At 73.1% G+C, this 57,422-nt stretch carries 46 protein-coding genes (2 of these 46 cut by a window edge); 16 read left to right on the forward strand and 30 right to left on the reverse strand.

The genetic code is table 11. The annotated features are described in order from the left end of the window. Positions 1-929, forward strand: the 3' portion of a protein-coding gene (locus tag AB0411_RS06255) for an APC family permease (RefSeq protein WP_366416059.1). The gene continues 430 nt to the left of window position 1, outside the view; the window shows 929 of its 1,359 coding nt (coding positions 431-1,359); the start codon falls outside the window, past its left edge; its stop codon occupies positions 927-929. 61 nt (positions 930-990) lie between these two features. Here the strand turns inward: AB0411_RS06255 and AB0411_RS06260 are convergent, their stop codons facing one another. Beyond that, entirely contained in the window at positions 991-1,383 is a 393-nt protein-coding gene (locus AB0411_RS06260; RefSeq protein ID WP_366416061.1) for a PPOX class F420-dependent oxidoreductase, read from the reverse strand. 200 nt (positions 1,384-1,583) lie between these two features. On the opposite strand from AB0411_RS06260, the gene AB0411_RS06265 reads away from it, so the two are divergent. The 3 genes from AB0411_RS06265 (at position 1,584) to AB0411_RS06275 (ending at position 6,411) form a co-directional block, all read left to right on the forward strand. Continuing rightward, complete coding sequence (locus tag AB0411_RS06265) at positions 1,584-2,135, forward strand: MarR family winged helix-turn-helix transcriptional regulator (protein WP_366416062.1); 552 nt, start codon at positions 1,584-1,586, stop codon at positions 2,133-2,135. After that, the gene (locus tag AB0411_RS06270) at positions 2,132-4,723 is read left to right on the forward strand and encodes an MFS transporter (protein WP_366416063.1); all 2,592 of its coding nucleotides are present in this window, start codon (positions 2,132-2,134) and stop codon (positions 4,721-4,723) included. The genes AB0411_RS06265 and AB0411_RS06270 overlap by 4 nt, the downstream gene beginning before the upstream one ends. Positions 4,724-4,950: 227 nt before the next feature. Further along, entirely contained in the window at positions 4,951-6,411 is a 1,461-nt protein-coding gene (locus tag AB0411_RS06275) for an SDR family NAD(P)-dependent oxidoreductase (protein WP_366416064.1), read from the forward strand. On the opposite strand, the gene AB0411_RS06280 is transcribed toward AB0411_RS06275, so the two are convergent. Together AB0411_RS06280 and AB0411_RS06285 are read right to left on the reverse strand one after the other, a co-directional pair. After that, the gene (locus AB0411_RS06280) at positions 6,390-7,391 is read right to left on the reverse strand and encodes a LysR family transcriptional regulator (RefSeq protein WP_366416065.1); all 1,002 of its coding nucleotides are present in this window, start codon (positions 7,389-7,391) and stop codon (positions 6,390-6,392) included. The two genes, AB0411_RS06275 and AB0411_RS06280, sit on opposite strands and share 22 nt — an antisense overlap. Before the next feature lie 138 nt (positions 7,392-7,529). Next, positions 7,530-9,557: a M3 family metallopeptidase gene (locus AB0411_RS06285; protein WP_366416066.1), complete on the reverse strand. Its 2,028-nt coding sequence runs from the start codon at positions 9,555-9,557 to the stop codon at positions 7,530-7,532. A gap of 264 nt (positions 9,558-9,821) precedes the next feature. Between AB0411_RS06285 and AB0411_RS06290 the strand changes: the two genes are divergently transcribed. Beyond that, positions 9,822-10,259, forward strand: a complete 438-nt coding sequence (locus AB0411_RS06290) for a CBS domain-containing protein (protein ID WP_086715131.1) — start codon at positions 9,822-9,824, stop codon at positions 10,257-10,259. Between the two features lie 174 nt (positions 10,260-10,433). On the opposite strand, the gene AB0411_RS06295 is transcribed toward AB0411_RS06290, so the two are convergent. Then, positions 10,434-11,123, reverse strand: a complete 690-nt coding sequence (locus AB0411_RS06295) for a transglycosylase family protein (RefSeq protein WP_366416067.1) — start codon at positions 11,121-11,123, stop codon at positions 10,434-10,436. Positions 11,124-11,621: 498 nt separating this feature from the next. Between AB0411_RS06295 and AB0411_RS06300 the strand changes: the two genes are divergently transcribed. Further along, the gene (locus tag AB0411_RS06300) at positions 11,622-13,304 is read left to right on the forward strand and encodes an FAD-dependent monooxygenase (protein ID WP_403146586.1); all 1,683 of its coding nucleotides are present in this window, start codon (positions 11,622-11,624) and stop codon (positions 13,302-13,304) included. Between the two features lie 28 nt (positions 13,305-13,332). Here AB0411_RS06300 and AB0411_RS06305 read toward each other — a convergent pair whose 3' ends face one another. Continuing rightward, positions 13,333-13,812 carry an EF-hand domain-containing protein gene (locus AB0411_RS06305; RefSeq protein ID WP_366416068.1) on the reverse strand — a complete coding sequence of 160 codons (480 nt, stop codon included), beginning with the start codon at positions 13,810-13,812 and terminating at the stop codon, positions 13,333-13,335. A 339-nt stretch (positions 13,813-14,151) separates the two neighbouring features. Here AB0411_RS06305 and AB0411_RS06310 point away from each other — a divergent pair, with 339 nt between their 5' ends. Beyond that, the gene (locus AB0411_RS06310; RefSeq protein WP_366416069.1) at positions 14,152-14,574 is read left to right on the forward strand and encodes a hypothetical protein; all 423 of its coding nucleotides are present in this window, start codon (positions 14,152-14,154) and stop codon (positions 14,572-14,574) included. Between the two features lie 143 nt (positions 14,575-14,717). After that, positions 14,718-15,449, forward strand: a complete 732-nt coding sequence (locus AB0411_RS06315; protein WP_366416070.1) for a L,D-transpeptidase family protein — start codon at positions 14,718-14,720, stop codon at positions 15,447-15,449. A gap of 112 nt (positions 15,450-15,561) precedes the next feature. On the opposite strand, the gene AB0411_RS06320 is transcribed toward AB0411_RS06315, so the two are convergent. Beyond that, a complete protein-coding gene (locus tag AB0411_RS06320) occupies positions 15,562-15,975 on the reverse strand; it encodes a thiol-disulfide oxidoreductase DCC family protein (protein ID WP_366416071.1) in 414 nt (137 codons plus the stop codon). Positions 15,976-16,153: 178 nt separating this feature from the next. Beyond that, positions 16,154-16,657 (reverse strand): hypothetical protein, encoded by a 504-nt coding sequence (locus AB0411_RS06325; protein WP_366416072.1) that lies wholly within the window; start codon positions 16,655-16,657, stop codon positions 16,154-16,156. Positions 16,658-16,899: 242 nt separating this feature from the next. Between AB0411_RS06325 and AB0411_RS06330 the strand changes: the two genes are divergently transcribed. Beyond that, positions 16,900-17,697, forward strand: a complete 798-nt coding sequence (locus tag AB0411_RS06330; protein ID WP_366416314.1) for an SDR family oxidoreductase — start codon at positions 16,900-16,902, stop codon at positions 17,695-17,697. Between the two features lie 43 nt (positions 17,698-17,740). Then, on the forward strand, positions 17,741-18,244 hold the full coding sequence (locus tag AB0411_RS06335) for a metallophosphoesterase family protein (protein WP_366416073.1): 504 nt from the start codon (positions 17,741-17,743) through the stop codon (positions 18,242-18,244). 29 nt (positions 18,245-18,273) lie between these two features. Here the strand turns inward: AB0411_RS06335 and AB0411_RS06340 are convergent, their stop codons facing one another. Further along, entirely contained in the window at positions 18,274-18,780 is a 507-nt protein-coding gene (locus tag AB0411_RS06340) for a mycothiol transferase (protein WP_366416074.1), read from the reverse strand. Positions 18,781-19,372: 592 nt separating this feature from the next. On the opposite strand from AB0411_RS06340, the gene AB0411_RS06345 reads away from it, so the two are divergent. Continuing rightward, positions 19,373-19,981 carry a CAP domain-containing protein gene (locus AB0411_RS06345; protein ID WP_366416075.1) on the forward strand — a complete coding sequence of 203 codons (609 nt, stop codon included), beginning with the start codon at positions 19,373-19,375 and terminating at the stop codon, positions 19,979-19,981. Between the two features lie 108 nt (positions 19,982-20,089). Here AB0411_RS06345 and AB0411_RS06350 read toward each other — a convergent pair whose 3' ends face one another. The 7 genes from AB0411_RS06350 to AB0411_RS06380 form a co-directional block, all read right to left on the reverse strand. Then, positions 20,090-22,951 (reverse strand): condensation domain-containing protein, encoded by a 2,862-nt coding sequence (locus AB0411_RS06350; RefSeq protein ID WP_366416076.1) that lies wholly within the window; start codon positions 22,949-22,951, stop codon positions 20,090-20,092. Beyond that, positions 22,941-24,857, reverse strand: a complete 1,917-nt coding sequence (locus AB0411_RS06355; RefSeq protein WP_366416077.1) for a non-ribosomal peptide synthetase — start codon at positions 24,855-24,857, stop codon at positions 22,941-22,943. Before AB0411_RS06355 ends, AB0411_RS06350 begins: the two co-directional genes overlap by 11 nt. Then, complete coding sequence (locus AB0411_RS06360; RefSeq protein ID WP_366416078.1) at positions 24,854-26,779, reverse strand: non-ribosomal peptide synthetase; 1,926 nt, start codon at positions 26,777-26,779, stop codon at positions 24,854-24,856. The genes AB0411_RS06355 and AB0411_RS06360 overlap by 4 nt, the downstream gene beginning before the upstream one ends. Beyond that, the gene (locus AB0411_RS06365; protein ID WP_366416079.1) at positions 26,776-29,964 is read right to left on the reverse strand and encodes a non-ribosomal peptide synthetase; all 3,189 of its coding nucleotides are present in this window, start codon (positions 29,962-29,964) and stop codon (positions 26,776-26,778) included. Before AB0411_RS06365 ends, AB0411_RS06360 begins: the two co-directional genes overlap by 4 nt. Positions 29,965-30,110: 146 nt before the next feature. Then, positions 30,111-31,406, reverse strand: coding sequence for a non-ribosomal peptide synthetase (locus AB0411_RS06370; RefSeq protein WP_366416080.1), 1,296 nt, complete (start codon positions 31,404-31,406; stop codon positions 30,111-30,113). 106 nt (positions 31,407-31,512) lie between these two features. Next, positions 31,513-32,829 carry an MFS transporter gene (locus AB0411_RS06375; RefSeq protein WP_366416081.1) on the reverse strand — a complete coding sequence of 439 codons (1,317 nt, stop codon included), beginning with the start codon at positions 32,827-32,829 and terminating at the stop codon, positions 31,513-31,515. A 354-nt stretch (positions 32,830-33,183) separates the two neighbouring features. Continuing rightward, complete coding sequence (locus AB0411_RS06380) at positions 33,184-33,759, reverse strand: TetR/AcrR family transcriptional regulator (protein ID WP_366416082.1); 576 nt, start codon at positions 33,757-33,759, stop codon at positions 33,184-33,186. 152 nt (positions 33,760-33,911) lie between these two features. Between AB0411_RS06380 and AB0411_RS06385 the strand changes: the two genes are divergently transcribed. Beyond that, the gene (locus tag AB0411_RS06385) at positions 33,912-34,988 is read left to right on the forward strand and encodes an agmatine deiminase family protein (RefSeq protein ID WP_366416083.1); all 1,077 of its coding nucleotides are present in this window, start codon (positions 33,912-33,914) and stop codon (positions 34,986-34,988) included. Between the two features lie 75 nt (positions 34,989-35,063). Here the strand turns inward: AB0411_RS06385 and AB0411_RS06390 are convergent, their stop codons facing one another. Genes AB0411_RS06390 through AB0411_RS06405 form a run of 4 tightly spaced genes read right to left on the reverse strand, consistent with a single transcriptional unit; the run spans position 35,064 to position 40,603 of the window. Beyond that, positions 35,064-35,885, reverse strand: a complete 822-nt coding sequence (locus AB0411_RS06390) for a class I SAM-dependent methyltransferase (protein WP_366416084.1) — start codon at positions 35,883-35,885, stop codon at positions 35,064-35,066. Between the two features lie 22 nt (positions 35,886-35,907). After that, on the reverse strand, positions 35,908-37,230 hold the full coding sequence (locus AB0411_RS06395; protein ID WP_366416085.1) for an MFS transporter: 1,323 nt from the start codon (positions 37,228-37,230) through the stop codon (positions 35,908-35,910). Further along, complete coding sequence (locus AB0411_RS06400) at positions 37,227-39,236, reverse strand: PEP/pyruvate-binding domain-containing protein (RefSeq protein WP_366416086.1); 2,010 nt, start codon at positions 39,234-39,236, stop codon at positions 37,227-37,229. The genes AB0411_RS06395 and AB0411_RS06400 overlap by 4 nt, the downstream gene beginning before the upstream one ends. Continuing rightward, on the reverse strand, positions 39,233-40,603 hold the full coding sequence (locus AB0411_RS06405; protein ID WP_366416087.1) for an ATP-grasp domain-containing protein: 1,371 nt from the start codon (positions 40,601-40,603) through the stop codon (positions 39,233-39,235). The genes AB0411_RS06400 and AB0411_RS06405 overlap by 4 nt, the downstream gene beginning before the upstream one ends. Positions 40,604-40,934: 331 nt before the next feature. Between AB0411_RS06405 and AB0411_RS06410 the strand changes: the two genes are divergently transcribed. Together AB0411_RS06410 and AB0411_RS06415 are read left to right on the forward strand one after the other, a co-directional pair. Next, positions 40,935-42,218: a helix-turn-helix transcriptional regulator gene (locus AB0411_RS06410; RefSeq protein WP_366416088.1), complete on the forward strand. Its 1,284-nt coding sequence runs from the start codon at positions 40,935-40,937 to the stop codon at positions 42,216-42,218. A gap of 219 nt (positions 42,219-42,437) precedes the next feature. Continuing rightward, a complete protein-coding gene (locus AB0411_RS06415) occupies positions 42,438-42,836 on the forward strand; it encodes a hypothetical protein (protein ID WP_366416315.1) in 399 nt (132 codons plus the stop codon). A gap of 142 nt (positions 42,837-42,978) precedes the next feature. Here AB0411_RS06415 and AB0411_RS06420 read toward each other — a convergent pair whose 3' ends face one another. The 4 genes from AB0411_RS06420 to AB0411_RS06435 all read right to left on the reverse strand — a co-directional run bounded on the left by AB0411_RS06420 (position 42,979) and on the right by AB0411_RS06435 (position 46,918). Beyond that, positions 42,979-43,368 (reverse strand): hypothetical protein, encoded by a 390-nt coding sequence (locus AB0411_RS06420; RefSeq protein ID WP_403146603.1) that lies wholly within the window; start codon positions 43,366-43,368, stop codon positions 42,979-42,981. A 129-nt stretch (positions 43,369-43,497) separates the two neighbouring features. Continuing rightward, on the reverse strand, positions 43,498-44,373 hold the full coding sequence (locus AB0411_RS06425) for an HpcH/HpaI aldolase/citrate lyase family protein (protein WP_366416089.1): 876 nt from the start codon (positions 44,371-44,373) through the stop codon (positions 43,498-43,500). A gap of 5 nt (positions 44,374-44,378) precedes the next feature. Then, positions 44,379-45,440 (reverse strand): HpcH/HpaI aldolase/citrate lyase family protein, encoded by a 1,062-nt coding sequence (locus tag AB0411_RS06430; RefSeq protein WP_366416090.1) that lies wholly within the window; start codon positions 45,438-45,440, stop codon positions 44,379-44,381. Between the two features lie 176 nt (positions 45,441-45,616). Next, on the reverse strand, positions 45,617-46,918 hold the full coding sequence (locus tag AB0411_RS06435; RefSeq protein ID WP_366416091.1) for a glycosyl hydrolase family 28-related protein: 1,302 nt from the start codon (positions 46,916-46,918) through the stop codon (positions 45,617-45,619). 40 nt (positions 46,919-46,958) lie between these two features. Here AB0411_RS06435 and AB0411_RS06440 point away from each other — a divergent pair, with 40 nt between their 5' ends. Further along, positions 46,959-47,690: a CDP-alcohol phosphatidyltransferase family protein gene (locus AB0411_RS06440; RefSeq protein WP_366416092.1), complete on the forward strand. Its 732-nt coding sequence runs from the start codon at positions 46,959-46,961 to the stop codon at positions 47,688-47,690. 66 nt (positions 47,691-47,756) lie between these two features. On the opposite strand, the gene AB0411_RS06445 is transcribed toward AB0411_RS06440, so the two are convergent. From AB0411_RS06445 to AB0411_RS06465, 5 genes are all read right to left on the reverse strand, one after another. Then, the gene (locus tag AB0411_RS06445) at positions 47,757-48,185 is read right to left on the reverse strand and encodes an adenylyltransferase/cytidyltransferase family protein (RefSeq protein ID WP_260634361.1); all 429 of its coding nucleotides are present in this window, start codon (positions 48,183-48,185) and stop codon (positions 47,757-47,759) included. A gap of 22 nt (positions 48,186-48,207) precedes the next feature. After that, positions 48,208-49,716, reverse strand: a complete 1,509-nt coding sequence (locus tag AB0411_RS06450) for a fibronectin type III domain-containing protein (RefSeq protein ID WP_366416093.1) — start codon at positions 49,714-49,716, stop codon at positions 48,208-48,210. A gap of 118 nt (positions 49,717-49,834) precedes the next feature. Further along, positions 49,835-51,403, reverse strand: a complete 1,569-nt coding sequence (locus AB0411_RS06455) for an oligosaccharide flippase family protein (protein ID WP_366416094.1) — start codon at positions 51,401-51,403, stop codon at positions 49,835-49,837. Beyond that, complete coding sequence (locus AB0411_RS06460) at positions 51,400-53,079, reverse strand: polysaccharide biosynthesis tyrosine autokinase (protein ID WP_366416095.1); 1,680 nt, start codon at positions 53,077-53,079, stop codon at positions 51,400-51,402. Before AB0411_RS06460 ends, AB0411_RS06455 begins: the two co-directional genes overlap by 4 nt. Next, on the reverse strand, positions 53,076-54,581 hold the full coding sequence (locus tag AB0411_RS06465; RefSeq protein WP_366416096.1) for a hypothetical protein: 1,506 nt from the start codon (positions 54,579-54,581) through the stop codon (positions 53,076-53,078). Before AB0411_RS06465 ends, AB0411_RS06460 begins: the two co-directional genes overlap by 4 nt. Positions 54,582-54,766: 185 nt before the next feature. Between AB0411_RS06465 and AB0411_RS06470 the strand changes: the two genes are divergently transcribed. Next, entirely contained in the window at positions 54,767-55,975 is a 1,209-nt protein-coding gene (locus tag AB0411_RS06470) for a glycosyltransferase (protein WP_366416317.1), read from the forward strand. A gap of 41 nt (positions 55,976-56,016) precedes the next feature. On the opposite strand, the gene AB0411_RS06475 is transcribed toward AB0411_RS06470, so the two are convergent. Further along, a complete protein-coding gene (locus AB0411_RS06475; RefSeq protein ID WP_366416097.1) occupies positions 56,017-57,129 on the reverse strand; it encodes a glycosyltransferase in 1,113 nt (370 codons plus the stop codon). Beyond that, positions 57,126-57,422: the 3' portion of a putative colanic acid biosynthesis acetyltransferase gene (locus tag AB0411_RS06480; protein ID WP_366416098.1), read on the reverse strand. 240 nt of this gene lie beyond the right edge of the window; the window shows 297 of its 537 coding nt (coding positions 241-537); the start codon falls outside the window, past its right edge — the gene reads right to left on this strand; it ends in the stop codon at positions 57,126-57,128. The genes AB0411_RS06475 and AB0411_RS06480 overlap by 4 nt, the downstream gene beginning before the upstream one ends.

Consider the following 57,422-nt stretch of genomic DNA (forward strand, 5'->3'; position numbering starts at 1 on the left):
GGACCGCGGAGCGCGTCAACGACCTGCTGATGCTCTTCCAGTTCCTGGTGATCGCGTTCTTCGTGCTGCTGTCCCTGCGGCACGTGGTCCAGCTCGGCGGCGCGGGCGCGCTCGCCGACACCACGCCCTTCGCCAACCACGCCACCACCCTGGCCGGCATCTCGGCGGGCGCCGCCATCGCCGCCTACTCCTTCCTCGGCTTCGACGCGGTCACCACCCTCACCGAGGAGACCCTGGAGCCGAAGCGGACCATGCCCCGCGCCATCCTCCTCGTCGCCCTCATCGGCGGCGGGATCTTCGTCGCGGTGGCGTACGCGACCCAACTGGTCCACCCCGGCAGCGTCTTCGCCGACGCCGACTCCGCCGCCTTCGAGATCGCCCGGGTCATCGGCGGGGACGTGTTCGCCGCGGTGTTCCTCGCCGGACTGGTCGTCGCCCAGTTCGCCTCCGGCATCTCCGCCCAGGCCAGCACCTCCCGGCTGCTGCTCGCCATGGGCCGCGACGCCGTCCTCCCGCGCAGGGCCTTCGGGTGGATCCACCCCCGGCTGCGCACCCCCGTCTTCAACATCCTGCTCACCGGCGCCGTCGGTCTCATCGCCCTGGGCATGAACGTGGCCACCTCCACGTCCTTCATCAACTTCGGCGCCTTCACCGCCTTCACCTTCGTCAACCTCAGCGTCCTCGCCACCTACGTCCGCGGCCGCCGGGCGGGCGAGCGCCCCCGCGTCCTGCCGTACGTCGTCGCCCCGGCGATCGGCGCGGCCATCGACATCTGGCTGCTGGCCCACCTCGACTCCAAGGCCCAGCTCCTGGGCCTGATCTGGCTGGCGGTGGGCATCGCCTACCTCGCCCACCTCACCAAGGGCTTCCGCAGGCCCCCGCCGAAGATGGACCTCGCCGAGGACTCCCACGCGGCCGCCATCGGCTGAAGCGGGCCGGGGTGCCCCGGACCGCCCCGGACGCCGCCGTCCGGGGCGGTCCGGCCGTCCCCTATCCCGTGCCGCTGATGCTCTCCGGCGCGATGACGAAGAGGACGCGCTCCTCGTCGCGGCCGCCGTACCACGGGTAGGGCTTCCCGAGGTACTTCTGGGCGAGCTGCTCGATGTGCTCGACCGCGCCCTCGGTCGTGACCCCGACCACCCGGCCGCGTACCTGGAAGTAGCGCGCGGGGTGGTCGGGATCGCTGACGGCGACGGCCACGCGGGGGTCGCGCGCGATGTTCCGGGTCTTCACATGGCTCCGCACGCTGTTGATCAGCACATGGGTGCCGTCGGTGTCGACCCAGGTCTGGGTCAGCTGAGGGGAGCCGTCGGGCATCGAGGTGGCCAGAAAGCAGGTGCTCGGCCGGCGCAGCAGCGCGAGAAGTTCAGGGGGAAGGTGCACGACGGTCTCCCGGCCGGATCGGAGGGGGCGGCGGCCGGTCCGGACCGCTGAGGCCGCCGTGGGTACCTTCTCACCCCCCATCGCCGCTCCCGTCACCCGGTGTTGGTGGTGCGGAGCAGTCGGATCCAGCCGCTATGCTTGCTGGATACAAGCAAGGTGTTCAACTTGGACCGACAACATCACCGCGAGGGATCACGACGATGAGTAAGGGCACGGTCCATGCCTGCGACCGGGCTGCTGGGCAGGTCACCGCCGCGTCGGGACTGGACGAGGCGGCCGCCGGGCTGGGGACGGAGATCGTCCGCTTCTCCCGGCTGATCGCGGCGTGGAAGCAGCGCGCCAAGACCGACGGCGGCGCCGCCGACCGGGTGCTGCTGGCCCGGCTGGTGGTCGGCGGGGACCAGCGGGCGACCGATCTGGCCGCCGACGCGTTCCTCGACCTGTCGACCGTCAGCCGTCAGGTGCGCTCGCTGGTCGAGCGGGGACTGGTGACCCGCCGCCCCGACCCGGAGGACCGCCGGGGGTCGTTGCTGGCGGCGACCGACGCGGGGCGTGCCGCCTTCGCGCACTACCGCCGGCAGCGCGATGCCGAACTGGCCGCGCTCCTCGAACCCTGGTCGCCCGGCGACCGGGCCGACCTCATCCGGCTGCTGGGCCGTCTCAACGAGGACATGGCAGAACGACAACACACACGGCTGGGCCCCGGGGGAGACCAGGGCGGGGCCGTGGAGCAGGGAGACATACGTACATGAGCACAGCCACCTCCCCGCCCGCCGCGGGAGCCGAGGCGATACCCGGACCCGGGACCCTGAGTCACCGTCAGATCCTCACCATCCTCAGCGGCTTGATGCTGGGGATGTTCCTCGCCGCGCTCGACCAGACCATCGTCAGCACCTCCATCCGGACCATCGCCGACGATCTGCACGGCCTCAGCGAGCAGGCCTGGGCGACCACCGCGTACCTGATCACCTCGACGATCGCCACCCCGCTGTACGGCAAGCTGTCCGACCTGCACGGCCGCAAGCCGTACTACCTGGCGGCGATCACCATCTTCGTCGTGGGCTCGGTGCTGTGCACGTTCTCCACCTCGATGACCGAACTCGCTGCCTTCCGGGCGGTGCAGGGCCTGGGCGCGGGCGGTCTGATGTCCCTGGCGCTGGCGATCATCGGTGACATCGTCCCGCCCCGGGAACGCGCCCGCTACCAGGGCTACATGCTGGGCACCTTCGCCACCTCCAGCGTCGCCGGACCGCTGATCGGCGGGGCGCTCGCCGGACAGGACCAGCTGCTGGGGATCACCGGCTGGCGCTGGGTCTTCCTGGTCAACGTGCCGATCGGCATCATCGCGCTGTTCGTGGTCGCGAAGGTGCTCAACATCCCGCACACCAGGCGCGATCACCGCATCGACTGGTGGGGCGCGCTCACCATCTCCGTCGGCGTCGTTCCGCTGCTGCTCGTCGCCGAGCAGGGCCGGGAGTGGGGCTGGGACTCGTCGAGGTCGATCGCGTGTTACGTCATCGGCGTCGTCGGCATCATCGCCTGGATCTTCGTGGAGCGGTGGATCGGCGACGACGCGCTGATCCCGATGCGGCTGTTCCGCAACGGCACCTTCAGCAAGACCAGCCTGCTGTCCGTGCTGATCGGCATGGGCATGTTCGGCGGGATGCTGATGATCCCGCAGTACCTCCAGCTCGTGAAGGGCGCCAGCCCCACCAAGTCCGGACTGGAGATGCTGCCGCTGATGGCGGGCATGTTCATCGCCTCCATCGCCTCGGGCCAGATCACCTCCAAGACCGGCCGCTACAAGATCTTCCCGATCATCGGCACCGCGCTGATGATCGCGGCGATGCTGCTCTTCCACTTCCGGGTCCAGTGGGACACCCCGCTGTGGGAGACCATGATCTACATGCTGGTCTTCGGCCTGGGCCTGGGCGGCTGCATGCAGACCCTGGTGCTGGCCGTGCAGAACGCGGTGCCGCCGCGGGACATGGGCGTGGCGACCGCCTCGTCCACCTTCTTCCGTCAGATGGGCGCCACGGCGGGTACCGCGATCTTCCTGTCGGTGCTGTTCAGCACGGTCGGTGACAAGATCTCCTCGGCGTTCAAGGACGCCGCGTCCACCGAGCGCTTCCAGGCCGCACTGCGCGACCCCGCGGTGCTGCACGACCCCGCCAACAAGCCGGTGCTGGACATGCTCAAGCACCCCGGCAACGGCAACTCCTCGGGCGTGCTCAGCGATTCGTCCTTCATCCAGCACCTCGACCCGCGGCTGGCCGAGCCGTTCAAGCGCGGCTTCGCGGACTCGATGCACACCGTGTTCCTCATGGGCGCGGTCGTCGTCGCCCTGGCCTTCGTGCTGATGTGGTTCATCAAGGAGGTGCCGCTGCGGCAGATCTCCGGCCTGCAGGCGCGTGCACAGGCCGAGGCGGAGTCCGCCGCGGGAGCGGGGGAGGCCGCGGAGGGTGCGGCGAACGGTGCCGAGGACGGGGCCGACGCGGCGGGCGCCGAGGCGCCGTCCGTACCGGTCCCCGCCGCGGTCCCCTCGGGCGCCGCGGACCGCGGCGCCGGCACGACCGGCCCGGCGATCCGGGGAACGGTGCGGGACGGCGACGGCCGGCCGGTGGCGCAGGCCGCCGTCACCCTGATCAGCGTCGGCGGCCGGCAGCTCGGCCGGACGTCGACCGCGGCCGACGGCGGCTACGCCCTGCCCACGACGGGCCCCGGCACCTATGTGCTGATCGGCTCGGCGGGTGCCCGCCGGCCGCAGGCCGTGACGGTGGTGGTGGGCGGCGAGCCCGTGTCGTTCGACCTGACCCTCAGCGGCGCGGCCGGGCTCTCGGGCGAGGTCCGCGAGGAGAAGGGCGACGACCCGGTGCCCGGCGCGCTCGTCGTGGCCACCGACGTCCGCGGCGAGGTCGTCGCCTCGGGCGTGGCCGGCCAGGACGGCGGCTTCGCGTTCGGTGAACTGACCCCGGGCAGCTACACCCTGGCCGTCAGCGCCGAGCACCACCGCCCGTCCGCCCTTCAGGTGGAGGTCACCTCCGGCGACCGCAACTGGTACGAGGTGCGGCTGACGCTCGGCGCCCAGGTCCGCGGCACCGTCCGTACGGTGCGCGGCGGTCCGGTGGACGATGCCCGGGTGACCCTGCTGGACCCGGCGGGCAACGTGGTGGCCACCGCCACCAGCGGTCAGGACGGCGAGTACGTGTTCACCGACCTCGACAGCGGTGAGTACACCCTGATCGCCGCCGGCTACCCGCCGGTCGCCACCCCGCTGCACCTGGGGGCCGACGGTCACGGCGCGTTCGACATCGAGCTGAGCCACGACCAGGCGCACTGACGAAGGCCGGCCGATGCGGGTGAGGGGCCCGGTGCGGAAGGCGCGCCGGGCCCCTCACCCGTGACCGGCGCGGCGCGGCGGGGCGTGCGTACGGGGCGCCGGCGCGCCGAGGCGGGCGTGCTCACCGGCGTGGGCGCCCCGCCGGGTTTGGCACCGAAGCCCCCGTCTCATTACAGTTCCGCCGAAGTACGAATAGAACACACGATCCCAGGGAAGCGGCAGCGGCAATGACGGTGACCGAAACAGGCCGGGCCGAGGGCACGGGTATCGACGCGGAGCGGATGGCGGTCTGCCTGAGCGTGCTGGAGGAGCTCGACGCGCTGCCCGTCGACCACCCGGACGCGATCACCATACGACGCGCCACCGCCGGCATCTACCGCACGGTCAAGCAGCGCCGCCGGCAGGAGCGCCGGGCGGCCAAGACCGCCAACGACCGGGCCGTGACCGCGGCCACGGCCACCGGCGCACCCGACCGGATCGACGACGAGACCCAGGGGCTGGCCCTCACCAGCTCGGTGACCACGGAGATCGCCGGCATCCTGGAGCGGCCCCGGTCCTGCTACACCTGCAAGAGCCGCTACGTCGAGGTCGACGCCTTCTACCACCAGCTCTGCCCGGCCTGCGCCAAGGAGAACCGGTCCCGCCGCGACGCCCGCACGGACCTCAGCGGGCGGCGCGCCCTGCTCACCGGCGGCCGGGCCAAGATCGGCATGTACATCGCCCTCCGCCTGCTGCGGGACGGCGCCCACACCACCATCACCACCCGCTTCCCCCACGACGCCATCCGCCGCTTCAAGGCGATGCCGGACAGCGCGGAGTGGCTGCACCGGCTGAAGATCGTCGGAATCGATCTCCGTGACCCGGCCCAGGTCATCGCGCTCGCCGACGAGGTGAGCGCCGAGGGCCCCCTCGACATCCTGATCAACAACGCCGCCCAGACCGTCCGCCGCTCTCCCGAGGCCTACGGACAGCTGATCGACGCCGAGTCCGCCCCGCTGCCCGCCGGCGAACTGCCCGCCTCCGTGGTCCTCGGCCACTTCGGCAGCGGCGCCCCCGCCGCCCTCGCCGCCGCCTCCGCAACACCCGGCGCGCTGACCGCGGAGGACATCACCGCCCTCGCCCTGACCACGGGCTCGACCACGCCCGCCCGTATCGAGGCGGGCACCGCGATCGACGCCGGCGGCCTCGTACCGGATCTGCACCCCACCAACACCTGGATCCAGAAGGTGGACGAGGTCGACCCGGTCGAACTCCTGGAAGTCCAGCTGTGCAACATGACCGCGCCCTTCCTGCTGGTGAGCAGGCTGCGCCCGGCGATGGCAGCGGCCGCGGCGCGCCGGAAGTACGTGGTCAACGTCTCCGCCATGGAGGGCCAGTTCAGTCGCGGCTACAAGGGCCCCGGCCACCCGCACACCAACATGGCCAAGGCGGCGCTGAACATGCTCACCCGGACCAGCGCCCGGGAAATGCTGGAGAACGACGGCATCCTCATGACGGCCGTGGACACCGGCTGGATCACCGACGAGCGCCCGCACCCCGACAAGATGCGCCTGGCCGCGGAGGGCTTCCACGCACCCCTCGACCTCGTCGACGGAGCGGCCCGGGTGTACGACCCGATCGTCCGCGGCGAAGCGGGCGAGGACCTGTTCGGCTGCTTCCTGAAGGACTACGCGCCCGCGGCCTGGTGAGCGTGACCGCCGGCCGCGGCGGGCCGGGTGCTCCCGGTCCGCGGTCCGGACGGTGACGGCCCGCGGGCTCCCGGCTCGGGCAGGCTGGTCCGCAGCCGCCCCAGGAGCGCCCGGGCCGCGGGGCCGGCGGGCCCTGCCGTCCGCCAGGTCAGGGCGACCCGGCCGCGCGGCCGGGGATCGGTGATCTCCAGCGTCCGCAGCCCGGCGGCTGCCGCCTCGTCCGCCGGCAGCGCCGGGACGACGGCCACGCCGAGACCACGGGCCGCGAGCCGCGCCAGCACCTGTGGGGCGGCCGCCTCGAAGGCGATCCGCGGCCGGAAACCGGCTTGGGCGCAGCAGCGTTCGAGCACCCCGCGCAGGCCCGTACCGCGCGGCAGACTGATCAACGGGCGGTCGCGGAGCGCGGCCAGCGGGACGGTCGTACGGTCGGCGTGCGCCGCCAGAAGGGCGTCGTCGGGCGCGACGGCGGCGACGAGCGGCTCGTCGACCACGATCCGGCAGGAGAGGCCCGCCGGCGGTTCCTCGTCCGCGAGGCCGATCACCGCGAGGTCGAGCGTGCCGTCGTGCAGTGCGCCGAGCATCCGCTCCGAGGTGTCCTCGGTGAGGGACATGTCGACCTGCGGGTGCGCATCGTGGAAATCGGCCAGCAGCGACGCCAGGTCGAACCTGCGAGTGCTGGCGCCGGAGACCAGGCCGACCCGGACCCGGCCGCGCAACAGCCCGCCGAACTCGTCCACGGTCTGCCGGATCTCCTCGACGGCGGCGAGCGCGGCCCGCGCAAGCGGGAGGACGCTCTCGCCCACCTCCGTCGTGGTCACCGAACGGCCGGAGCGGTCCAGCAGCGGCTGCCCCAACTCCCGCTCCAGCTGCCGGATCTGGGCGCTCACGCCCGGCTGCGCCAGATGCAGCCGGGCGGCCGCCCGCGTGAAGTTGGCCTCCTCCACCACCGCCACGAAGTACTGCAGCTGCCGAAGTTCCATAACTGCTGATTCTAGAGAGGCGAACGGCACGCTCTCGGACTTATGGCGGGGGCGACAAGATCCTTGTGGCCGGGGGGATTTCGGGGGCGGGGGCGGCCCGATGGCGGACGCCACGGTGGCCGCTCCCGCCGCCCGGAGTCAGCCGTCCAGTCCGTGGCGCGCCAGCAGCGGCGCGAGCTCCGGGTCCCGCCCGACCACCGCGCGGAACGCGTCGAGCGGGTCGACGCTGTTGCCCCGGGCGAGGAGCTCCCGGCGGAAGATCTCACCGCTCTCGCGGATCGTCCTGCCGTTCTCGCGGAACCAGCGCACGGTGTCGGCGTCCAGCACCTCGGCCCAGCGGTAGCCGTAGTACCCGGCCGCGTAGCCGCCGCTGAAGACATGGGAGAAGTAGCCGGTGCGGTAGCGCGGCGGGATCGCGGCCACCGCGAGCCCGTAACGCTCCAGCGCGGCCGCCTCGAACGCCGCTGCCCCGTCGGCGGCCGGCGCGTCGCCGTCGGCGAGGCTGTGCCAGGCCCAGTCCAGTACGGCGGCGGCCTGGTGCTCCACCATCCGGAAGCCCGCGCCGAAGTTCTCCGCCTCGCGCAGCCGGGCCGGCAGTTCGGCCGGCATCGGCTCGCCGGTGACGTGGTGCCGGGCGTAGTGCGCCAGCACCTCGGGCCAGTCCGCCCACACCTCGTTGACCTGGGAGGGGAACTCGACGAAGTCACGCGGCACCTGTGCGCCCGACAGCAGCGGGTAGCGCACGTCGGAGAACAGGCCGTGCAGCGCATGCCCGAACTCGTGGAACAGCGTGTTGACTTCGCCCCAGGTCAGCAGCACCGGCTCGCCGGCCGGGGGCTTGGCGACGTTCAGGTTGTTGACCACCACCGGCTTGTCGCCGAGCAGACGGGACTGCGGCACCAGCGCGTCCATCCAGGCGCCGCCCCGCTTGGACCCACGGGCGTGGAAGTCGCCGATGTACAGGCCGAGCGGGCTGCCGTCGGCGTCGTGCACCTCCCAGACGCGGGCATCCGGGTGGTACGACACCAGGTCCGGGCGCGCGGTGAAGGTGATCCCGTAGACCAGCCCGGCGGCATGGAAGACCCCGTCGTGCAGCACGGCCTCCAGCTCCAGATAGGGCCGCAGCACCGACGCGTCGACCGCGAACCGCTCCTTGCGCACCCGCTCCGAGTAGTACTGCCAGTCCGCCGCGCCGACCTCCGCCACGCCGGCCGCCTCGGCCAGGGCTGCGCCCTCGCGCGCGGCGTTGGCGGTGGCGGGGGCGACCAGCCGGCCGAGCAGGTCCTCGACGGCCCCGGTGGTACCGGCGGTCCGGTCCGCGACCTCCCAGGCGGCATGGCTGGGGTAGCCGAGCAGGGCGGCCCGCTCGGCCCGCAGGGCGGCCAGGGCGACGGCTACCGGGCCGTTGGTGTCGGCGCCGCGCCCGAGGGAGGCGGCGAGCAGGCGCGCACGCAGCGCGGGGTCGTCCAGCGCGGCGAGCTCGGTCTGCTGGGAGAAGTTCTTCAGGCTGAGCACGAACTTGCCCTCGTGCCCCAGCGCTCGGGCGTTCGCCGCGGCGGCCGCGACCTGGTCGGCGGGCAGCCCGGCCAGCTCCTCGGCGCTGTCCACCACGAGCGCGGCGGCCGCGGTGGCCGCCCGGAGGTTCTGCCCGAACTCGGTGCTGCGGGCGGCGATCGCGGCGTTCAGCTCGCGCAGGCGCCGCTGCTGCCCGGGGGCGAGCCGCGCACCGGCCCGGACCCGGCTGGTGTGGTGGCGCTCCAGCAGCCGCAGCTGCTCCGCGTCGCATCCGAGCTGCGCACGGCGGTCGAAGAGCGCGTCCAGCCGGGCGAACAGCGCGGAGTCGAGCAGCAGCGCATCGTCATGGGCGGCCAGCCGCGGAGCGATCTCGACCTCGATCGCCTGGATCTCCTCGTCGGTGTCCGTCGCCACCTTGTTGAAGAACACCCTGCCCACCCGGCCCAGCACCGCGCCGCTGCGCTCCAGCGCCTCCACGGTGTTCTCGAAGGTCACCGGCTCGGCGCAGGCACCGATCGCCGCCACCTCGTCCAGCTGCTCGGCCATGCCGCGGGCGAAGGCGGGGAGAAAGTGCTCGTTCCGGATCCGCGCGAACGGCGGGAGTCCGTAGGGCAGTTCACTCGGCTCGAAGAAAGGATTCGACGTCGTCACAGGGTCCGACCTTACGCCCGGGGGCGACGTCCGGTCCGGCAGTCGCCGCAGGACAGCCCTTGTGGACGCGGGTAGTTGCCCTTCAGAACATACGCCGCGGGCGGGAGGAGGCAGCGCGCCCCCGCCCCGCGTCGGAGGCCGGGCGCGCCCGCTCTCCGCCGGGAGGGCGCCGCAGCGCTGCGCCCCCGGTCCCGGTGAGCGTCGTGGGGTCATCCGTGATGTGATCGAAGCGAGGCAATCACCACTCCTGAGACAGGAGGAATCATGGCCAGCAAGCTGCGAGCCCGCGACATCATGTCCGGCGGAGCGCGCTGTGTAGGTGCCCACGAATCATTGATGGACGCGGCGAAGATGATGCGGGACCTGGACGTCGGCTGCCTGCCCATCTGCGGCGACAACAACCGGCTCATGGGCATGGTCACCGATCGCGACATCGTCGTCACCTGTTGTGCCGAAGGAGTCGATCCGGCGACGGTGCAGTCCGGTTCGATGGGGGGCGAGCTGCACTGGATCGACGCGGACGCGGACGCCTCCGAGGTCCTGCGGACCATGGAGGAGCACCACATCAAGCGCCTGCCGGTGATCGACGTCAAGGGCGGCCACCAACTGGTGGGAATGATCACCGAGGCCAACCTCGCCAAGAACCTCAGCGACGCGGAGATCGCGGAGTTCGCCAACCGGGTGTACGCGACCGCCGGCTGACCCGCCCCACGCCGCACCGCACGCGCCTTCGGCGGGGCACGGGCGACGCCGGGCCACCGGCACGGCCCGCGGTGGCCCGTCCCCTCCGACGAGCCACCGCGGCGTGACAGGGTGGAGCATCACCGGAATTCGCTCGGCGACGGGCCGGGGAATTCCGGGTATTTCCTTATGCGTTCAGTGGCCGCCGGAGTGCGGCACGGCCAGTCGCAGGCCGGGGAAAATCAGATGCGGATTCGCCCCGATCACCCGCCGGTTGAGCCGGTAGAATTCCTGCCAGCCGAGACCGTGTGCATACGCGATGCCGCTCAGCGTGTCACCGGAGTTGACGACGACCGAGCCGCCGGTACTCCGATGGCGCCCCACTTTGTAGCGCTTCTCATGGGACTGCGGATGGCGGGCCCGCGCCCGGGCCGGCGGCGCGGCCTGGCGCTGCGGTGCGGGGCGCGCGGTGGTCCGCGGAGTGCGGTGCGCGGTGGCCGAGTTGAGCCCCAGCGACGCCGAGCAGGCCGGCCAGGCGCCCCAGCCCTGCCGGGCCAGCACCCGCTCGGCCACCTGGATCTGCTGGGACCGGGTCGCCCGCGCCGCCCGTGACGCGTAGACGCCGCCGCCGAAGGAGTGCCAGGTGGAGTGGGCGAACTGCAGCCCCCCGGAGAACCCGTTCCCCGTGTCGATGCGCCAGTTCCCGCCGCTCTCGCAGCCGGCCAGGCGGTCCCAGACCCCGCCGGACCGGGCCTCGGCCGGCTGTCCGGCCGCCAGGTTCAGCGTGCCGGCCGTGAGCAGGACCGCCGCTGCCGTGAAGCCCCGGACGCCATAGCCCCGGAATTCACCCCGGGCAGGCGATTTCGATGCCCGCGCACATTCCATGCCTCTACTCCCGTCGCTCGCCGCACAGTTTCCTGGCGGTTCTGCAGAAAACCTGGCGCGTTTTCGGCGTACGCGTTCGAACGATGCACGAACCGCGATTTCCGTGCGGCGCCAGGAATTTGACGGGGAAGAGACAACCACGGCCCGAGTTCGCCTCGGCAGAGCGCGCGGGAGCGCCGCCGCCGCCCGGCCTGCCCCCTTGCCGTCGGCCCGCGGCCGTGCTTGTGCCGGGCACACCTGTTCAGACGGGCGGGGCGCACCCGTCGGGCCGAAGGCGCCGCACACCCCCGTGCCCTGCGATCACCTGCCCGGCCCCGGGGTGTCCGCCGAGCGCGACCGGCGCACACGATGCATGCGCTGCGCAGGTCCGCATGCACCGCGCACGGGCATCCCGGCGGTGCAACGGCCCGTCCCGCCTTGGTGCAACGGCGCATCGCACGCGGCGGGGCGACGGGCGCGGGGAGGCATCCGGCGCTCCCCGCGAGGGGCTGGTGCGGAATGGACAGGCATCGGGCGCTGTGGTGCATTGGAGAGAAGGGCGTCGTCGCCCGGGAGGCAGCCGTGGCCGATGTGGAGGTCCTGGTCGTAGGGGCGGGCCCCGTGGGACTGACCCTGGCCTGCGAGCTGCGGCGCCGAGGGGTGCGCTGCCGGGTCATCGACCGACTGCCCGCACCCCAGCCGTTCGCCAAGGCGGTGGGCATCCAGCCCAGGACGCTGGAGATCTGGGACCGCATGGGCATCGTCCGGGAGGCGCTGGAGGCCGCGGTCCCGCTCCGGGGGCAGCTGCTCTACGTCAACGGCGTCCAGCAGGCGCGGATAGAGCTGACACTGCCGCCGGATGTGCCGTACCGCTTCGCCGCCCTTCCGCAGAACGACACCGAGCGCCTGCTCGAAGCGGTGCTGGCGCGCTGGGGAGGGCACGTCGAACGCGGCACCGAGCTGCTGGGTTTCGAGCAGGACGCGGACGGCGTCCGGGTCCGCCTCGCCCTGCCCACCGGCGAAGCGGAGGGGACGAGCGCCGGGTTCCTCGTCGGATGCGACGGGGCCCACAGCGTCGTCCGCAAGACCCTGGGCCTCGGCTTCGCGGGAGGTGCCTTCCCCGAGGAGTACATGCTGGGCGATGTCGAGGTCGACTGGGATCTGCCGCCCGGCTACGCGGTCCGGTCCATGCACCAGAGCGACGGACGCACCGACGACCTGCTGGTGTGCATTCCGCTGCCCGGCCACCACCGCTACCGGATGTCCATGCTCGTCCCGCCCGCACTCTCCAGGGAACCTCAACAGCCCGACGACGAGGGTGTGTCGCACGGGCTGGAGGACGGTCCGGTACCCGGTCTCGCCGACATCCAGGCGGTCCTGGACCGGCTCGCGCCCCGGCCCGCCACCGCCACCGCCCTGCGGTGGTCCTCGGTCTTCCGCATCAGCCACCGCCTGGTGGACCGCTATGGGGAGGGCCGGGTGTTCGTCGCGGGAGACGCCGCCCACATCCACCCGCCCACCGGCGCCCAGGGCATGAACACCGGAATTCAGGACGCGTACAACCTGGCCTGGAAGCTGGCCATGGCGGTGCGGTCGACCGCGAGTGAGGGGCTGCTGTCCAGCTATCACGCCGAGCGCCGCCCCGTGGGCGAGGAAGTGGTGCAACGGACGGTCCGGCATGCCGGCGAGGGCGTCCAGGCGGACCCGGACGACCCGTCGACCCTCATCCGGCGCGAGGCCCAGCTCCTCGTCGGATACCGCGGCAGCCCGATCGTCGGCACGGACCACCCGCCCCGGCAGGGCCCGGCGCCGGGCGACCGCGCCCCGGACTGCGGCGGCCTCCGCTACGAACTCGCCGCCTTCCCGTCCCGCCTGTTCGACGTGCTGCGCGGCGACGAGCACACCCTGCTGCTCTACGCGGACGGCGAGGACCAGCTGGCGTCGTGCGCCGACGTGGCGGAAGCGGCGCGCGGCAGGGCGCACGGGCAGCTGACCGTCCGGGTGATCGTCGCCCCGGGACTCAGGACGGACGGCCTGCCGCTGCCCGTCGTCCAGGACGGCCGGGACGCGTTCCGGCAGAGCTACGGCGCACACGGCGGCGAGGGATTCCTCATCCGCCCCGACGGCTACCTGGGCCTGCGCCCCGCCCGGGCGAGCGATCCGGAGCTGCTGGCGCAGCTCGCGCTGACGTTCCGGACCTGAGCGGCCGGCGCCGCCGGCGTCGTTGCGCTCACGGGGCCTGCCAGGCCTCGAGCTTCAGCCGTCCGTCGCCGTCCTGGTCCAGCGCCTGGAACGCCGCCTCCGCCTGGGCGGCCGAATACCCGGCCGCGCGGTGCACGGCCGTGAAGTCCGCCAGGCTGACCACGCCGTCCCCGTCGGCATCGGCCAGGGCGACGGTCGCGGCGATCGACGGTCCCACCACCCTGCCGAGCGTCCCCGTCGAGCCCGCCCGCGCGAACGCCGCGACGAACTGTTCCCGGTCCAGGCGCCCCGCGGTGTCCACGTCGGCCAGGGCGGCGAGCTCCTCGAAGGTGTTGCGCATCCCCGCCTGCAGGGCCCGCGCCTTGTCGGACCCCTCCGGTTCGCCCACCGCCGCCGTCAGTACGCGCGCCCGCTCGGTGAAGTCGTCCGCGGTCAGGTAGCCGTCGCCATCGGTGTCGTACAGGGAGAAGCGCTGCTCGTACTCGGCGCGCAGGGCATCGGGGATCATGCGTCGTCCCTTCTTGAAGGGGGCTCTTGGCGGAGCCCGGGGAGGCAGCCGTGCGCGGGGTGCCGCGCCGCCCGCCATGAGCACATTAAGTGGCGTCCCGGGTGCGGACGGTCATCAAGAGGTGGTGTGTCAGGGGCCCGTCTCCCCGGGAGGCGGGGGGCGAATTCCCGACGGAGTGCCGCGCCGGCCGGCCAGAAAGGCGAAAGTGTGTGCGGATTCATGGGAGAGGTCACGTAAGATCCCGATTCAACGTGAACATCTGTCGCAGTCACCCGTACAAGCGGATATGTCTCCGCTGCTGTCGACCGCGGTGACCGCGCAGGGGGGAAGGAAAACGTCATGAAGTCGTCCCGTCTCCGGCGCCGCCTCGCCGGTACCGCAGCCGTCACCGCCCTGGTCGGCGCGGGCATCCTGGCCGCGGCGCCGTCCGCGGTGGCCAAGGCCAATGACCTGGCCATCGACAAGGTCACCCTGCAGGCGCCGGGCCTGCAGGTGAAGGTCACCTACTCCTGCGACCCCGGCATGCACCACCAGCTGGTCGCCAATGCGACCAACCAGACCGGCCATGACGGGTCGGTCGCCGCGGGCACCGTCAAGACGGACAAGCTCACCTGCGACTACAACAGCCACACCGCGCAGGTCGCCCTGCGTCCGGCCGTCGGCTCCTCCTTCGGCAAGGGCGACAAGGTGAAGATCGCGGTCTTCTACTTCGACGAGGACGGATTCAGCTACGCCCGGCAGGAGACCGCAGCGGTGCTGTAGGCGCGGCCGCCGCCCCCGCCGGACCGGGCCGTCCCGGCCGGCCGGGGCGTGCCCGGGCCGGGCGCTTCCATGCCACGACCTGTCAGATATTTCGGGTCGGTCACGTATGCAACCGACGGGTCGGACAAACAGTCCTACGGGGCATGAAAAGACAACTGAACCTGCGGATACCGGGGTCCGGCGCCGGCCGCCGGGCGGGCGCGGCGCTCGCCCTCACCGCACTGACCCTTCCGCTGACGGTGGCCTTCGGCTCCACGGCCCAGGCCGCCACCGCGTCGTCCTGCACCGCGAGCCGCGGCCCCTATCAGAAGCAGGCCGAGAAGTTCCTCGGGCTCCCGGTGGACGGCCGGCAGTCGGCGTCCGACTGCCGGGCGATACGTGCGTTCCAGACCAGCCACGGCATCACCCCGAACATCGGCTACGCCGGCCCGGTCACCTGGGGCGTGATGAGCCTCGTGGCCCAGCAGAAGGCCGCCGGCAACAACCCGAACAAGGCGCGCAAGTGCCCCACGACCAAGGGCCGGATCGCCTGTGTCGACCTGACCCGCCAGCTCAGCTGGATCCAGGACGGCTCGAAGCTGGTGTTCGGGCCGGTCCCGATCCGCAGCGGACGCGACGGGTACGAGACCCGCACCGGCGCCAAGAAGATCTACTGGCGCCATCTGCACCATGTGTCGACGCTCTACCACGTGGCCATGCCGTACAGCCAGTTCTTCGACGGCGGCCAGGCCTTCCACTCCATCAGTGGCAGCGTCTGGTCGGCTCCCGGCTCGCACGGCTGCGTCAACATGCGCACCAACGACGCCAAGAAGTACTGGTCCCTGCTCAAGAACGGCGACGACGTCTACGTCTACGGCCGCAAGTCCGGCACCTGAGCCACCCGGGGCGGGCCGGGCGGCGCCGCGGCGGAGGGGAGCGCCCGAGGGCGGAACGCCACCGGGCGCCGTGCCGCGCGCGAGGGGACCGGCCCCGTTCGGCCGGACCGCGCTACGACGGCTGCCGGCTGTTCCGGGCGGAGGACGGCAGCGCACAGGCCGCCGTGCCGCCCGGCAGCCGCTGACGGTTGCGCGCGATGACGCGGTACGCGGCGTGGGCGGCCCAGCGCACCGGCGGGAGGGTGAGCAGCGCCCCCACCACCGGCCATCCGCCGCGGGAGCTCATCAGCAGTTTGGCGACGGCCTGGGCGCCGCCGTGCACGGAACCGGCCGGGGTCACCCACAGCACTTCGCGCTCGGCGCGCTGCTGGGCGACGCCGAGGCGGGCGAGGTCGGCGAACTGCCAGGGGGTCGCCTCGCAGCGCGGCCGCAGCCGTCGCTCGGCGAACCGGACCGAGGACGTGCAGAAGGCACAGTCGCCGTCATAGACGAGTACGGGTTGCCGCCGCGTCGTCCGTCGCTGCATCGTGCCGCCCCCTTCGCGCCGGTGCCGACCTTGGCGGTTCTCATGATAGGTGAACCGTTGCGGCGACTGCGGCGGGGCGGGACGGCTCCGTACCCGGTGACAGGCCCGGCGGCCCCGTTTCCGGGAAGCGCCGCCGGGCGAGGGCGTACCCGTGCCCGGGCCGTGCCGGGCGGCCGGGTCAGGAAGCCAGCAGGCGGTACAGGGCCATCGGCGTCACATAGCCGGGCCAGCGGCCGTCGGCGAACAGGTGCACGCCGCCGTCCAGATAGCACTGGTCGACGAGCTGGGAACAGATCATGTGCCGGGTGCTGGCGACATAGCGGCGCAGCCCCGGAACGGGCAGGTGGAACCGGTGCGTGGCGATCGCCAGGTAGTCGAGGAAGCTGTAGGGGACCCCGGCGTAGCCGGTGGCGGCCGCGCAGATGTCGGTGCGCTGCCGCTCGGTGAGGTGTTCCGGGCAGACGTAGAGCACGTCCGCGTCGGCGTAGGCGGCCAGGGGTGTGATGCGGGCGCCGCCGGGCTCCGCCTCCAGCAGTTGGTTGTCGGGGAGGACCAGGAAGGCGTGTTCGTAGTCGGCGAAGCCGTCCTTGTTGATCCACTGTCCGAAGCGGATCAGCGTGCCGGTGACGCCGGAGATGCGGGTGAGTCCGATGTCGCCCGGCAGGGGATGGGTGTGCTTCATGAGCAGCTCCCAGAGCCAGAAAAAGGGGGGTTCCCGTAGGTAATACCCGTTGTCCGGGCATCCGGACCGCACTGCGCGGGGGCGGGTGCCGGCGGAGGGGGCAACGCGCCCGGAGGGCAGATGGCAGAGGGGGCGGGAGAGCGGGCGCCCGGCGGGGTACGGGTCCGCGGAGCGGGGCCGCGGCCGCCGCGGGCCGGAGCGCGAGCAGGAGGAGCGGGACGATGGGCAGCTCGGAGCACCCCATGACGGTGCGTCAGGACGGATCCGGGGCGGCAGGCGGCGCGGGCGCCGGGGCGCTGGCGGGCAGTGTGGCGCTGGTGACCGGCGCCTCCAGCGGTATCGGTGCGGCCGCCGCCCTGGCACTGGCCCGGGAGGGCTGCTCGCTCGCACTGGTCGCGCGCCGGACCGAGCGGCTGGAGCGGCTCGCGCGGACCATCGGCGAACGGGGCGGCTCCGCCGTCGCCCTGACGGCCGATCTGGGGGAGGCGACGCAGGCGCCGCGGGTGGTCGAGGAGGCCGTGGGCCGCTTCGGGCGGCTGGACATCCTGGTGAACAACGCGGGCTTCGGCGCGCGCGGCGCGGCGGAGGACAGTGATCCCGAGGACTGGGACCGGATGGTCGATCTCAACCTCAGGGCGGTGCTGCGGATGTCGCACGCCGTGCTCCCGCATCTGCTGAGTGCGGCGCACGACGGGCCGCGCGGCGTGGCCGACCTGGTGACCGTCAGCTCGGTCGCCGGCCGGGTGCCCCGCAAGGGCAACAGCGTCTACTCGGCCACCAAGCACGCGGTGTGCTCCTTCAGCGAGGCGCTGCGCCAGGAAGTGACCGGACGCCAGGTCCGGGTCGGACTCGTCGAACCGGGCATGACCACGACGGAGATGACCCGCGGCAGCAGCCAGGCCGGAGCCGCCCACGGACTGCCCCCGGAGCTCTGGCTGCAGGCCGAGGACATCGCCCGCGTCCTCACCTTCATGGTCACGCAGCCGCCGCACATGGCGGTCAACGAGATCGCCGTGCGGCCGACAGCCCAGGAACGCTGACCGGCGCGCCCGCGTCCGCGACGCCCACCCGAGGAGGGACCCCGTGCGACTGCTGCTCGTCTCCGACACCCATCTGCCCCGGCGCGCCAAGGCACTGCCGCCCCACCTGCTCGACGAGGTGCCCCGGGCGGACGTCGTCGTCCACGCCGGCGACTGGGTCGACACCGCCACGCTGGATCTTCTGGAGGCCCGCGCCCGGCGGCTGATCGGGGTGTACGGCAACAACGACGGTCCGGAGCTGCGGGCCCGGCTGCCCGAGGTGGCCTACGCGGAACTGGCGGGGGTCCGGCTGGGCGTGGTGCACGAGACGGGTCCCGCGCAGGGGCGGGAGCGCCGGTGCGCCGAACGGTTCCCCGACCTCGATGTGCTGGTCTTCGGGCACAGCCACATCCCCTGGGACTCCACGGCGGACGGCGGGCTGCGCCTGCTGAACCCGGGGTCGCCGACCGACCGCCGCCGGCAGCCGTACTGCACCTATATGACGGCGGAGTGCGCGGCGGGCCGGCTCACCGCGGTGGAGCTGCACCGCCTGCCCCGCGGCGGATGAGGCCGCGGTGAGGGGGCGCGGGCCGGTCCTCAGCGCCCGAGCAGGCCGCGGACGTAGGCGGCCTGTCCGGCGTGCTGCAGATCGTCCGCGACCACGCTGACCAGGCGCACCCCGAGGGTGACGGGCGGCGTCCAGGCACGGTCGACGACCCGCTTCATGTCCTTGTCGTCGACCCCGGCGAGGTACTGCACGGTGTTGTCGTGGACGGCGCCGTGATAGTCGGTCAGCAGCTGTGCGCTCAGGCCGCTGACGGCCTCGACGTCCTTGCCGGAGTGACCGTAGCCGGTGTCGTCGGCGGGGAAGGGGAGCCCGAAGCGGTCGTACCAGCCGTCCGACGTCCAGACCTGCTCGGTGCCGGCGACCCCGGCGAGGTGGTCGTCCTGGATCCTGGTGAGGTGCCAGACCAGCCAGGCGATCGAGTTGGCGTCGTCGGGGCGGGTGCCGAGCTCGTCGGGGTCGAGCCCGGTGACGACGTCCTCGACGACCTCGCGGATGCGCCCGAAGGCATCGACGAGCAGATCCGTGCTGGCGTTCATACAGGGCTCCTTTGCGGCGACGGAGGTCTTCGCGCGGAAGGTCCGCGGATACCGGTACCGGTGGGCCGAGGTGTCGCGCTCCGGTGGCGGTCGGGCACCCGGAGGGCGTCGGCCCCGGCAGCCCGCCCATGGTCGCAAGCCGGCCCCGGGATTCGCTGCTGGGCAGGCCGAGAGGAGGGAATTTCCCGGATTCCTGGGTGGTCGCGCGCTTCCGTACGGAGGGGAGTCTCCGGGAGGCGGCGGGCGTCGCGGCCGGTGCGGAAGAGGAGCCGCCGCCGGGAATGGGGCTGGGGTGTGCGGGAGAAGTCGGTGCCGGAACTGGTCCGGTATGTCGAAGAATCCCGCTGCCGATGCCGAATGCCCGGGCGGGGTGGTATCGACAGCTGATGCCCCCCTGATTTCCCAGCTCACGGCGGAGATTGTTGCTGAACCAAGGCCCGCGAGGGCGCCCGGTTCCGTTCTCTTGTTACGGTAATCCGGCTCCTGGGAGCGCCCCTTCGCACGACCGGATTCCTCTCCGGTGAAGGGATGGCGCGTGGAATGCGACGTGCCCTCTCCCGGGTATCTCCCCCCACGCATGGAGACTATTTAGTTGAATACGAAATACTCGTCCACGCCTGCGCGCGGCTCCCGCGGCGCCCCTCCGCCGCGGGTCCGCAGGGTTCCTCCTGCCATCGTTGTCTCGGCCGGTGCGCTCATCGGCGCGCTCGCCGTGCTCTCCTCCCAGGACGACGCGAAGGCGACCGAGTACACGGGGTCCCCGGATCCGGCGCCCGCCTCGTCCGCCGCCGAAAGCCCCACCGCCCGGCCGGACGCACCGCGGGCCGGCCGCGACGAGGCGGAGGCGCTCCGGCTCGTCAACGAGGCGCGTGCGGAGCACGGTTGCGAGCCGTTGCGACGCGAGGCGCGCCTGGCGGAGAGCGCCCGCCAGCACAGCCGGGACCTGGCCGCCCGCCGCGCCTTTGCCCACCGTGCCCCGGACCGCGCCGAGCCCGGCGCACGGACGGCGGCCCCGGCGGTCCACGACGCCCGGGCGGAGAGCGCCGCGGCGGCGGAGCCCGAGCACGCCGTCGACGCCTGGATGGACAGCCCGGAGCGCCGGGCCGACCTCCTCAACTGCTCCTTCCACACCACCGGCGTGGGCGTCGCCTTCGACGGGAAGCACCGGGCGTACTGGACACAGGACCTCGCCCGCTCATAGACCGCCGCCGCCCGCCGCGGCCCGAGCGGGCCGCGGCGGGCGGCGGAGGGGAGAGCACCCGGTGGCCGGGGGGCCGCCGGGCGTCTCCGCCCCGGCGCGCCGTGCCGTTCAGTGCGCCGACGGGTCGACCATCGACGCCAGCACGGCGCGCCAGTCCTCGCCCGGCAGCGCGCGCAGGGCCGGGGCCAGCCGGTCGGCGCGGTAGTGCCAGCGGTGATCGAGGTCCGGGTGCACCTCGTCCGTCTCGCGTATCTCGCTGTCGCTGCCGAGCAGTTCGGTCAGCCCGGTGGCGAGGTCGTGCCAGGAGAGGTGCCCGCTGACGGCGTTGGCGACGCCGTGCACGGGGGAGTCCAGCGCGGACACCACGGCCCGGGCCAGGGCCGCGGCATGCACCCACGCCGCGCCGTACCACGCATGACCGTCCGTCCCCGGCCGCGGCAGGCCGATCGGCCGCCCCTCCCGCGCCGCCTGGTAGAGGACGCCGGTCGCACCCCAGCGCAACTGGTCCCGCAGCCGCTGGTGCGCCCCCCAGACCAGCGGGGAGCGGACGGCGCTCGCGCCGCCCCGGCCCCCGTCGCCGGCCGCGCGCAGCAGCAGCCCTTCGCAGTCGACCTTCGCCTGTCCGTACCCGCTCAGCGGCCGGCGCGGCGCGGACTCCTCCGCCACCCACGCGCCGGCCGGGTGCCCGTAGGCGTCCACACTGCTGACGAAGACGAACGGGCCGCGCGACCAGGCGTCGACCATCGCGGTCATCGCCGCCACATCGACGTCGGGACGGGTGAAGGTGCAGGCCGCGTGGAGGACCGCGTCGGCGCTGTCGACGGCCTTGCGCAGCCCGTCCAGATCGGTGAGGTCGCCCTCGACGACGTCCACGCCCTCCGCGGCGACCAGGTGTGCCGACTCCGGGCGGGCCAGCGCCAGTACGGGACGTCCCCGGGCGGCCAGTTCGCGCAGCACGAACGCACCGACACCGCCGGTGCCGCCGGTGACCAGGACCGTGCCCTCGCGCGAGCGCCGCGGCCGCGAGCGGGGGGCCGACGGTGCGGCGACGCGCTCCGCCTCCCGTGCCTCCAGCAGGGCGGTGACCGCGCGCGGGGTGCGGGCCTGCATGATGTCCAGGCCGGTCAGCGGCAGTTTCAGGGCCTGGCGCAGCCGCTCGGCGAGCTGGACGGCGACCAGCGAGTGGCCGCCGAGGAGGAAGAAGTCGTCGTCCGGTCCGGGCGTGTGGCCCAGGAGGGCGGTGAACCCTTCGGTCACGGCGTCGGCGTGCGCCCCTTCCGGCGCGGGGGCCGCGGGGAAACCGGGGAGCCGGGCCGGGTCCGCCGCGCCGTCGGCCGTGCGCGGCAGGGTGTCCAACAGGGTCACCGCGGCGGGTACCAGCTCCGGGGCCAACTCCGCGCGCAGAAGGGAGCGGAGCTCGGCGGGTGACGGCCCGCCGATGCCGCGCAGCACGGCATACGCGAGCAGCGGGCCGCCGGCCGGGGCGACCACGGCGGCCTCGGCCACCTCGGGGTGCGCGCGCAGCAACACCTCGGCCGGGTGCCCGCCGGCCTCCTCCCGCGGCGCGGGCGGCGCACCGGGCAGCCGGGACAGCCGGCGGGCGGGCTCGTCCGCCACCGCGGTGAGCAGGGCGGCGTAGTGCGCACCGAGCGCGGCCGCCGCCTCCTCGTCCAGCGCGGTCCGGCTGTACTGGACGAGACCGGCGGGGGCGTCGGTGTCCACCAGGCCGAAGGAGAGGTCGAACTTGGCCTCGCCGGTGCCGACATCGACGTAACTGTCCGTCAGTCCCGGCAGCCGCAGCGTGGCGGGCTCGCCCAGGACGTCCGCGGTCACCCGGATCAGCGCGGTCCCGTCCGCGTCGCGGGCGGCGGCGCCGAGGCGCTCCAGGATGAGGTCGAAGGGCACCTCGCGGTGCTGCTGGGCCGCCAGCAGCGCGTCCCGTACGCGTGCCACCAGCGTGCTGAAGGACGGGTCGTCCGCGGTGTCCACCCGGACCGGGAGGGTGTTGACGCACAGCCCCACCAGGCCGCGCATGTCCGCGCCCTGCCGGTGGGTGCCGGCGACCCCGATCACCAGGTCGTCCTGGCCGGTGAACCGGTGCAGTGCGGCGAAGGACGCGGCGAGCGCCACGGTGAACAGGGTGGCCCGGTGCTGCCGGCCCAGCGCGCGCAGGGCGGCCGGCACCCGCGGGTCGAGCGGAACCGTCCGGGTGCCGGCCGGGCGGGTGCCGGTGTCGGCGGGCGGTTGCGCGGGGCGCGGCAGACGCAGCGGGGACAGGCCCTCGAGGCGGTCGGCCCAATGGGCGAGGCCCTGTTCGAGACGGTCGGCGGCCGCCTGCTCGCGGCGTGCGAAGTCCGCGTACTGCGGCGGCGCGGGCCGCTCCTCGACGGCGGTGCCCCCGGCGGCGGCCGCGTAGTCACGGGCCAGTTCCCCGGCGACGGTGTCCAACGAAGGTCCGTCGATGGCGATGTGATGGAACGTCAGCAAAACGGTGTGGTCCTGCTCCCCGTGCCGCAGGACCAGGGCGCGCGGAAGAGGACCGGCGGCGAGGTCGAAGGGGCGGTGCGCCTCTTCGGCCAACAGCGCATCGGCGCCGTCCGGGTCCGTGTCCACGACGCGCGGCGCGATCGTTTCCGGGGCCGGCAGCACCTCCTGGTACGGCTCGCCGTCCCGCTGCCCGTACCGGGTGCGCAGGATCTCGTGGCGGCTCACCAGCGACGTCAGCGCGGCGGCCAGCGCGTCGAGGTCGAGCGGGCCGCGCAGCCGGGTGGCGAAGGGCACGCTGTACGAGGCGTCGCCGTGACCCAGCCGGTCCATCAGCCACATCCGGCGCTGGGCGTGCGAGAGCGGGGCGGGCCCCTGCGGGAGGGGTGCGGGAGCAGCAGCGGCGGCGGGGCGGCCGGCGCGGGAGCGCGCCCGGCGCAGCAGCTCCTCCTGGAGCGCCGCGGCGGAGGGGGTGTCAGTGGCCATCGGTGTCCTCCGGGGCGCCGGGGTGCAGATCGCTGTGCGCGGCGAGGAGCGCGCGCTCGACCAGCGCGGCGTGCCCCGCCACCGTGGGGGCGGCGAAGAAGTCGGCGAGCGTCAGCTCGACGCCGAGCTCCTCGCGCAGGTCGTCGGTGACCGCGAGCGCGAGCAGCGAATGCCCGCCCAGCGCGAGGAAGTCGGCGTCCGGACGTGTGACCTCACGGCCCAGCGACCGGCCCCAGACCTCGGCCACGGCCTGCTCCAGCGGACCCAGCGGCCCGGCCGGCGCGTCGGGCCCGTCCGCGGTGACCAGGTCGGTCAGCGCGCGGCGGTCGACCTTCCCCGAGGCGGTGAGCGGCAGCGCGTCGACCACCTGCACCTCGTCGGGGACGAGATGGGCGGGCAGGGCCGCGGCGAGCCGGTCCCGCAGGGTCTCGGGGCGGGGCACCGGTCCCGGCGCGGCCACGACGAACGCGGCCAGGCGGGCGTCGTCGGGGGAGGGGCGGTGCACGGTCACCGCCGCGTCCGCCACCTCGGACTGCTCCCGCAGAGCGTGTTCGATCTCCGCCGGCTCGATCCGGAAGCCACGGATCTTCACCTGGTCGTCCGTCCGCCCGTGGAAGTCCAGGGTGCCGTCGGGACGCCGGGAGACGAGGTCGCCGGAGCGGTAGAGACGCCCCAGTTCGGGGTGGTCGCAGAAGCGCTCGGCGGTCAGCTCCGGCTGCCCGGTGTAGCCGTGCGCCAACCGGCTGCCGCCGATCCACAGTTCGCCCAGCTCCCCGTACGGAACCGGTCGGCCGCCGTCGTCCAGCAGGTGCACGGTCGCCCCGGCGATCGGCCGGCCGATGGGCACCTGGCCGTCGCAGTCGGCGAGGGTGACGCGGTGGGCCGTGGTGAAGGTCGTCGCCTCCGTCGGCCCGTAACCGTTGACCAGTTCCAGCCAGGGGAAGGCCTGGAGCACCTCGCGGGCGTGGTGCGCGGACAGCGCCTCACCGCCCACGACCACCGTGCGCAGCTGCGCGAAGATCCGCGAGCGGCGGCCGGCCAGCTGGTGGAAGAGCGCGGTGGTGAAGAAGGCGACGCTCACGCCGTGGCGTTCCACCTGCCGGGCCAGGTCCTCGAACGAGGGTCGCTCGGTGGTGCACACCACCACGGCGGCCCCGTTGGCCAGGGCTCCCCACACCTCGAACGTCGAGGCGTCGAAGGTCATCGGCGAGTGGAAGAGCACCCGGTCGCGGGAGGTGAGGGTGAGGTACGCCGGGTCACAGACCAGTTCGGCGATCGCCCGGTGCCCGATGGCCACGCCCTTGGGCCGGCCGGTCGAGCCCGAGGTGAACATGATGAACGCCGCGGCGTCCGGCGCCGGTTCGGCACCGGGCAGGTCCCCGCCGTCCACCAGCGGCTCACCGGGCAGCGCGAGCGTGGCACCGGAGAGGGCAGCCGACTCCAGGAGCTTGCCGTCGCCGACGGTCAGCGTGGCGCCCGCGTCGGCGGCCAGCGCCTCGGAACGCGCACGCGGATGGGCCGGATCGAGCGGTACGCACACCGCGCCCGCCCACCACAGCGCGAGCTGGGCGACGACCGTACGGGCGGAGCGCGGCATCAGCAGGGCCACCGAGTCGCCCCGGCGCACACCGTGCTCGCGCAGATGGGCGGCGAGCGCCCGGGCCGAGGAGACGAGCTGGGCGTAGGTGAGCGTGGTGTCGCCGTCCGCCACGGCCAGGGCCTGCGGGGCCCGCGCGGCGTGCCAGGCCACCAGGGCCGCAGGACCGGCCGCGGCCGCGGGTCGTGCGGCCGCCGGAGCGGACGCGGTGCGGTCACCGGACGGGGCGCGCCCGTCCTGCGGAGTGCCTTCGGTGGGCACGGGGCCTTCCTTCCGGGTGTCGGGGGAGAGCGGGCTCAGGATGGTCATCTCAGACTCCTGCCGGCTGCCGGGCGGTGCGGGGTGTCGACGAGCAGCGCCACCGCGCGCAGGTTCGGCTGGCGCAGCAGCTCGGGGGCGCGCAGCCGGATCCCGCTCTCCTTCTCGATGACGGTCAGCAGCCGGGCGGCGAGCAGCGAGGTGCCGCCGGCCCCGGTGAAGCTGTCCGTCAGCGCGAGCGCGGGCCGGGCCAGCAGCTCGCGCGCGGCGCTCAGCACCAGCCGCTCGCCGGGGGTGGCATCGGCCGGCAGTTCGCCGCCGTCCGCGGGGACGTCGCCCGGGCCGGTCCCGTCACCGGTCGCCGCCCGCCGGGTCAGCTCGGCCCGGTCCACCTTGCCGTTGGCGTCGAGCGGGAAGGAGTCCACGATCCGTACGTCCGAGGGCACCGCCTGCTCCGGCAGCCAGCCGCGTACGGCGGACAGCAGCGCGTCCGCGGTGAGCACCGCGCCCGGCGCCGACCGGACGTACGCCACCAGGCGGGGGCGTCCTTCGGCGGTGCGCGGCGCGGTGACGACGGCGCCGAGGACCGCCGGGTCCTTCTCGAACGCGGCCTCCACCTCGGCCGGTTCGATCCGGACCCCGCTGATCTTGACCTGGTCGTCGAGCCGGCCGAGGAACTCCAGCTCCCCGTCGTCCGGCATCCGCACCCGGTCCCCGGTGCGGTACAGGCGCTCCACTCCCGGCAGATCCAGGCCCTCCGGCACGGCACGGAAGCGGCGCGCGGTCAGCTCGGGGTCCAGGTAGCCGAGCGCCAGGGCCCCACCGCCGATGAGGAGTTCACCCTCGGTGCCCCGTGCGACGGGCCGGCCGTCCGGGTCGGCGACGACCACGGTGACGCCCGGGAGGGGGCGGCCGATCGGCGGCGCGGCATCGGTGCCCGCCGCGCTGTCCGAGCCCTGCATGGTGTGGACGGTGGAGATCACGGTGGCCTCGGCCGGACCGTAGGCGTTGTGGACGGTGGTGGTCACGTCCTTGCCGGGCCGGCGCCGCATCCGGTCACCGCCCACGAACAAATGACGCAGCGCCAGGTCCTGCGGCCAGGGCCGCTCCAGCAGCGGCTCCACCATCGGGGTGGCCGCGACGCACACCGACACCGCGGACTGCCGCCACCAGTCGGCCAGCACCATCGGGTCCCAGCGGACCTCGTCCGGCGCGGGCACCAGCGCCGCCCCGGACGTCAGTCCGGCCCACAGCTCCAGCAGATGGGGGTCGAACGCGACGCCGATCAGCAGGGACTGGTGGTCGCCGGGGCCCACACCGCTCGTGGTGCGGTACCAGTCCAGCACCGCGGCGAGCGCGGGCTCGCCGACGGCCACCGCCTTGGGGCGGCCGGTGGAGCCGGAGGTCAGCACGGCGTAGAACGTCCCGGCGGGCGCGGAACGGGCCGTGTCGCCGGACGCGGCGAACGCCGCCACCACCGTGGCGGTGGCGTTGGCGCCCTCGCCGGGCAGCGCCAGCGGCAGGTGCTCGGCCGACCGGTGCCGGGGCGGCAGGATCCCCGGGTCGCCGATCAGGCAGACGACGTCGAGGTCCTCGGTGACCGCTTCGGTGCGGCGCTCGCCGGGGCGGGGGCCCATCGGCAGGTAGACGGCGCCGATCCGGGCGAGCGCGACGGCGGTCACCACCAGCGCGGCCGAACGGTCGAGGCAGACACCGACCAGGTCCCCGGGCCCGACCCGGCCGCGCAGGGCCCGCGCGACCTCGTCGGCGGCGGCGTCGATGTCCTGGTACGTCCAGCGGTGGACACCGTCGATCACCGCGGGGGCCTCGGGGGAGTGCCGGGTCCACTCCTCGAAGCGGGCGAGCACTCCGCTCGTCCCCTTCGCGGCGGGGGACGCGGTGCGGGCGATGCTGAGCGTGCCGGCCGCGGGCGTCGTCGGGGCCGCCGTCGTGGCGGTCATCGGCTGGGTCATCGGGACTCCGTCACAGTGGTCGAGGCGGCGGGGGCGGACACGGCGGGGGTGCCGACGGCCGTGAGCGCGGTGGCCTGGTCGGCCAGCACCGGGTTCTGGAACAGCAGCCGCAGCGGCGGACGCTGCCCCAGCCGCGGTTCGAGCCAGGCCGCCAGTTGCGCGGCGAGCAGCGAATGGCCGCCCGACCGGAAGAAGTCCGAGGCCGCGTCGAAGCGGCCGTGGCCCAGCGCCTCCCGCCAGCCCTCGGCGAGCAGCTCCGTCATCGGGTCGGACGGCAGCTCGGCGGGTGCCTCCCGGCTCTCCTCGACGGGGACGGCCGGCTCCAGCGCGGCGGCCCTGCGGGTCAGCGCGGTGCGGTCCGGCTTGCCGCCGGCCAGCCGCGGCATGGTGTCGAGCGACGCCCAGCGCCCGGGGACCAGGGCGCTCGGCAGCCGGCGGCTCAACTCCGTGTGCAGGGCCTGCTCGTCCCACGGCGCACCGTCGTCCGCGCTCTCCAGGAAGCCGACCAGCCGGGGCCCGCCCGCGGCGTCACGGTCCAGGACCACGGCGCACGACCGGCCGCCGAGCGCGGCCGAGGCGGCGGCCTCCACCTCCTCCAGTTCGATGCGGTAGCCGCGCAGTTTGACCTGGTGGTCGCGTCGTCCCAGGAAGTACAGCAGCCCGTCGCGGCCGCGGTAGCCGAGGTCGCCGGTGAGGTAGACCCGTTCGCCGCCGAGGGCCTCGACGTCGATGAAGCGGGCGGCGGTGGTCTCCGGGTTGCCGACGTAGCCCTCGGCCAGCCCGGCCCCGGCGATGGCCAGTTCACCGACCGCGCCGTCCGGCAGCGGCCGGTGGTGCGCGTCCAGGACATGGATCCGTTCGCCGGGCAGCTCGGTGCCCAGGGGGATCTCCGCACCGTCGGTGAGGCCGTCCCGGGTGATCTCGTGGACGGTGGAGCTGATGGCGGCTTCGGTGACGCCGTAGACGTTGAGCACGGTGCTGTCGCTGTCGGCCAGGTACGCCCGCATCACGTCCGCCGGGAGGCGCTCACCGCCGAGCACCAGCAGCCGCGGCGCCCACTGCCCGTCGCGCAGCACCGGCCGCATCTCCTCGCGGGTGGCGAGGAAGTAACTGGTCGGCAGGTTGGCCACGGAGACCCGGGCGGAGACCAGCAGCGCGGCCAGCTCGGCACCGGTCGGCACCTCGCGCTCGGGGACCACCAGGCAGGCCCCGGCGTACAGCGACGGCAGCACCTCCTCGAGGGCCACGTCGAACGACGGCTGGGCGAACAGCAGCACCCGGTCGCCCGGGCCCAGCCCGAACCGGTCGGCGGCGCCCGTCAGATGGTTCTCCAGCGCCGCCCGGCCGACGGCGACCGGCTTGGGAACGCCCGTCGAGCCGGAGGTGTGGATGATGTAGGCGGCACCGGGCACGGCCTCGGCCGACCGCGCCGACGGCAGGACCGGGGCGTCGACGGTGGCCGTCGGCAGCCCGCCGGGAAGCGTGACGGGGGCGTCCGCCGAGGTCAGCACCAGCGCGGGGCCCAGCCGGCCCAGCAGCAGTTCCAGGCGGGCCGGCGGGTCGGACGGCGACAGCGGGCAGTACACCGCCCGGGTCCGCAGGCAGGCCAGCAGCGCCACGACCGAGTCGGCGCCGCGGGGCAGCACGGCCGCCACCGGCTGCCCGGCGCTCACCCCCGCCGCCCGCATCCGCCGCGCCAGCGAGGTGACCCGGGCGTCGAGGTCGCCGTAGGTGATCCGGCGGGCGCCGATGAGCAGCGCGGGCAGGGACGCGTCGTGCGCGGTGGCCGGGTCCAGCGGATCGTGTTCCGGGGCCGGCGGCGCGGCGGCCGGGAGGGCCTGCGGCGCGGCCGGCGGCGCCAGGTCCGCGAGGGCGGCGCCGGGGGCGTCGAGGTAGGCCCGCAGCAGGTCCAGGAACCGCCCGGCGAGCAGCTTCGCCACGTCCTCGCCGAACATGTCGGCGTCGTAGTCCCAGACCAGGGTCATTCCGGCCGCGCCGTGCCGGAGGCTGACCCCGCGCCGGTCGTCCGGCAGCAGCACCACGTCCAGGTCGAAGCGGGTGGTGCCGGTGTTGAAGCCCTCGAACAGGGTGATGTCCAGGCCGGGGACGTCGATCTCGGGCAGCTCGGCGTCGTGGGCGCTGAACATGACGCTGAACAGCGGGTTGTCGGCGCCGGAGGTGTGCAGGCCGAGCGTGCGGGTCAGCTCCTGGATCGGCACCTCCTGGTGCGGCAGCGCACGGATGAGGGTGTCGGTCACCTCGTCCATGGACTCCTCGGCCGGGGCCGCCGGATCCAGCCGGAGCGCGAGCGGGATGGTGTTGACGAACATGCCCACCGCGCCCTCGAAACCGCGCGGGCGGTTGCCGACCGCGGTGCCGATCACCATCTGCGAGCGGCCGCTGTGCCGGCGCAGCAGTTCGGCGAAGAGCCCCAGCAGCGTGGCGAACGGCGTCAGCCCGCGCTCACGGGCATGGGCGCGCAGCGCCTCCGCCAGATCCGCGCCGATCGACTGCCGCAGCTGGCCGCCGTGGTGCCGGCGCCGGGAGCCGGGCCGGGTCAGGCCGGGCAACGGCATGTCGTAGGACATGTCGCGCAGTTCACCGGCCCAGAACTCCAGGCCGTCGCGGCGCTCCCCGCTCTCCTCGTCCCGGGTGCTCGTCCGGACGTGGTCGGCGTACGAGGGCGCGGGCGGCAGCTCCACCGGCTCGCCCAGGACGTGGCCCCGGTAGACGCTGAACACGTCGCGCAGCAGGATCGCGAACGAGTGGCCGTCGTGGATCAGATGGTGCTCGACATGGACGAGCCGGTGCCGGTCCTCCGCGAGCCGGACCAGTGTCCAGCGCAGCAGCGGCGCCTCGAAGGTGTCGAGCGGGGTCTCCGCCTCGGTGCGCAGCAGCTCCTGGAACGCGGCCTCCGGGTCCGCCTCCCCGCTCAGGTCCACCGTGTGCAGCCGCGGCACGCAGGTCTCGGAGACCCGCTGCCCGGGCATCGCCCCGTCGACGGCGACGAGTTCCAGCCGGAGACCGGGGTGCCGGTTGAGCGTGGCGGCGAGGCCGCGGCGCAGCGCCTCGGCGTCGAGCGTGCCCCACAGGTCGAGTGCGGCGGTGAAGTTGTAGGCGCGGCTGCCCGGTTGCACCTGTTCGTGCAGCCAGACGATCTCCTGCGAGGAGGAGAGCGGAAGCATGGGCGGTCCCTGAGGTTGTCGGGGCGGGTTTCTCCGGCCGGGGCATGGTCGGGCCCGGCCTGTGGGGTGGCAGGAACCGGCCGTGGATCGCGCGGCGTGGTCCTGCAGTGGTGGAAAGCGTGTGCGGGGCGGGGCCCCGGGGCGGGTCAGCCGGCTGTCGGCGCCGGGGTCCGCAGCGCGCCGGCGAGCGCGGTGAAGGCGCTCTCGGCGGTGTCGTCGGGGAGGATCGCGCGGTCCCACACCATCCGCAGGTGCAGCTGCGGACCCTGGGTGACGGAGACCGCGAAGGGGCCGCGTACGGCCCTGCCGTCGACATGGATCTCCCGGCCCGTCACACCGCCCAGCCGCAGCGGGGGGTGGCGCCGGGAGTCGTCGACGGTCAGCATGCCGTCGAGCCGGCCGGTCCAGCCGGAGCCGGCCGCGCGGGCGGCGTGCACCACGGCGTCGAAGGGGGTGGCGGCATGGTCCAGGTCGTCCCACCAGGCTTCGGCCGTCGCGGACGCCGCGGGTGCGTCACCGGTGGCGGTCGGGAAGACCACGGTGTTGAGGAAGCAGCCGAGCACCGGTGCGGCGGCCGGCGGCCGGCCGCCCCACGGGTAGCCGAGCGGCACCACGTGGCCCGCTCCGAACAGCACCGCTGCCGCCGCCCGGCAGGCGTCGAGCAGCTCGGGGAAGGGCACCCCGGCCGGCGGCGCGGGCAGGCGCAGCGCGGCCGACCCGCCGGGCGCCGACCCGGGGGAGAGGGACTGCGGCCGCGGCGCGGGCGCCTGCTCGCGCATCGCGCGCAGCCGTTCGCCCCAGTACGCCATCGCCGCCGGTGCGCCCGCGCGCTCCTCCGCGTCGAGCTGGAGCAGTACGGCGTCCCGGTAGACGGCCAGCTCGGCCGCGACCTCATGGGCCGAGGGACGCTCGGCGCCGGCCCCTTCCTCGTAGGCCGCGCCGAGTTCCTCGACGATCCGGGCCAGCGACTGGCCGTCGCAGGCGGTGTGGTCCAGGACCACGGCGAGCACCTCGTCCGCGCCCCCGGGCCCGTCCTGCGCCAGGAACAGCCGCAGCGGCGGGCCCTGCGGGTCCCAGCCGGCCAGGGCGCGACGCAGCACGGCGGCCGCGTCCTCACCGGGCGCGCAGGTCAGCCGGGTCACGGGGACCTGCGGTTCTTCCGGGCGGAGCGCGGGGGTGCCGCGCAGCACGGTGAGCCGGGAGCGCAGCACGGGGTGCAGGGCGGCGAGCCGGGTCGCGGCCGCCGCGAGGCGTACGGGGTCCACCGTGCCGTGCGGGAAGGCGAAGAACATCGGCACGAGGTCCGGCCGGCCGTCGGGGTCCATGGCACGCACCAGCGCAAAGCGCCGCTGGGCGCCCGTGACGGGCAGCAGGGCCGGTGCCCCGTCGCCGGCGTCGAGCCGCCGGTAGCGGGCCAGGTACTGGCTCGTGATGCTGAGCACGTGGTCCTCTCTGACATCGGGCCTGCCTCGCGGAGGGCGACGCAGGAAAACGGGCCCTGGTACAAGGGCCGGTGGAAAGGTCGGGGACGGGCGCGGTGGCCGGTCGTCAGCCCAGGGGCGCGGGCTCGGCCGTCCCGGTGGCACCGGTGGTGGCGTCCTCGGTGTCCGCGGCCGGCTCCGTGCCGGGCAGGTCGCGCATCCGTCGCAGCGGGGAGAGCAGCAGCGGCAGCGGGACGGCCAGGAACCCGGCCGCACACCACACCAGCGCCACCCGGGCCCCGAAGGCATCGGCCAGGGCGCCGCCGGCCAGCGCGCCCAGCGGCAGGGTGCCCCACATCAGGAAGCGCAGCGTGGCGTTCATCCGGCCGAGCAGCCGGGGCGGGCACAGGGACTGACGGAAGCTCACCTGGGCGATGTTGTAGACCACGGCGCCGAAGGACACCACACCGCAGCCGAGGGCGAACAGCGCCGCCCCCGCGCCGCGTCCCGACAGCGGCCACAGCAGCGCGAACGGGCCGGTGACCAGCGCGGACAGCCAGATGATCCGGGCCTGGCCGAGCCGGGCGGCGAGCCGGCCGGCGCACAGTGCACCGGCCAGGCCGCCCAGGGCCGAGGCGGCCAGGACGAGGCCGACCACTCCCGGCGCCAGCCCCAGCACACGGACCAGGAAGACCGACTGCGTGGCCATCAGCAGCGCGGTGAAGAAGTTCCCCAGCGCGGTCGTCACGGCGATCACGCGCAGCAGGCGGTGCTGGAAGACGAAGCGCAGTCCCTCGCCGATGTCCCGGCGCAGCGAGGCGTCCGGCCCGCGCTCGGGAAGGCTCTCGGGCCGCTTGATGCCCCACAGGAACAGCGCGGAGAGCGCATAGCCGACCGCGTCGGCGACGATGGCCAGGGCCGCGCCCAGCAGCTGGACGAGCCCGCCACCGATCCCGGGCCCGGCGACCTGCGCCGAGGAACGGATCGTCTCCAGTGCCCCGTTGCCCGCGACGAGCTGGTCGCGGGGCAGCAGCTGGGGCAGGAAGCTCTGGTGGGCGACGTCGAAGAAGACCGTCGCCACGCCGGTCACCAGGGCGACGACGTAGAGCTGCGTCATCGTCAGCACGCCGGTGACGGAGGCCAGCGGGATGCTCGCCATCGCCAGGGCCCGCACCACATCGGCGCGGATCATCAGCGGCAGCTTGCGCATCCGGTCGACCCAGGCCCCGGCCGGCAGCCCGACCAGCAGGAACGCGGCGGTCTCCGCGGCGGTGAGCAGTCCCACCTGGAAGGCGGGCGCGTCGAGCACGAGCACCGCGACGAGCGGGAGGGCGACCAGGGTGACCTGGGCGCCGAGTTGACCGGCCGCGGCACCGGCGAGCAGGAGGCGGAAATCGCGCAGACGCAGCGGGCTGCCGGCCGCGGGTCGGGGTATGTCGGGCATGCGTCGACCATGGCTGACCGGTCGATCAAGGGTCAAAACGCGATGCACACTTTCGGTCGCGTTTCTTCACCATTTACACACCAGAACAGAAAATTCTCCGCCAGATTCCGGCAACGACCGGATGACCGCCACATGTTGACGCCCCTTGTAGGGAGGGGATTCCACGGCGGCGACGGGGTGGGGCCGGGTGAGCATGCACAGAGGGTCACGTGCCGTAATCCGACCGAAAACAGTCGTCGATGTCCTCTTATTGGCCGAAGAGCTCAGTTCCTCCGCTATGGCGCGCTCCACGGCAAACGGCCCGGCCCCGCAGCCATGACAGCCGCGGGGTCGGGCCGGCCGGTCCAAGTCCCCTCAGGCGGGGCGGAGTTCCGCGTCGACGGCGCCACGGATCAGCTCGTGGGCCCGCTGGAGCGAGGTGGTACCGCTCAGCCAGCGCTCGCTCACCCCCTCGACCAAGGCGGTGAGCCGCTCGGCCGCCGCCCGCGCATCGACCCCGGAGAGCGCCGGGTCGGCCTCCCGGGCCCGGTGTATCAGGCCGGCGAGGTCGTCGTTCCACTCGCGGGTCGCGGTGGCCAGCAACTCCCGCAGGTCCGGGTCGAAGACGGCGGTGGCGCGCAACTCGCCCCACGCCGCGCTGTTCTCCCTGACGTCGGGGGCGTCCTGCAGTTCCCGCAGCAGGATCTCGGTCAGCTGCGTACGGGGATCGTCGGAGACGTCGAAGGCGGCGTCGGTGTAGCGGACCGCGCGCCGGTTGATGAACTCCAGGGTCCGGCGCAGCAGTCCGGTGCGGTCCTTGAAGTGGTAGTAGATCAGGGCGGTCGAGACGCCGGCCTCCGCTGACACCTCCTCCACGCGCAGCCCGCGGACGCCGCGCCGGGCGATCAGCCGGGCGGCGGCTTCGAGGATCTGGGTGGGCCTGTCCGGCATCGCATGCTCCCGCGGTCCGAGGAATCAAGGTGGCTCGGGTCCGATCATGCCCTACTATCGTCCTGACCAAAATTTCAGTCAGGGGGCTGATCGTGGACATATCCCGACGTCAGACACTGCAAGCGGCGGTCGTCGCGGCCGTAGGAGGAGCCTTGGGTGCCTGCGGCACACCGGACGGCGGCCGGGCGTCGAGCGCGGCGCGCGCCGTTCCCGCGGGCGCGAAGCCGTCCGGCGGATGGCGGCTGCCCGAGGAGGCCCATCCGCACCAGGCGACCTACATGGCGTGGCCCACCCGCCGGATCTGGGGGCCGGACGCCGACGGCGTGCGCGCCGACATCGCCCGCATCGCCCGTACGATCGCCGAGTTCGAGCCGGTGGCCCTCCTCGCCAACGGGCGGGACGTACCGGCCGCCCGGCGGGCCTGCGGGTCCGGGGTGGAGGTCGTCCCGGTCCCGGTGGACGACCTGTGGATGCGGGACAGCGGGCCCGTCTTCGTCCTCGGGCCCGACGGCATCGCCGGTGTCGACCTCAACTTCAACGGCTGGGGCGGCAAGCAGGAGCACGGCCGCGACAGCCGGGTAGCCCGCGCGGTCCTCGACGACCAGCGCATCGCCAGGATCGAGGCACCGATCACCGCCGAGGGCGGAGCTGTCGAGGGCGACGGCCGGGGGACCCTGATGGTGGCGGAGAGCTCTCTCGTCAACGGCAACCGCAACCCCGGCGCCTCCCGCGACGACATCGAGCGGGCGCTCAAGAAGGTGTTCGGTGCCACGACGGTGATCTGGGTGAAGGGCGTCAAGGGCAAGGACATCACGGACTATCACATCGACGCGCTGGCCCGGTTCTCCGAGCCCGGCGTCGTGGTCCTGAGCACCCCGGCCGCGCACGCCCGCCCCAACGAGTTCACCCCGGCCTACCGACAGGCCCGCCGGGTCCTGGAGCGGGCCGTCGATTCCCGGGGGAAGCGGCTCGACGTCGTCGAGCTGCCCGAGCCCGCCGACATCGGACGCCGGGGGAAGGGGTTCCTGGCCTGCTATGTGAACTACTACGTGGTCAACGGCGGGGTCGTGATGCCCCGCTTCGGCGACCGGAAGGCCGACAGCAGGGCCGCGGGCATCTTGCGGGAGCTGTATCCGGGGCGGGAGGTGGTGGCGGTGCCCGTCGACCACCTCGGCGAGGGCGGCGGCGGCATCCACTGCTCCACCCAGCAGCTCCCGAAGAACGGCTGAACGCCACCGCCGGGGGCCCGTCACGCCACCGGCCGCGCGGCCGGGCGCGGCAGCCGTCAGGGGCTGCGCGCCCGGTCAGCGGCGCCGGCCGCGGGCGCTCTCCTCGGTCTTCCACCCCCAGGCGGTGAGCATCCCGGGGGACAGACCGGCGCCCCCGTGCGACGACAGCGTCCGCAGGCCCTGCTCGATGCCGGCCTCGTCCACCCGCCCCGTCGCCAGCAGGGCGCCCCGTGTACGGCCCCACGTATCGGCCCAGAAGCGGCTGATCGCGCTGCCCGGCACCAACGGGGGGACGTGGATCTCGGCGGCCACCTCGCACAGTCCTTCCTCGTGCAGGAGCTGCGGGTAGTCCGGGACCCAGGAGATGTCCGTGCCGATGGTCTCCCGCAGCGCCTGCCACATCGCCCGCATCACCGTGGTGTACGGGGTGCTGGGCGCGGTGGCGCTGGTGAGGTCCACGGCGTCGCTGAGCACCAGCACACCGTCGGGCGCCACCAGCGACGCCAGCTTGGCGATCATGCGGCGCCAGGAGCGCAGATGCATCAGGACGAACCGCGCGTGCACCAGCTGGAACCGGCCGGGGTCGAAGTCCGGCGCGGTGATGTCGGTGTCGAGCGCCGTCAGGCCGGGTGTGCCGTCGGCGGCGAGGAACCGGGTGTCGCGGTCCACCGCGAGCACCGTCGTGACCCCGGCCGACTCCAGCAGCCACCGTGCGAGGGTGCCGGTCCCCGCCCCCACGTCCAGGCAGTTCCAGCCGGGACCGGCGCCCAACGCCGTCAACCGGGCGGCGCTCACCTCGTCGTAGGCGAGCGCTCCCAGGTCGATACGACCGGCCTCGCCGGTCTCCTCCGGGCGGAACAGGCCTTCGCCGTAGCGCCCGGCACCGGTACCCCGCACGTCCCCAGTATGACGGCGACCCTCAGGGGTTTCCTGCTGTGGTGACCAGCTCGGGGACCGGCTCCCCGACCGGCCGCTTGCGGGGCCGTCCCGGGACGCGCCGCAGGACCAGCTGCAGCACCAGCATCACCACGCCGGTCACCACCGCGCTGTGCCACAGCAGCGCGTCCAGCCGGCCCGCCGAGAGGTAGGCGCCGGCGGCCACGGCCGCCAGCGCGCACACGGCCCGGTCCACGATGCTCTCGACGGACAGCAGCGTGGCCCGCGGCGCACCCGCCGGAATGGCGTCGTTCACCAGCTTGCGCTGGAGCGGATAGGCGAAGCCGGTGACCGCGGCGAACACGCACAGCAGGGCGATCACGGTCCAGGGACCGCCGAGGGTGCTGCCCGCCAGCGCGGCCGCCATCGCGAGGCTGAGCAGCGAGACCCAGGCCACCGGTGACAGCCGCGAGCCGAGCCACTGCGGACGGGCCGAGGCCACCGCCTCCGCGACGGTCATGGCGGCCAGCACACCGCCGTGCGAGCCCTCCGGGATGCCGTGGTCCAGCAGCACCGGCTGGAAGAGGTTGACCTGGCAGATCCGGGAGAGCGTGAAGACGGCCACGCCCTGCACCATGAGCAGGGCGAGCCACGGCGTGGCCCACACACAGCGCAGCGCCGTGGCGGCGTCGCGCAGGAATGTGAGCCCGCCGCGCGCCGGCTGCCCGGCCCGGTCCCGGCCGGCGGGCGCGGCGTGCCGCGGCAGCACCACGGCGCAGACGAGCGAGCCGGCCGCGCTCGCGGCGCTCAGCAGATACGGCGTGGGGTGCGCCAGGGCCATCAGCGGACCGACCAGCGGCCAGCACAGCACCTTCGCGGCCAGCCCCAGCGCCCGCGCCTGCCCCTCGGCCTTCAGGTAGTGCTCGCCCGCGCCCTCGGCCGCCAGGCCGTCGTAGAGGTAGGCGCTGGCGGCGCCGGAGGTCAGCGAGCGGCCGGCGGCGATGGCCAGGAAGTGCACCAGGAAGCCGGTGTAGCTGGGGGAGAGGACCGGGGCCAGGTTCGCCGCGGTCATCACGACGGCGCCGGCCCGCAGGCAGTTGCGGGCACCGATCCGGTCGGCCACCAGCCCGGTCGGGATCTCGAAGAGGCAGAACGCGATGTAGTAGATGCTCTGGATGCCGAAGATCTGCCCGTCGGAGAGCCCGGCCTCCCGCTGGTAGGCGTAGAAGACCGGCATCCACCACAGCAGGTTGAACAGCAGCTGGAAGCCGTTGTTGAGGCGGATGATCCGGCGGGCCCGCGGGGTCAGGGCGCCCGGGGCCCGGGGGTCACGGGCGCCCCGCAGGCCGCTGAACGGGCGGATCACAGCGCGTAGGGGCGGATCTGGACCAGGCGGAAGTCCCCCTGATCGGTCATCAGCCATTCGATGTCGAGCGGATGGTCCACGTCGCCGTCGCTGAAGTGGGACTGCAGCAGCCGCCCGGTCAGGGCCAGCCGGGCGAGCTTGTCCCGGGTGCCGACGGGCAGGTCCTTGCCCGTCGAGCCGAGCGCGACGGTGCGGCCGCCGCCCTCGACCGTGTTGTACAGGTACTGCAGCGGCAGCGTGGTGCCGTCGACGACGGTCTCGGGCGAGCCGGGCGAGCAGTTGACGTAGACATTGCGGAAGTCCGTGCGCCGGGTCGGGTTGCAGGTCACCAGCACCCCGCCGAGGTCCGCCGGCACATACCGCTGGATGATCACGCCCATGTAGGTGTCGTCGAGGGAGATGCCCGCCTGGTGGCGCAGCCGGACGCTGCGCGGCGACAGCAGGGAGGCCCACACCTGGCGCACCGCGTCCAGGAGTTCGTCCTCGCCGTGCACGGTGCTGACCGAGTCGTAGACGCCGGCCGCGGAGAAGCCGGGCAGGTCCTCGGCGTTGGAGGAGGAGCGCACCACGAGCCGCTGCCCGTCGGGGCCGTCGGGCAGCGCCTGGGTGATCTGCCGGGTCACCTCGTCGGGCATGGGGGTGTTCCGGATGAGCTGCTGGAGGTGCAGGCACAGCGCGTCCAGGACGTCGACGGCGTCGAGTTCGAGGGCCATCTTGAGCTTGCCCAGGCCCTGCTGCACGGCCGGCGAGGACGTCAGGAAGCGGTGCTGGAGGGCGAAGGGCAGGGCGATGCCGTCGGGCGCGGCGATGGTGCCGGCCACGAAGTCGGCGGCCAGGTCCCGCAGTTCGGCACCCGACGCGTCCGGGACACCCAGCCGCGCCGCGAGGTGGCCGTAGAGGTCGTTGCGGGGCGGCCGCGGCTGCCCGTAGAAGGTGGTCAGGTCGGCGGAGCGGCTGTCGAGGACGTGGTGGAGCTCCCCGAGGTTGGCCGCCTTGGTGCCGTACCGGTCCTGGTCGGCGCGGCGCAGCCGGTGCAGGAACAGCGCGGGGACGTCCTCCAGCAGCGGCGGCTCCATCCGGATGCGCTGCTGGTGCCAGGCCGGGGCGTCCAGCTCCGGGACGTGCGCCAGCGGGACCAGGCTGATCTCGTCGTCCTGCACCCGGTAGCGCACCCAGGCGCCGTCCAGGTCGTCCGCCTCCACGAGACGGTCCAGGTCGCGGACGATCGCGTTGGGGATGCCCCAGCCGGAGGCGAGGACATTGGTGTGCGAGAGCGGGGTACCCGGCGCGGTGTTGAGGAAGCCCGCCACCCGCGGCACATCGTCCGGCAGCGACGCCATGGCCACGATGTCGGACCAGCCGAGCCCGTCGGCCTCGGCCGCGTACTCCTCCGGGGTGCGGAAGTAGCGCAGCCGTCCCACGGCCTCGCCGGGGTTGAGCGGGGTACGGGTGCGGTTGCCGAACAGCTCATGGCCCAGGATCCGCGGCACGTGGACGTCGCTGATCGCGGCGAGTTCGTGCTCCTGGCCGTGGTTCGCCGGCTTCAGCAGCAGCGGCAGCCGGCCGTCGACCCGGTGGCGGACGAAGGTGTAGAACTCCTCCAGCAGCCGGCCGTTCATGGTGTCGGCCTCGGTGGTCTCCAGGACCAGGAAGGGCCGCTCCCGGCCCTCGGCGTCCTCGTCGGTGTGCAGCGAGAGCACACCCAGCAGGAAGCGGCGCTCGGGGTCCATGTAGACCGAGGCGTTGAACGCGTCCAGGCAGGAGTCCAGGTCGGCGAGCTCCATGCCGAGGACGCGGGTGGCGATGTAGTTGACGTGGAACGGGTGGGCCGCGGTGTCCAGCAGGTGCCAGGTGTTCTCGATGCGGTCCACCACGACCTTGAGGTACGGGTGACCGGCCAGGACGCCGGAGAGGGTGCGGAACAGCGGCAGGGAGAGGTTCTCGCCGATGACGGTGCGGTCGGTGACCGGTCCCGGCGCGCCGGAGGGCAGGAGGGCGGTGGTCATGACTGTGCCTCCGTGGTGCCGTGGGGGAGGACCTTGGGGAGGGCGTCCACCAGGGTCCGGAAGTCGCGGATCACGGTCTCCGGGTCGGCGGCGGACAGCAGGCACAGCGCCGCCATGGTGTTGGCGCCCGCGGCCGGGTCGTACACCGGCACCAGCGTCCCGTCCGGCAGCGAGTTCTCGGCCACCACGGACAGCCGGCTGCCCGCGCTGACGGGCACCGCCTCGCGCACCGTCGGGAAGTCCCACAGACGCCGGTCCGGCCAGGCCTCACCGGCGCCGTCGACGGCCAGGACGACCAGCGACCCGGCCGCGCCGTCCGCCTCCTGCGGGGTGCGGGCCTCGGCGGGCCAGGAGACCGGGCGCCCCAGCAGGTGGTCGGTGAGCATGCCGATGAGGTCCAGCCCGAAGACCTCCTCGATCTGCGGGACGGTCATCGCCCCGCCGAACCGGGCGGCGGTCTCGATCACCCACATCCGCCCGTCGGCACCGAGCTTGATCTCGGTGTGCGTACCGCAGTTGCGCAGCCCCAGCGCGTCGACCGCGTCGCGCGCGAGGGCGACGATGCGCCGCTGGGCGTCGTGCGGCAGGGCGGCGGGGGTGATGCCGGCGCGCTCGGTGAACGGCTCCACCGTCGGCATGCGTCCGCTCAGGCACACCGGGCGGAAGTCACCGTCCACGACGACGCCTTCGACGCTGACGTAGTCGCCCCAGCCCTCCTGGTCGAACCACTCCGACGCGGTGCCCTGCACGATCTCCTCCACGAGGAAGTCCGCCCCGGCACCGGCCACATGGAGTTCGGCGTAGCCCAACTGCGCGGATTCGGCCATCACCTCCCGCGCCCGCGCCCAGGCCGCCGGCACCTCGTCGGGGCGGCGGATGATCCGGTGGGCGGTGGATCCGGCGCTCCAGGCGGCCTTGAGCAGCAAGGGGAAGCGCAGCGCGGCGGCCGCGTCGTGCAGATCCTGTTCGGTGGCGACGGGTCGGAAGCGGGGCTGGGATATGCCCTGGTCCTGCCAGGTGCGCCGCATCATCCTCTTGTCGCGGGCGAGTGCGCAGGAGCCGCCCGCACCGGCGAGGCCGAGCTTCTCGCAGGCCTCCGCCACGGCGACGACCGCGTACTCGGAGAAGGTGACGACCGCGTCCGCGCCCACCGCCTGGGCCCGGGAGACGATCAGGGACACCAGGTCGCGCCGTTCGGGTTCGGAAGGTCTCAGCACCGAGGCGCACAGCCGGTCGGCGGACGCGGCCACGGTGGGCGGGAGCGCGCTGAGCGCCAGCAGGTGCACTGCCGACCGTGCGGCGACCCGTGACAGGGCGTACCCCAAGGGCGGACCGCCCTTGGCATACACGAACAGCACCTTGCTCACTGGAATCCGACTCCTCTTCATACGGGTATGGACCAAACGGCCGAGGACGCCCGGAACTCACATCCGGACGCCGTGCTTCAAGCGAAACAGCCGTGCGGCTCACGGTTCCCCGCATCGGGCCGCAACCGCTCAGGCAAATGCCAGAGTTGTGGAACCCGTTGATCAACGGTGAAGGTTCCGTGATGCCGTATGGCGGCCGTATCGGAGGGGAGGTGCGCGGACGCGCCAGATCGGCCGAGAACCGGGCATGTCGCGCAACGCTGGGGGATACCTATGGCCATGGCGCGCCGTCCAAAACCATTGAACTCTTCACCACAAAAAGGGGCCCGTCGTGGACGAGACCAGTTTGAAGTCGCTGCTCGAACACCTCCCGGTGTCCTGGTGGGAGGCCGACCGTGAGCTGCGCGTGATCGACAGCGGCGGTGGCGCCTTCGACGACACGGGGACAGCCCAACGGTTCCTCGACGCCGTGCGGAGCGAACTCCCCGAGCCGGCCGCAGCACCGGAATCCAGCCATTGGCAAGCCCAGTTCGACGGTCGTGTCTTCGATGTGAACTGGCCCCTCGGCGTACCCCGGCAGGGCCGCTCCCGAGGCCTGGCGGTGGAGGTCGCCCCACGCGCCCCCGCCGTCCGCCGCTACGACGCCTTCGCGGACCTCGCCCCCGCCGCGGCCTTCATCCGGGACGGCAGCGGGCGCTACCTCTGGGCGAATCACGCCTACGCCCACCTCTACGGCACCACACCGGAACACGTCATCGGCGGGTACGTCACGGACATCGACGGCCCCGCCGACTCCTCGCAGGTCCTCGCCCTGGACCAGGAGGTGCTGGCCCGCGGCAAACCCGTGCGGCACACCCTGACCTACCACCGTGCCGACGGCACCAGCGGGCAGGCGGTCGGCCACCGCTTCCCCGTCAGGGAAGGCGGCCAGACCTGCGTCGCGGGCATCTATGTCGACATCAGCGACTACACCCGTGCCCTGCGCCAGCGCCGGGAGGCCGAGGAGAGCCTGCACGCGCTGCGCGACCACAGCGGACTGGCCTGCGCCCTGATCTCCGCGGGCGGACGGATCCAGCAGGCGAGCGCGGCGGCCGCGGAGTTGCTGCAGACCCGGCTCTCCGACCTCGTCGGCCGCCGCGCCCACACGATGCTGGCGCCCGCACCGGAGTTAGGGGCGCTACGGCGCGGCTGGCACGACCTGATAGCGCGCCGCAGCCGGCGGATCCAGACCTCCGCCCTCTTCCTGGACGCCCGTGGCCGGCAGCGCCGCGCCCGGCTGCACCTCACGACGGTCGGCCGGAGCGCGCACCGCGCCACCAGCGTCTGGGCGGTCGTCACCCACCACGGACTCGCCCACGAAGCCCACCCGGCGCTGACCGCCAGTCAGATCCGCATCCTGTCCCTGCTGGCCGCCGGCCGCAGCAACGCGGAGATCGCCACGTCCCTGCACCTCTCCCGGCAGACCGTCGACTACCACCTCAGCCGCCTGCGCGACCTCCTCGACGCCCCGACCAGACCCGCCCTCGTCGCCCGCGCCTACGTCCTGGGCATCCTCGACCCCCAGACCTGGCCGCCGCGTTCGGCCACGGCCTGCCATCCGCACAGCACCACCTAGGGACGGCCGCCGCGCCCCGGCCCGCGGGCAGCGGACACCGGAGCGCCGGAAGGGCCCGGACGGCCCGTGCGGCCATGCAGATTGTTGGGCCACCCGGCTGATTGTGGCCGACGGGCGTTTTGCTCCCCGCGGGTTGAACGACGCTGCGGCCCGACAACGGCAGCACGATACGTCTGGCAGCAGAAGGATGAAGAGGCGAGGAGCGTCGTGAGAAGAATTATGCGGGCGGGAAGCGTCGTCGGGGCGTGCGGGCTGGTGCTGCTCGGCGGCGGGGTCGCCGAGGCGGTGACGATTCCGGAATCCCTGCTCTCGGCAGTGGCGGACGCCGATGTCGGCAGCGTGACCGGCACGGTCCAAGGCGTGGTCTGCAACAACCGCCTCGGTCAGGTCCACTACAAGTCGCCGGTGCTCGCCTCGCCCCACGCCTGTATCAACGGGCCGGTGAACAGCGGCAACAGCCTCAACAGCGGCAACTTCATCAACCACGGAAACCCGAACAACAGCGGCAATCTCTCCAACACGAACGGAACCACCAACGGCGCCAACTCCGTCACGGGCGCTTCCACGGGGAGCTCCAACAACGTGCAGCGGATCCTCGGCGGCCTGCTCTTCCACTGATCCGCAGACCTGCGCCGACGGGCCCGGTACGTCCGAAGGCCCGCACACGCTCGCCCGGCGGATCTCCGCCGGGCGAGCGTGGTTTCCGCGTCGGCATCCGCACCGGCCCCGGGCTCCGGGGCCGGTGCGGATCAGCGTGCCGTCACAGCTTCTGGCTGCCGTGGTGGCCGACGTGCTGCATGTTGTTGCTGGACTTCTTCGCGGAGCCGGTGGTGCCGCCGCTGTCGTCGTTGGTGTTTCCGTTGGTGTTCTTCGGGCTGCCGCTGTTGCTGTTGGAGCCGGAGACATAGACGTTCTGCGCACGCCCGGGATTTCCGCTGAGCACCGGCCCGTTGATGCAGAACCTGGCCCGGGGCCCGCAGTTGAACCTGGCGTCGAAGCGGGCGACGGTGTTGCTGTTCGAGACCCCGTCGCCGCCGGACCCGGCCCACGCCGGGGTGGGCGCGGCCCCGCCTGCGGCCAGGAGCAGGCCGCAGGCGCCCGCCATCACGAAATTGACACGTGCCGTGTTCTTCACAGTGTGCTCCTGCACCTCATCGATGGTCCCCGGATGTTGGTATCCCGGATGCCCGCATCCACCTAGCAGGAGCAGCGGCCCGCCTCACATGTTCACCCTGTCCGATTATGGGATTCACCGGGACGGCCCTGGACGGGCGCGTCCCTACCCGCGCCCGTCGAGCGCCTCGGCGAGGGCGAGAATCCGCCGCGCGTCCTCGACGTGCAGGTTCTCGATCAGCCGGCCGTCGACGGTGACGACGCCGCGTCCCTCGCGGGTGGCCTCGTCGAACGCGTCGATGATCTTCCGCGAGCGGGCGATCTGTTCCGCCGACGGGGCGAACACCCGGTTGCAGGGCTCGACCTGGGACGGATGGATGAGCGTCTTCCCGTCGAAGCCGAACTGCCGGCCCTGGAGGCACTCGGCCTCGAACCCCTCGGGGTTCTTCACGTCGTTGTAGACGCCGTCCAGGATCACCTTGCCGCTCTCGCGGGCCGCCAGCAGGGCCAGCGACAGCCCGGTCAGCAGCGGCGCCCGGCCGGGGACGTGCTCGGCGTGCAGCTCCTTGGCCAGGTCGTTGGTGCCCATCACCAGCACGGTCAGCCGTTCACCGGCCGCGGCCACCGCACGGGCGTCCAGCATCGCGCGCGGCGTCTCGACCATCGCCCACAGGGCGGTGTGGTCCGGAGCGCCGGCGGCCTCCAGCGCGCGCTCGACCTCCCGCACGGTCTCCGCGGACTCCACCTTGGGCACCACCACCGCGTCCGGACCGGCCTCGGCGGCGGCCCGGAGGTCGTCGGCGTGCCAGGCGGTGCCCGGCGCGTTGACCCGGATCGTCACCTCGCGGTAGCCGTACTCGCCGGAGGCCGCGGCGGCCGCGACCCGCTTGCGGGCGTCGGCCTTGGCGTCGGGGGCGACGGCGTCCTCCAGGTCGAGGATCAGCGCGTCGGCGGGCAGGGACTTGGCCTTCTCCAGTGCGCGCTCGTTGGCACCGGGCATGTAGAGCACGGAGCGGCGCGGCCGCAGGATCGCGTCGGACACGGGTCTTACTCCTTCTCGGCCGCGGCGTAGGCGTCGCGCAGCTCGGGGTCACGGGCGGCGAGGGCGTCGGCGAGTTCGGCGACCACCTGGCACTGCTTGTACGTGGCGTCGTCCTGCATCTTGCCGTCGATCATCACCGCGCCGGTGCCGTCGCCCATCGCCTCGATGACCCGGCGGGCCCAGGCGACATCGGCGGGCGCGGGCGAGAAGACCTTCTTGGCGATGCCGATCTGCACCGGGTGCAGGCTCCAGGCGCCGACGCAGCCGAGCAGGAAGGCGTTGCGGAACTGGTCCTCGCAGGCGGTGGTGTCCTTGATGTCGCCGAACGGGCCGTAGTACGGCAGGATGCCGTGCGCCGCGCAGGCGTCGACCATCCGCGCCAGGGTGTAGTGCCACAGGTCCTGCTGGAAGGTGGCCCGCGGCGCGGCGCCGTCCGCGCCGTGCGGGTCCTCCCGCACGAGGTATCCGGGGTGGCCGCCGCCGACCCGGGTGGTCTTCATCCGGCGGCTGGCGGCCAGGTCGGCGGGGCCGAGCGAGATGCCCTGCATCCGGGGGCTGGCGCCGGCGATCTCCTCGACGTTGGCGACGCCGGTGGCCGTCTCCAGGATCGCGTGCACCAGGATCGGCCGCTGGACCTGTGCCTTCGCCTCCAGCTGGGCGAGCAGGCGGTCGACGTAGTGGATGTCCTCGGCGCCCTCGACCTTCGGCACCATGATGACGTCCAGCTTGTCGCCGATCTCGGTGACCAGGGTCAGCAGGTCGTCCAATGCCCAGGGCGAGTCCAGGCTGTTGATGCGCGTCCACAGCTGGGTGTCGCCGAAGTCCGTGGCCTTGGCGATCTTCACCAGGCCCGACCTGGCCGCTTCCTTGCGGTCGGCGGCGACCGCGTCCTCCAGGTTGCCGAGCAGGACGTCCACGGTGGGGACGATGGACGGCACCTTCGCGGCCATCTTCTCGTTGCCCGGGTCGAAGAAGTGGATCATCCGGGACGGCCGGAACGGTACCTCGCGTACCGGTGTCGGCGCCCCGACGGCCAGCGGGCGGAAGAAGTCCTTCGGAGAGCGCATGCAGTCTCCCTGGTCGGCTCGGAGGGCGGGAGGCCGCCGGGGTCCGGCGGCGCCGTTCGGCCCTCACTCTAGGCCCGCACGAGGAGAACGCTACTGACCAGTACGTGTGCCGTTGATCACCGTCGGCAGCCGGGCGCCGGGCCGGAGCCCCGCGCCCGCCATCGCCGCCGGCCCGCTCAGGACCCCAGGCAGTCGACGAAGGACACCCGGTCCCCCGAGCCCTTGATGAAGTCCTGCTGGGCGTGGTTGCGGAAGCGGCACATGTCGTAGCGGGCCCGGGGGCCGGACCCGCCGCTCTCCGCCTCGTAGGCGTGCTGCCCCGACAGCTGGCACGAGTCGTAGCGCACCAGCGGGCCCTGGGAGCCGATGCGGTAGCGGTGGGGGCTGCTGTCCTGCGCGAAGGACTTGAACGCCTGGGCGGTGTCGTCGCAGTCGTTGAAGTGCACCGTCCCGCTGTCCCAGGCGCAGTCGATCACGACGGTGTCCGGGTAGCGCACCTCGAAGCGGATGTCCTCGGCGTGGAAGCGCTGGACGGAGTCGTGGTGCGGGCCGCGCGGGAAACGGAAGAAGGTGCTGGTGCGGCCGTAGTCGCCGGAGTCGTCGGGGCGGCGGCCGGTGATGATGTAGGAGCCGCCGCGGCAGGTGATGGAGCCGCCGTAGGGGAACTCCAGGAAGTTGCCCCAGGCGTACTCGACCTTCATGTCGTTGAACCAGTAGTTGAGGAACTGGTCCTGCTGCGGGTGGCTGAGCGACTTCTGCGACAGCCCGGAGTACAGGAACGCCTTGCGGTAGGCGCCGCCCACCCGGCAGGCGTCCCAGCGCATCTCCGAGTTGGTGTTGCTGCCGTCCAGGGCGACCCCGTAGGTCCACTCGCCGGTCCACTCGCACTCGGTGAAGCGGTAGTCCTGAGCCTGGCCGGTCGAGTAGGAGTAGAAGAACGAGGCGCCGGGGGTCGCGGCGGCGAAGCCCATCTGCTCGAACATCACATTCGCCCAGCTGTCCTCGTTGCGGCACAGATAGGCGTTCTCGGCCCGGTGCGGCGCGAAGAGCAGCTGGGTCATGCGCTTGCCGGCCCCGCGGAACCGTAAGCCGTTGGCCTTGAGCTTGCCGCCCCGGGCGTCGAGCAGGGCGTTGGGGGAGCGGATCAGGTAGGTGCCGGCGGGCACATCGATCACGGTCCGGCCGACGTGGTCCCACACCCGGCGCGCCGCGTACGCGTACGCGCGGGCGAAGGCCCGGCTGTCGTCGGTGCGCCCGTCGCCCTTGGCGCCGAAGTCCGCCACCACGTCGATGACGTCCTTGCCCTGGGGCTTGTGGCCGGTGACCACCGGCGCTTTCGCGTCATCGGTCGACTGCCGGGTGGCAGGGGACGGCGGGGAGTCGCACCCGGTGAGGGCGGCTGCCAGCGCGGCGGCGGTGCCCGCCAGGAGGGACCGGCGGGTGGCACCTCCGGTTGACGGGAAAGGCGTGCCTGCCATGATGTTGCTCCTTCGGGGGTCCATTCATCAGGTGGGGGACATGAGCCAGTTCGGATATGCGATCAGACAGCTGTCGGCGGCCCAGAAATCCGCGAAGGGGGTGTCCCTGTATTCGCGCTATGTGAACCGGCCGGCCGGCCGGGTGCTGGCCGCCGCGGGCTACACCCTGAAGTTGACGCCCAATCACATCACCATGATCAGCGCGGTGTTCACCTTTGCCGGGGTGGTGATGATAGCGACGCTGCGGCCCTCTCCTGCCGTGGCGGTCGGAGTTTTCGCGGCCCTGGTCCTCGGTTTCGCCCTCGACTCCGCCGACGGGCAGCTCGCCCGGCTGACCGGGACCGGCAGCGCGGCGGGGGAGTGGCTGGACCATGTGGTCGACTGCGCCAAGATGCTGGCCCTGCACATGGCCGTACTGCTCTCGTTCCACCGCTACTTCGGATTCTCCGACCCCCGCTGGTTTCTCGTTCCAATCGTGTTCCAGTTCGCGGCGGTGATGGTTTTCTTCGGCGGTATCCTCACCGACCAACTCAAGCGCGCCGAACGGCAGAAGGCCGGGGCGAACGGGCCGGCGCCCGCGGCACCGGTTTCCCCGCTGCGCGCCGTCGCGCTGCTTTTCGTCGACTACGGCGTGTTCTGCGCGATGTTCCTGCTGTTCGGCAGCCGGGACCTGTTCCTGGCGCTGTACTGCGGTCTGCTCGTCGCCCATGTGCTCTTCATGGTGGCGTTCCTGGTCAAGTGGTACCGCGAACTGTCCGCCCCCGGCCGCTGAGGGCCGGGGACGGACCGGGTGCCCGGGCGTGCTGCCCGGGCGCCCCGCGGCGTCACCCCGGGGGGCTCACGCCGAATTCGCGAGCCCGTCGAGCACCTTGCGCAACAAGGAGCTCGATGTGTGCACGGTGTAGGGGAAATAGACCACATCGACCCCGACCGTCGCGAAATCCCGTTCGAGCTTGTCGCCCTTGGGCGTCCCCCGCCAGTCGTCGCCCTTGAAGATGGCGTCGAAACGCACCTGCTGCCAGGTCTCCAGTTTGTCGGGCACCGTCTCGACGAACGCCGCGTCCACGAACCGGACACTGCGCACGATCTCCAGCCGCTCGGCGAGCGGAATCACCGGTGCCTTTCCTTTGGCCTGGGCAGCCATTTCGTCCGACACCACACCGGCCACCAGATAGTCGCACTGGCTTTTGGCGTGCCGGAGAATATTGAGGTGTCCGACGTGGAAAAGGTCGTAGACCCCGGGTGCGTAACCTACTCGGTGTGTCATTTACCCCCCACTTGCCCTGCGGTCAGTTCCTGGCGGTCACATAGACCGGGCCGTTGCGGCCCGAGACATTGGTGCCGTCGGTGACCTCGATCGAGTAACGGTGCTGGGACCCGGGCTCCACGGTGTCCGTGAAGCTCATGTTGGGCCGGTTCCAGTAGCGCGAGTCCTGGTTGAGCGAGGTCAGGTACTCGCCGTCACGGTAGATCTTGTAGGTCAGGACGCCGTCGTCCCGGTCCCATGACGCCTTCCAGTTCAGCGTGATCCGGCCGCGCGAGCCGCTCGCCCCGCTGAGCAGCGGCACCTGCGGTGCCCCGGTGTCCGGCGCCGCCGTGAACCGGGTCAGGCCCTGCTGCGGTGCGTCGTTGACCGTGGTGAACTCGCCGCCCGCCCACAGGACGCCGTCGGCCATGGTCAGCGCCCGCGGGCCGATCTGCTCGCCGATCCCGTCGTTGGTGTCGGGGAACCAGGGCAGGATCGTCTTGTCGGAGATCGACTGCGCCAGGAAGTGCTGGCGGTTGTTGATGTCCGTGAACCCGCCCGGGGTGTCGGAGCAGTCGTGCGCGTGCGAACCGCTGTAGAGCACGCCCTTGTACGGCAGCACCGTCTGGGTGGCACCCAGGCAGGTGTCCTTCCACAGCTGGGCGCCGTCGGACAGCCGGCCGGCCGCGCGGCCGTCGAAGACCCCGCCGCCGGTGCCCTCGGCACCCAGGTAGAAGTTCGTCCCGTCGTTGACCAGGGCCTTGACCGCCGAGCGGTTGGGGATCCAGCCGGTGAAGGAGTTGACGACCCGGCCGGTGGTGGCATCGAGCCCGGCGAGCGCGTGCACACCGAAGAGGCTGCCGTTCACCGAGGTGAACCGGCCGCCGATGATGATCTTGTTGAGCTTGGGCGCGACCGTGAGGGCGTTGACCGCCGGGGTGGGGTCGTTGCCGACCGAGGAACCCCGGATCGTCGCCTTGAACGGCAGCAGGGTGCCGTCGGGCCGCAGGGCGGCGACCCGCTCGCGGGTCTGTCCCTGGACGGTGCCGAAGCCACCGCCGATGTAGACGGTGTCGTCGGTGACGTCGAGGGCCCGCACGGTCGAGCTGACCGTCGGCTGCCAGTCCGCCCCGATGGTGCAGTCGGATGTGTTGAGCGCGGCCGTGTTGGACCGCCCCACCGGGCCGGCCTTCCCGAACGAGCCGCCGATGTAGATCTTCGAGCCGTCGGGCGAGGCCTTCATGGCCCGGATGGTGCCCGTACCGCCGGTGAACGCCGGGGCGCACGGCAGCGGCTGGCCGGTCTTCGCGTCGAAGGCCGCGAAGTTCGTCCGGGCGACCTCACCGGTGCCCTGGGCCGCACCCGGCGGCCGAATGTGGCTGAAAGTGCCTCCTACGTACACGATGCCCTTGGCGTAGGCCATGGCCCACACGATGCCGTCGGTCTGCCAGGTGCTCAGCGGATCGGCGGTCAGTGTGGTCTCACCGGTGGCCTGAGCGGGACCGGCGGAAAGAGCCGTCGATGCGGTACCCAGTACCGCTGCGGCGAGCAAGAGATGGACAGATCTGCTTCTTTGGCGCACAGGTCCCCCCTGGAAGCATGGCGCGATGGGAATTGTCGGGGTAGGAAGCGGGAACGAGACGATTTCTGTGCGGAAATGAGTCCACGGTTCATCGCGAGTTTTCCGAACCACGCTTGCGTAGCGCCCCGAAGAACTCCCCTACCCCCAGCGGCAAACGATAGCGCCAGACGGCGGCCCCGAAAGCCCCAATCGACAAAACAATTCCCAAGAAGAGACCAGGAACGCTGTCGCCGAATAGCGTCCGCATGGCGCACACCGGGAGCGCCACCGACCCGAGGCCGACCAGCGCGGCGCACAGATAGCCGCGGTCGACGGTGCGAAAGCCCAGCCGGTAGCGGGCCAGCAGCGCCGAGGCGCCGTTGTCCACGACGATCGCCAGAGCCCAGGAGACCGCCGCGCCCAGCACCCCGTACCGCGGAACCAGCCACACGGCGCTGCCCAGTTGGACCACGAACGCGGACCCGGCGACAGCCAGATTCCAGACACTCCGCCCGGCCATGAGGATGACCGTCTGCGCGTTGCCCACGCCGACGTTGACCAGACAGGCCGCCGCCAGTACCACCAGGCCCGCCGCGCCGTCGGAGAAGCCCGGACCGAAGAGCGACAGCACGGTCCGCGGGTAGCCCCCGAGGACCAGGAACACCGGCCAGGAGAAGAGCGCGATCCAGCGGGTCGACAGCCGGTGCAGATGGTGCGCGCCGGGTGCGTCGCCGCCCGCGAGCAGCCGGCTGATCTGCGGTGCCACCGCCAGCCGGATCGCCAGTTGGAGCAGCGTCCCCGCCGTGACCAGCCGCCCGATCGCGGTGTAGACGCCGGCCTCGGCGGCGGTGCCCAGCGCCGACAGCAGGATCACTCCGGTCCACACCGCGGTGATGTCGAACACCGACGAGATGGCCCGGGGACCGGCGAACGCCCAGAACTCCCGTACCTGCGGCGGCGGTCGGCCGGTACCGGGATGCGTCCGGCGGGACCTGCGCAGCGAGACGCAGGCGGCCACCAGACCCAGCACCCCCGGCACCAGCCAGGCCGCCGAGAGCGCGCCCACACTCGGTGCGAGGAGGACCAGCGGCACCGCGAGCAGGACCCGCAGAATCGGCTTGCCGATCTGCTCCACGCCCACGAACGGGACCACCGAGCCGTACCCCCGGGTGGCCCCGAGCAGCACCAGCGCGACCGTCGTCACCGGCAGGAACGCCGCGAACAGCCGGATCAGCGCGGCGGCCTGCCCCGGATCCAGGTCGGGCAGCAGCAGCCCGGCGAGCCCCGGGGCGCACACCAGCACGGCCGCCCCCGCCGCGCTCGCCAGCAGCGTCGGCAGCACCGAGATCCGCAGCAGCCCGGGCACGCCGCCCCCGCCGCTGAGTTCGAGGTCGCGGGAGACGAAGCGGACCAGGGCGGTGTCGGCCCCCAGCTTCAGCGCATTGCTCAAGATGGTGAACGCCGCGACACCGGTGAAGACCGCGCCGGCCCCGCGGGCCCCCAGCCCATGGGTGACGACGGCGACGAGCACGAACCCGAACAGCGCGTTCGCCGCCGAGCCCGCCAGGCCGAAGAGACTGCCGCGGGCGGTGGTGGCGACACCGCGCCCGCCGCCCGCGGACGGCCCGGGGACCGTCGGCGCGGGCCGGTCGGAGCCCGCCGGACGGATGGCCGTCACCTGCGCAGCGAGGTGGTGTCGGCGTCGAGGGGTCCTCTGCCCGCCGGCGCGGAGCCGGCGGCGGGCGGCGGCGGGCCGGGCAGCGCGGGCGGCGGCGTCACGGCGGGGCGCCCACGGCCCCGGCCGCGCTTGCGGTGGGTGGGCCCGCCGTCCGACAGCCGGCGCAGCGCCGGCCCGTGGCTGCCCTTGTCCAGGACGGCACCCAGGATGTGCCCGCCGGCCGTGGTGATCAGCTCCCACACCCGGTCCAGGTCGTCCCGGCGGACCTCGTTCAGATCACAGACCACCACGACGCCCGCGGCCTGCTTGGCGACGGCCAGCCCGTCCGCGTGCGACAGCAGCGGACCCGTGAACACCACGACGTTCTCGTTCGGCCCCGACGGCGCGTTGAGCAGCCGGGCGAACTGCGGTGAGGACAGGGTGCGCGCCGGGTTGGGCACCTCCCGGCCGGGCAGCAGATCGAAGCGCCCGTCGACTCCGGCGTCCACGGGGAGCCGCTCGCCCTCCGCCCAACTGCCCGGCACCGGCCGGCCGTGGCCGGGGTGCACCGGCAGCCGCTGGGCGAGCCCGGGCGTGCGCAGATCCGCCTCGACCAGCAGGATGTCGTTGCCGATCTCGGCGAAGGCGGCGGCCAGGTTGACCGCGACCGAGACGGCGTCCGCGTTCTCCCGCGGGGCGACGATCAGCAGGCTGCCCCGCCCGGCGAACCGCTGGTCGTGCACCAGCCGGAAGGCGATCGTGCGGTAGGCCTCGGCCCGGTTGCCGCGGCCGCCCCGGCCGACCTCCAGCAGCTCCGCACCTCCCTGGCGGCGCGGCAGGATGCCGAGCACCGGCGCCCGCAGGTTGTCCTGCACGTCCGCCACCGACCGGACCCGCGGCTCCAGTACCGAGCGGACCCACGCCGCCAGGATGCCGAGCACCAGACCGATCACGGCGCCGGCGAGCAGCAGCAGGGTGAGACCGGGACTGGAGGGGAAGGCCGGCGGGTCGCCCTTGCGGACGATGTCGCCGGGAGTGGTGTCGAGGGACTTGAGGCTGGAGATCCGCCCCTGCAGATCCGCTATCTCCGACACCAGGTTGCTGCGCTCGGACTCGTCGGTGGCCCGCCCCGACCCGCTCGCCCCGGCGATCCGCCGGTCGAGCACCTTGCGCTGCTCCTGAAGCGGCTTCAGTTCCGTGCCCAGCTTGCTGACGGTCTTGTCGATCCGCTGGGTCGCGGCGTCCTGACGGTAGTCGAGGTACGCGTGCACAAAGGCGTTGACGAGCGCGGACGCCCGGTCCGCGGTGTCCGCGCTGTACTCGAACATCAGGGTCTGGGTCTCGGGCGGATTGCTCACCCGCAGGTCGCGCTGGAGCGCGGCCGGGTCGGTGTCCAACTTGAGGGCCTTGGCCGCGCCGGCCGCGACCGAGGCGCTCTGGGCGATCTGCCGCTCGGTGCCCATGCTGATCTGCTTGTCGACCGAGACCCCGCCGGCCTCGAACGGCGCCGTACTGATCGCATGCACCACGACCTCACCGGTCGCCGTATAGGTGGAGCCGCCGAGCAGGGACACGGCGCCACCGCCGAGCATGCCCAGTACCAGCCCGAGTACGAGCAGGGCGCGATACCGGAAGAGCTGGCGCAGCTGGTCACGGATCTGGTCCGGCTCCTCCGCAGGCTCGTCGAAGACGCTCACGTACGTGCTCCTCCTGTGGGTAGAGGTGAGGCGGCGCGGTGCTCCGAGGACGTCGGTGCGCACGCGGACTCCTGTGCGGACGGCGGCAGGACCCGCCGTCCCGGTTTACGGGTGATCAGCAGCGGGATGCACACCAGCAGTGCGAGCGGTCCCACGATGGCCATCAGACTGCCGCGCAACAACACCAGCTGGTAGAAGCCGAAGGCGGGCACCACCAGCGCCGCGAGGGTGCCGCGTTGCCGCCGCAGCCGGTGCCGGAGGTGGTCGATGCGCCGCCCGACCGCGCCGATCAGCCCGAAGACGGCGATGACCGACGGGAAGCCGGCCCACATATAGGTCTCGACCCACAGCGGCGCGGACAGATTGGTGAAGGTGTAGCCCGCGTGCCGGGCGAGCAGGATGCCCGCGTCGTCGGGCTTGCCGGGCCAGACGGCGCGCGGCACGAAGAACAGCGGCGGCCCCAGCGCGGCCGTCGGCGTGAAGCCATGGGTACGGACGTAGTCCACACCCGTCTCGATCTGCTGGAAGGCGTCGTAGTCGCCGTTGGAGGTGAACTGCTCGGCGAGCGAGACCACATGGACGGGCTCGCGCTTGTCGTAGCGGAAGTAGTCGCTGTACGGGAAGACCACCAGCACCACGGCCGCCACGGCCGCCGCGCCGAAGCGGAAGGCCCGCGGCCCGCGCAGCCAGGACGCGCTGAAGACCAGCGCCAGCAGGACCGTACCGGCCCAGAAGCGCGGCTGGCTGATGGGGTTGTTGACCACGACGTTCACCGCGATCAGCAGCGGCAGCAGCAGCCAGCGCAAGCCGCGCAGGGTCCGGTCGCCCTCGGAGAACCGCGGCACGTGCACCAGCGCCACCAGCGCCCAGAACGCCGGTACCGACAGCGCCCAGGCCGCCATGGCACGGTCCGCCGACGCGGCCGGTTCCGCCGCTGCCGCCGCCTCGTTGGCCGCCTGCCGGCTGAGGAAGAACGCCGACAGCCCGCCCTGGCCGGGAATGAGCGCGACGGCCAGCAGCAGTGCCACGCCGCACAGCAGCAGCACCCGCACCGCCGACAGCCGGCGGGCCAGCAGCGGTTCGAGGACCGCCGAGGAGCGCGCCGACCGCCAGGACGCCAGTGCCGAGCCCCCGCTGTAGGCCAGAAGTCCCGCCTCCACCACGGCCGTTGTCAGGAACGCGGTGTTCGCGTCGACCATGAACCCCCGCGGATAGGCGTCCGTCGCGAGCATGGCCAGTGGCGCCAGTCCCAGCCAGACGTAGGAAAAGAGCCAGAAACCGAAGGCGATCACCCGGGCCCGGACATCGGTCAGCACCCGGGCCAGCGCCGCACCGGTGTGCACCACCACCACGCACTGCAGGGCGAGCGCGGCGCCGAAGCGGGCGTCCGTCGACTGCAGGATCAGCACCGGCAGCAGCACCACGAGCAGCAGCGCCCAGCAGCACAGTGCGGCGATGCCCCGCACCGGCGCCACGGCGCCCGGACGCTTCCCGTACGTCATCGACCCACCTCCCCCCAACTCCCCACCAGCGACCACAATCTAAGGGACATCGGGAAAACAAGGTCGCCTTCGGGACACAATCGCAACGCAATTCACAGCCCGCGGGCCCCGGCGGGCTCCTACGATGACCGCACATCCAGAGGGGGCCAGTCTTGGAAGACTCGTTCGCGGGCCGGTGCGTGCTGGTGGTCTCCACCAACTACGCGCCCGAACACACCGGCATAGGGCCGTACTCGACACAGATAGCCGAGCACCTTGCCGCATCCGGAGCCGACACCCATGTCCTCGCGGGCATGCCGCACTACCCCGCCTGGCGGGTGGCCGAGGGCTACCGCGGCCGATGGCGGATACGCGAGCGCCGCGGCGGGGTCACGGTGCACCGCCGGCGCCACACCGTGCCGCCGCGTCAGACCGCCCTGCGCCGGGCGCTGTTCGAGGCCAGCATCCTGGCGCACGGTGCCGTGGCACCCCCGCGCATCCGCCCCGACGTGGTGCTCACCCAGATGCCCAGCCTGGCCGGGGGAGTGCTGGGCGGGCGCCTGGCACGGCAGGCGGGGGTGCCCCATGTCGTGGTCGTCCAGGACCTGATGGGGGCCGCCGCCGAACAGAGCGGCATCCAGGGCGGCGGCCGGGCCGCCGCCCTGGCCGGGGCGGTGGAGGCCAGGGTCCTGCGCGGGGCAGCCGTCGTCGGGGTGGTGCACGAGTCGTTCGTGGACCGGGTCACCGCGATGGGCGTGCCGCGCTCCCGGGTGCATGTGGTGCCCAACTGGACGCATGTGCAGGGCCCGAGCGGCGACCGGGAACGGACCCGGGCGCGGCTGGGCTGGTCCGACCGGGAGACGGTGGTGCTGCACGCCGGCAACATGGGCCTGAAACAGGGGCTGGAGGTCCTGGTCGAGGCCGCCAGACTCGCCGGTCAGGAGGCCGCGCCCGTACGGTTCGTGCTGATGGGCGACGGCAACCAGCGCGCCCACCTGCAACGGCTCGCCGCGGGCGTCTCCTCGCTGTCCTTCCTGCCGCCCGCCGACACCGCGGAGTTCCCCGAGGTGCTCGCCGCCGCCGATGTGCTCGCGGTGACCCAGAAGGCCTCGGTGCTGGACATGAGCCTGCCGTCCAAGCTGACCTCGTACTTCATGACGGGCCGGCCGGTGATCGCCTCGGTGGCCGCCGAAGGGGGCACCGCCCAGGAGGTGCTGCGCTCGGGCGCCGGGTCGGTGATCGCGCCGGAGGACCCGAAGGCGCTGCTCGCGGAGGTCCGGGCACTCGCCGACGACCCCGCGCGGGCGGCCCGGCTCGGGGCCCGCGGCCCGGAGTACGTCGAGCAGCGGCTGAGCAGCCGGGCCGGCCTGGAGCGGATCACCGCGCTGCTGCGGACCGCGAAGGCCGGCCGGTAGCCGGAGGCGGCGGGGGCGGTGCCCGTCCCCGCCGCCCCGGATCACCGCAGGAGGGCGGCGTACCGCTCCTCCAGCCGGTCGGTGACGGCGGCGAGCGAGAACTCCGCTTCGAGGGCCGCCCGGCCGGCGCGGGTGACGCGCTCGCGCAGGGGAGGGTCCTCCAGGAGCCGCAGCACCGCGTCCGCCAACTGCTCCGGCGAACCGTCGGTCACGAGAGCGGCCTCGCGCTGCCGGAGGGCCGGGGCGATACCGCAGCTGTCCGTGCAGACCACCGGTGTGCCCACCGCCAAGGACTCCAGCACGCTCATCGGGAACGGCTCGTCGACGCTGGGCAGGACGTAGACCGTGGCCCGCGCGGTCCGGCGCACGGCGGCATCGTGATCGAGAGCCCCGCCGTACGTCACCACCTCGCCGAGCCCCTCGTCGGCGATCAGCCGCCGGACCTCCGTGAGCCGCCCCTCGTCCGAACCGTGCACGGTGAAGGACACCTCGGGCCGCTTGCGGTGCACCAGCGCCGCCATCCGCACGAAGGCCTCGGGCCGTTTGCGGCTCTGCAGACGGGCGAGGAAGAGCACATCCGTTTCGCTCCGGTCCCCGGGACCGGGCCGGGCGCGGACCCCGTTGGGCAGCCTGACCAGGCGCGGCCCGCGCGGCCCCAGCACCCGGCGCAGCCCGGCCTCCTCCTCGTCGGTGAGGACCAGTGCCGCCGCCGCCCGGCGCAGCAGCGGGACATACACCCGGTCGAAGAACCGGGCCACCATGGAGCCACGCGGCTGGACCATGCCGTGCGTCTGCACCACGAAGGGCCTGCGGCGCACCGCGGCCACCGCGAGCGCGGCCAGTGAGACCAGATCGCGCCCGGCGTGCAGATGCAGCGCCTCGGCCCGGCCGACGCTCCGCCAGAGCAGCGGCACCAGTCCCGGGTGGAACAGGCCGAGGAAGCCCTGCCCCGGTACCAGGGTGCGGGCCGGCCGGGCACGCAGCGGCACCCCGTCCACCGACCGCGGGGGCGCGCCCCGCCCCCGCCACAGCGAGACCAGCTCCACCTCGTGGCCGCGCGAGGCCAGTTCGCCCAGCTGCCCGGTGGCCACGCTCACCGGACCGCCGTACGCCCCGTCGTCGCTGACCAGGGTCACGACATGGGTGATCCTCATGCCGCACCCCCGGTGGTGTGCACGGCACCCGGCGGCACATCGCGGTGGGCCACCGCGCCGGCGCCGACCACCGCTCCCGCCCCGACGGTGACGCCGCGCAGCACCATGGCGCGGGCGGCCACCCAGGACCCCTCCGCCAGATGGATCGGCGCGTTGTCGAACTCGAAGGTGGGCGAGCGCCGTTGGTGGCTTCCGGTGCACAGCACGGCGCCCTGGGAGACACAGACGTCCCCGGCGATGCTGATCGGTTCCAGGTTGATCAGCCAGGAGTCCTCGCCGATCCAGACGTCGTC

Origin of the sequence: Streptomyces angustmyceticus (assembly GCF_040701845.1) — a bacterium.
GTDB classification, from domain to species: domain Bacteria; phylum Actinomycetota; class Actinomycetes; order Streptomycetales; family Streptomycetaceae; genus Streptomyces; species Streptomyces angustmyceticus_A.

Bases quoted from the DNA above. Each gene is read 5' to 3' on its own strand.
- AB0411_RS06265 (WP_366416062.1), top strand. From the start codon at position 1,584: ATGAGTAAGGGCACGGTCCATGCCTGCGACCGGGCTGCTGGGCAGGTC.
- AB0411_RS06270 (WP_366416063.1), top strand. From the start codon at position 2,132: ATGAGCACAGCCACCTCCCCGCCCGCCGCGGGAGCCGAGGCGATACCC.
- AB0411_RS06275 (WP_366416064.1), top strand. From the start codon at position 4,951: ATGACGGTGACCGAAACAGGCCGGGCCGAGGGCACGGGTATCGACGCG.
- AB0411_RS06280 (WP_366416065.1), bottom strand. From the start codon at position 7,391: ATGGAACTTCGGCAGCTGCAGTACTTCGTGGCGGTGGTGGAGGAGGCC.
- AB0411_RS06290 (WP_086715131.1), top strand. From the start codon at position 9,822: ATGGCCAGCAAGCTGCGAGCCCGCGACATCATGTCCGGCGGAGCGCGC.
- AB0411_RS06295 (WP_366416067.1), bottom strand. From the start codon at position 11,123: ATGGAATGTGCGCGGGCATCGAAATCGCCTGCCCGGGGTGAATTCCGG.
- AB0411_RS06300 (WP_403146586.1), top strand. From the start codon at position 11,622: ATGGACAGGCATCGGGCGCTGTGGTGCATTGGAGAGAAGGGCGTCGTC.
- AB0411_RS06305 (WP_366416068.1), bottom strand. From the start codon at position 13,812: ATGATCCCCGATGCCCTGCGCGCCGAGTACGAGCAGCGCTTCTCCCTG.
- AB0411_RS06310 (WP_366416069.1), top strand. From the start codon at position 14,152: ATGAAGTCGTCCCGTCTCCGGCGCCGCCTCGCCGGTACCGCAGCCGTC.
- AB0411_RS06315 (WP_366416070.1), top strand. From the start codon at position 14,718: ATGAAAAGACAACTGAACCTGCGGATACCGGGGTCCGGCGCCGGCCGC.
- AB0411_RS06320 (WP_366416071.1), bottom strand. From the start codon at position 15,975: ATGCAGCGACGGACGACGCGGCGGCAACCCGTACTCGTCTATGACGGC.
- AB0411_RS06325 (WP_366416072.1), bottom strand. From the start codon at position 16,657: ATGAAGCACACCCATCCCCTGCCGGGCGACATCGGACTCACCCGCATC.
- AB0411_RS06330 (WP_366416314.1), top strand. From the start codon at position 16,900: ATGACGGTGCGTCAGGACGGATCCGGGGCGGCAGGCGGCGCGGGCGCC.
- AB0411_RS06340 (WP_366416074.1), bottom strand. From the start codon at position 18,780: ATGAACGCCAGCACGGATCTGCTCGTCGATGCCTTCGGGCGCATCCGC.
- AB0411_RS06350 (WP_366416076.1), bottom strand. From the start codon at position 22,951: ATGGCCACTGACACCCCCTCCGCCGCGGCGCTCCAGGAGGAGCTGCTG.
- AB0411_RS06355 (WP_366416077.1), bottom strand. From the start codon at position 24,857: ATGACCATCCTGAGCCCGCTCTCCCCCGACACCCGGAAGGAAGGCCCC.
- AB0411_RS06360 (WP_366416078.1), bottom strand. From the start codon at position 26,779: ATGACCCAGCCGATGACCGCCACGACGGCGGCCCCGACGACGCCCGCG.
- AB0411_RS06365 (WP_366416079.1), bottom strand. From the start codon at position 29,964: ATGCTTCCGCTCTCCTCCTCGCAGGAGATCGTCTGGCTGCACGAACAG.
- AB0411_RS06375 (WP_366416081.1), bottom strand. From the start codon at position 32,829: ATGCCCGACATACCCCGACCCGCGGCCGGCAGCCCGCTGCGTCTGCGC.
- AB0411_RS06380 (WP_366416082.1), bottom strand. From the start codon at position 33,759: ATGCCGGACAGGCCCACCCAGATCCTCGAAGCCGCCGCCCGGCTGATC.
- AB0411_RS06400 (WP_366416086.1), bottom strand. From the start codon at position 39,236: ATGACCACCGCCCTCCTGCCCTCCGGCGCGCCGGGACCGGTCACCGAC.
- AB0411_RS06415 (WP_366416315.1), top strand. From the start codon at position 42,438: ATGCGGGCGGGAAGCGTCGTCGGGGCGTGCGGGCTGGTGCTGCTCGGC.
- AB0411_RS06430 (WP_366416090.1), bottom strand. From the start codon at position 45,440: ATGCGCTCTCCGAAGGACTTCTTCCGCCCGCTGGCCGTCGGGGCGCCG.
- AB0411_RS06435 (WP_366416091.1), bottom strand. From the start codon at position 46,918: ATGGCAGGCACGCCTTTCCCGTCAACCGGAGGTGCCACCCGCCGGTCC.
- AB0411_RS06440 (WP_366416092.1), top strand. From the start codon at position 46,959: ATGAGCCAGTTCGGATATGCGATCAGACAGCTGTCGGCGGCCCAGAAA.
- AB0411_RS06445 (WP_260634361.1), bottom strand. From the start codon at position 48,185: ATGACACACCGAGTAGGTTACGCACCCGGGGTCTACGACCTTTTCCAC.
- AB0411_RS06465 (WP_366416096.1), bottom strand. From the start codon at position 54,581: ATGACGTACGGGAAGCGTCCGGGCGCCGTGGCGCCGGTGCGGGGCATC.
- AB0411_RS06475 (WP_366416097.1), bottom strand. From the start codon at position 57,129: ATGAGGATCACCCATGTCGTGACCCTGGTCAGCGACGACGGGGCGTAC.